The organism is Microbaculum marinisediminis (genome assembly GCF_025397915.1).
Lineage (GTDB): Bacteria > Pseudomonadota > Alphaproteobacteria > Rhizobiales > Tepidamorphaceae > Microbaculum > Microbaculum marinisediminis.
The window spans coordinates 57672-115342 of record NZ_JALIDZ010000006.1 but is presented as its reverse complement, the minus strand read 5'-3'; the positions used below and the strand labels follow the sequence as shown (position 1 = coordinate 115342).

The 57671-nt window shown below is 66.5% G+C and carries 51 protein-coding genes (2 of these 51 cut by a window edge); 20 read left to right on the top strand and 31 right to left on the bottom strand.

The window, feature by feature from the left end; all coding sequences use genetic code 11:
- Positions 1 to 457, top strand: partial view of an FUSC family protein gene (locus tag MUB46_RS14235; RefSeq protein ID WP_261616601.1) — the 3' portion only. It extends 575 nt beyond the left edge of the window; the window shows 457 of its 1032 coding nt (coding positions 576–1032); the start codon falls outside the window, past its left edge; the stop codon is at positions 455 to 457.
- Between the two features lie 5 nt (positions 458 to 462).
- Here MUB46_RS14235 and MUB46_RS14230 read toward each other — a convergent pair whose 3' ends face one another.
- The 11 genes from MUB46_RS14230 to rpoZ all read right to left on the bottom strand — a co-directional run bounded on the left by MUB46_RS14230 (position 463) and on the right by rpoZ (position 10018).
- Positions 463 to 1158, bottom strand: coding sequence for a L,D-transpeptidase (locus MUB46_RS14230; RefSeq protein WP_261616600.1), 696 nt, complete (start codon positions 1156 to 1158; stop codon positions 463 to 465).
- A 365-nt stretch (positions 1159 to 1523) separates the two neighbouring features.
- A complete protein-coding gene (recO, locus tag MUB46_RS14225) occupies positions 1524 to 2240 on the bottom strand; it encodes a DNA repair protein RecO (protein ID WP_261616599.1) in 717 nt (238 codons plus the stop codon).
- 38 nt (positions 2241 to 2278) lie between these two features.
- Entirely contained in the window at positions 2279 to 3220 is a 942-nt protein-coding gene (gene era / locus MUB46_RS14220; RefSeq protein WP_261616598.1) for a GTPase Era, read from the bottom strand.
- Positions 3213 to 3917, bottom strand: a complete 705-nt coding sequence (gene rnc, locus MUB46_RS14215) for a ribonuclease III (protein ID WP_261616597.1) — start codon at positions 3915 to 3917, stop codon at positions 3213 to 3215. Before rnc ends, era begins: the two co-directional genes overlap by 8 nt.
- Complete coding sequence (gene lepB, locus MUB46_RS14210) at positions 3917 to 4675, bottom strand: signal peptidase I (protein WP_261616596.1); 759 nt, start codon at positions 4673 to 4675, stop codon at positions 3917 to 3919. The genes rnc and lepB overlap by 1 nt, the downstream gene beginning before the upstream one ends.
- Positions 4676 to 4794: 119 nt before the next feature.
- The gene (acpS, locus tag MUB46_RS14205) at positions 4795 to 5202 is read right to left on the bottom strand and encodes a holo-ACP synthase (protein WP_261616595.1); all 408 of its coding nucleotides are present in this window, start codon (positions 5200 to 5202) and stop codon (positions 4795 to 4797) included.
- A 27-nt stretch (positions 5203 to 5229) separates the two neighbouring features.
- Complete coding sequence (locus tag MUB46_RS14200) at positions 5230 to 6003, bottom strand: pyridoxine 5'-phosphate synthase (protein WP_261616594.1); 774 nt, start codon at positions 6001 to 6003, stop codon at positions 5230 to 5232.
- The gene (locus MUB46_RS14195; protein ID WP_261616593.1) at positions 6003 to 6587 is read right to left on the bottom strand and encodes a DUF2062 domain-containing protein; all 585 of its coding nucleotides are present in this window, start codon (positions 6585 to 6587) and stop codon (positions 6003 to 6005) included. Before MUB46_RS14195 ends, MUB46_RS14200 begins: the two co-directional genes overlap by 1 nt.
- Positions 6588 to 6658: 71 nt before the next feature.
- Positions 6659 to 7246 carry an orotate phosphoribosyltransferase gene (gene pyrE, locus MUB46_RS14190; protein ID WP_261616592.1) on the bottom strand — a complete coding sequence of 196 codons (588 nt, stop codon included), beginning with the start codon at positions 7244 to 7246 and terminating at the stop codon, positions 6659 to 6661.
- 19 nt (positions 7247 to 7265) lie between these two features.
- Positions 7266 to 9485, bottom strand: coding sequence for a RelA/SpoT family protein (locus MUB46_RS14185; RefSeq protein WP_261616591.1), 2220 nt, complete (start codon positions 9483 to 9485; stop codon positions 7266 to 7268).
- Between the two features lie 158 nt (positions 9486 to 9643).
- The gene (gene rpoZ / locus MUB46_RS14180; protein WP_261616590.1) at positions 9644 to 10018 is read right to left on the bottom strand and encodes a DNA-directed RNA polymerase subunit omega; all 375 of its coding nucleotides are present in this window, start codon (positions 10016 to 10018) and stop codon (positions 9644 to 9646) included.
- Between the two features lie 335 nt (positions 10019 to 10353).
- Here rpoZ and MUB46_RS14175 point away from each other — a divergent pair, with 335 nt between their 5' ends.
- Positions 10354 to 11001: a LabA-like NYN domain-containing protein gene (locus MUB46_RS14175; protein WP_261616589.1), complete on the top strand. Its 648-nt coding sequence runs from the start codon at positions 10354 to 10356 to the stop codon at positions 10999 to 11001.
- Complete coding sequence (locus tag MUB46_RS14170; protein WP_425256274.1) at positions 10985 to 11716, top strand: uracil-DNA glycosylase; 732 nt, start codon at positions 10985 to 10987, stop codon at positions 11714 to 11716. Before MUB46_RS14175 ends, MUB46_RS14170 begins: the two co-directional genes overlap by 17 nt.
- Before the next feature lie 12 nt (positions 11717 to 11728).
- On the opposite strand, the gene smpB is transcribed toward MUB46_RS14170, so the two are convergent.
- Both smpB and dapA read right to left on the bottom strand, forming a co-directional pair.
- Positions 11729 to 12205, bottom strand: a complete 477-nt coding sequence (gene smpB / locus MUB46_RS14165; protein WP_261616587.1) for an SsrA-binding protein SmpB — start codon at positions 12203 to 12205, stop codon at positions 11729 to 11731.
- 20 nt (positions 12206 to 12225) lie between these two features.
- Positions 12226 to 13107, bottom strand: a complete 882-nt coding sequence (gene dapA / locus MUB46_RS14160) for a 4-hydroxy-tetrahydrodipicolinate synthase (RefSeq protein WP_261616586.1) — start codon at positions 13105 to 13107, stop codon at positions 12226 to 12228.
- Positions 13108 to 13295: 188 nt separating this feature from the next.
- On the opposite strand from dapA, the gene MUB46_RS14155 reads away from it, so the two are divergent.
- Together MUB46_RS14155 and MUB46_RS14150 are read left to right on the top strand one after the other, a co-directional pair.
- A complete protein-coding gene (locus tag MUB46_RS14155) occupies positions 13296 to 15698 on the top strand; it encodes a lytic transglycosylase domain-containing protein (RefSeq protein WP_261616585.1) in 2403 nt (800 codons plus the stop codon).
- 2 nt (positions 15699 to 15700) lie between these two features.
- The gene (locus MUB46_RS14150) at positions 15701 to 16627 is read left to right on the top strand and encodes an alpha/beta fold hydrolase (RefSeq protein ID WP_261616584.1); all 927 of its coding nucleotides are present in this window, start codon (positions 15701 to 15703) and stop codon (positions 16625 to 16627) included.
- A gap of 46 nt (positions 16628 to 16673) precedes the next feature.
- On the opposite strand, the gene MUB46_RS14145 is transcribed toward MUB46_RS14150, so the two are convergent.
- The 8 genes from MUB46_RS14145 to MUB46_RS14110 form a co-directional block, all read right to left on the bottom strand.
- Positions 16674 to 17474: an OmpA family protein gene (locus MUB46_RS14145; protein ID WP_261616583.1), complete on the bottom strand. Its 801-nt coding sequence runs from the start codon at positions 17472 to 17474 to the stop codon at positions 16674 to 16676.
- A gap of 243 nt (positions 17475 to 17717) precedes the next feature.
- Positions 17718 to 19148 (bottom strand): porin, encoded by a 1431-nt coding sequence (locus MUB46_RS14140; protein WP_261616582.1) that lies wholly within the window; start codon positions 19146 to 19148, stop codon positions 17718 to 17720.
- A 595-nt stretch (positions 19149 to 19743) separates the two neighbouring features.
- The gene (locus MUB46_RS14135) at positions 19744 to 21132 is read right to left on the bottom strand and encodes a DcaP family trimeric outer membrane transporter (protein WP_261616581.1); all 1389 of its coding nucleotides are present in this window, start codon (positions 21130 to 21132) and stop codon (positions 19744 to 19746) included.
- Positions 21133 to 21462: 330 nt separating this feature from the next.
- Positions 21463 to 22089 (bottom strand): YjbE family putative metal transport protein, encoded by a 627-nt coding sequence (locus MUB46_RS14130; protein WP_261616580.1) that lies wholly within the window; start codon positions 22087 to 22089, stop codon positions 21463 to 21465.
- A gap of 105 nt (positions 22090 to 22194) precedes the next feature.
- Positions 22195 to 22719 carry a homoprotocatechuate degradation operon regulator HpaR gene (gene hpaR / locus MUB46_RS14125; protein ID WP_261616579.1) on the bottom strand — a complete coding sequence of 175 codons (525 nt, stop codon included), beginning with the start codon at positions 22717 to 22719 and terminating at the stop codon, positions 22195 to 22197.
- Between the two features lie 270 nt (positions 22720 to 22989).
- Positions 22990 to 23973, bottom strand: coding sequence for a 3,4-dihydroxyphenylacetate 2,3-dioxygenase (gene hpaD, locus MUB46_RS14120; protein WP_261616578.1), 984 nt, complete (start codon positions 23971 to 23973; stop codon positions 22990 to 22992).
- A gap of 177 nt (positions 23974 to 24150) precedes the next feature.
- Positions 24151 to 25674: a 5-carboxymethyl-2-hydroxymuconate semialdehyde dehydrogenase gene (gene hpaE / locus MUB46_RS14115; RefSeq protein ID WP_425256273.1), complete on the bottom strand. Its 1524-nt coding sequence runs from the start codon at positions 25672 to 25674 to the stop codon at positions 24151 to 24153.
- A gap of 8 nt (positions 25675 to 25682) precedes the next feature.
- A complete protein-coding gene (locus MUB46_RS14110; RefSeq protein ID WP_261616576.1) occupies positions 25683 to 26078 on the bottom strand; it encodes a 5-carboxymethyl-2-hydroxymuconate Delta-isomerase in 396 nt (131 codons plus the stop codon).
- 270 nt (positions 26079 to 26348) lie between these two features.
- Between MUB46_RS14110 and MUB46_RS14105 the strand changes: the two genes are divergently transcribed.
- Both MUB46_RS14105 and MUB46_RS14100 read left to right on the top strand, forming a co-directional pair.
- The gene (locus MUB46_RS14105) at positions 26349 to 28688 is read left to right on the top strand and encodes a xanthine dehydrogenase family protein molybdopterin-binding subunit (RefSeq protein ID WP_261616575.1); all 2340 of its coding nucleotides are present in this window, start codon (positions 26349 to 26351) and stop codon (positions 28686 to 28688) included.
- Positions 28689 to 28984: 296 nt separating this feature from the next.
- On the top strand, positions 28985 to 29938 hold the full coding sequence (locus MUB46_RS14100) for a right-handed parallel beta-helix repeat-containing protein (protein WP_261616574.1): 954 nt from the start codon (positions 28985 to 28987) through the stop codon (positions 29936 to 29938).
- A 151-nt stretch (positions 29939 to 30089) separates the two neighbouring features.
- Here MUB46_RS14100 and MUB46_RS14095 read toward each other — a convergent pair whose 3' ends face one another.
- The 3 genes from MUB46_RS14095 to MUB46_RS14085 all read right to left on the bottom strand — a co-directional run bounded on the left by MUB46_RS14095 (position 30090) and on the right by MUB46_RS14085 (position 32754).
- Complete coding sequence (locus tag MUB46_RS14095; RefSeq protein WP_261616573.1) at positions 30090 to 30770, bottom strand: glutathione S-transferase family protein; 681 nt, start codon at positions 30768 to 30770, stop codon at positions 30090 to 30092.
- A gap of 65 nt (positions 30771 to 30835) precedes the next feature.
- Positions 30836 to 31417 carry a VOC family protein gene (locus MUB46_RS14090; RefSeq protein ID WP_261616833.1) on the bottom strand — a complete coding sequence of 194 codons (582 nt, stop codon included), beginning with the start codon at positions 31415 to 31417 and terminating at the stop codon, positions 30836 to 30838.
- Positions 31418 to 31446: 29 nt separating this feature from the next.
- Positions 31447 to 32754, bottom strand: coding sequence for a phenylacetate--CoA ligase family protein (locus tag MUB46_RS14085; RefSeq protein WP_261616572.1), 1308 nt, complete (start codon positions 32752 to 32754; stop codon positions 31447 to 31449).
- Between the two features lie 131 nt (positions 32755 to 32885).
- Here MUB46_RS14085 and MUB46_RS14080 point away from each other — a divergent pair, with 131 nt between their 5' ends.
- Both MUB46_RS14080 and MUB46_RS14075 read left to right on the top strand, forming a co-directional pair.
- Positions 32886 to 33593 carry a GntR family transcriptional regulator gene (locus MUB46_RS14080; RefSeq protein WP_261616571.1) on the top strand — a complete coding sequence of 236 codons (708 nt, stop codon included), beginning with the start codon at positions 32886 to 32888 and terminating at the stop codon, positions 33591 to 33593.
- 108 nt (positions 33594 to 33701) lie between these two features.
- Positions 33702 to 35015: a type I glutamate--ammonia ligase gene (locus tag MUB46_RS14075; protein ID WP_261616570.1), complete on the top strand. Its 1314-nt coding sequence runs from the start codon at positions 33702 to 33704 to the stop codon at positions 35013 to 35015.
- 28 nt (positions 35016 to 35043) lie between these two features.
- Here the strand turns inward: MUB46_RS14075 and MUB46_RS14070 are convergent, their stop codons facing one another.
- On the bottom strand, positions 35044 to 36294 hold the full coding sequence (locus MUB46_RS14070; protein WP_261616569.1) for a Tm-1-like ATP-binding domain-containing protein: 1251 nt from the start codon (positions 36292 to 36294) through the stop codon (positions 35044 to 35046).
- A 390-nt stretch (positions 36295 to 36684) separates the two neighbouring features.
- On the opposite strand from MUB46_RS14070, the gene MUB46_RS14065 reads away from it, so the two are divergent.
- The 5 genes from MUB46_RS14065 to MUB46_RS14045 all read left to right on the top strand — a co-directional run bounded on the left by MUB46_RS14065 (position 36685) and on the right by MUB46_RS14045 (position 42453).
- Positions 36685 to 37485 carry an IclR family transcriptional regulator gene (locus MUB46_RS14065; protein ID WP_261616568.1) on the top strand — a complete coding sequence of 267 codons (801 nt, stop codon included), beginning with the start codon at positions 36685 to 36687 and terminating at the stop codon, positions 37483 to 37485.
- A 10-nt stretch (positions 37486 to 37495) separates the two neighbouring features.
- Positions 37496 to 38173 carry an HAD-IA family hydrolase gene (locus MUB46_RS14060; protein ID WP_261616567.1) on the top strand — a complete coding sequence of 226 codons (678 nt, stop codon included), beginning with the start codon at positions 37496 to 37498 and terminating at the stop codon, positions 38171 to 38173.
- Positions 38170 to 39531 carry an aspartate aminotransferase family protein gene (locus MUB46_RS14055; protein ID WP_261616566.1) on the top strand — a complete coding sequence of 454 codons (1362 nt, stop codon included), beginning with the start codon at positions 38170 to 38172 and terminating at the stop codon, positions 39529 to 39531. The genes MUB46_RS14060 and MUB46_RS14055 overlap by 4 nt, the downstream gene beginning before the upstream one ends.
- A gap of 154 nt (positions 39532 to 39685) precedes the next feature.
- Positions 39686 to 41044, top strand: coding sequence for a DUF1800 domain-containing protein (locus MUB46_RS14050; RefSeq protein ID WP_261616565.1), 1359 nt, complete (start codon positions 39686 to 39688; stop codon positions 41042 to 41044).
- Between the two features lie 5 nt (positions 41045 to 41049).
- Positions 41050 to 42453, top strand: a complete 1404-nt coding sequence (locus MUB46_RS14045) for a DUF1501 domain-containing protein (protein WP_261616564.1) — start codon at positions 41050 to 41052, stop codon at positions 42451 to 42453.
- A 36-nt stretch (positions 42454 to 42489) separates the two neighbouring features.
- Here MUB46_RS14045 and MUB46_RS14040 read toward each other — a convergent pair whose 3' ends face one another.
- Positions 42490 to 43977 carry a hypothetical protein gene (locus MUB46_RS14040; protein WP_261616563.1) on the bottom strand — a complete coding sequence of 496 codons (1488 nt, stop codon included), beginning with the start codon at positions 43975 to 43977 and terminating at the stop codon, positions 42490 to 42492.
- An 84-nt stretch (positions 43978 to 44061) separates the two neighbouring features.
- Positions 44062 to 45531: a hypothetical protein gene (locus tag MUB46_RS14035; RefSeq protein WP_261616562.1), complete on the bottom strand. Its 1470-nt coding sequence runs from the start codon at positions 45529 to 45531 to the stop codon at positions 44062 to 44064.
- Positions 45532 to 45829: 298 nt separating this feature from the next.
- Between MUB46_RS14035 and MUB46_RS14030 the strand changes: the two genes are divergently transcribed.
- Genes MUB46_RS14030 through MUB46_RS14020 form a run of 3 tightly spaced genes read left to right on the top strand, consistent with a single transcriptional unit; the run spans position 45830 to position 49357 of the window.
- Entirely contained in the window at positions 45830 to 46261 is a 432-nt protein-coding gene (locus tag MUB46_RS14030) for a hypothetical protein (RefSeq protein WP_261616561.1), read from the top strand.
- Positions 46262 to 46271: 10 nt separating this feature from the next.
- Positions 46272 to 47897: a GMC family oxidoreductase gene (locus MUB46_RS14025; protein ID WP_261616560.1), complete on the top strand. Its 1626-nt coding sequence runs from the start codon at positions 46272 to 46274 to the stop codon at positions 47895 to 47897.
- A complete protein-coding gene (locus tag MUB46_RS14020) occupies positions 47894 to 49357 on the top strand; it encodes a hypothetical protein (RefSeq protein ID WP_261616559.1) in 1464 nt (487 codons plus the stop codon). The genes MUB46_RS14025 and MUB46_RS14020 overlap by 4 nt, the downstream gene beginning before the upstream one ends.
- Before the next feature lie 38 nt (positions 49358 to 49395).
- Here the strand turns inward: MUB46_RS14020 and MUB46_RS14015 are convergent, their stop codons facing one another.
- Positions 49396 to 49767: a c-type cytochrome gene (locus MUB46_RS14015; protein ID WP_261616558.1), complete on the bottom strand. Its 372-nt coding sequence runs from the start codon at positions 49765 to 49767 to the stop codon at positions 49396 to 49398.
- A gap of 135 nt (positions 49768 to 49902) precedes the next feature.
- Between MUB46_RS14015 and MUB46_RS14010 the strand changes: the two genes are divergently transcribed.
- Entirely contained in the window at positions 49903 to 50625 is a 723-nt protein-coding gene (locus tag MUB46_RS14010) for a phytochelatin synthase family protein (protein ID WP_261616557.1), read from the top strand.
- Between the two features lie 55 nt (positions 50626 to 50680).
- A complete protein-coding gene (locus tag MUB46_RS14005; RefSeq protein ID WP_261616556.1) occupies positions 50681 to 51784 on the top strand; it encodes a phosphatidylserine decarboxylase in 1104 nt (367 codons plus the stop codon).
- Between the two features lie 10 nt (positions 51785 to 51794).
- Here MUB46_RS14005 and MUB46_RS14000 read toward each other — a convergent pair whose 3' ends face one another.
- Positions 51795 to 53495 carry an RCC1 domain-containing protein gene (locus tag MUB46_RS14000; protein ID WP_261616555.1) on the bottom strand — a complete coding sequence of 567 codons (1701 nt, stop codon included), beginning with the start codon at positions 53493 to 53495 and terminating at the stop codon, positions 51795 to 51797.
- 140 nt (positions 53496 to 53635) lie between these two features.
- Complete coding sequence (locus MUB46_RS13995; RefSeq protein ID WP_261616554.1) at positions 53636 to 55402, bottom strand: RCC1 domain-containing protein; 1767 nt, start codon at positions 55400 to 55402, stop codon at positions 53636 to 53638.
- A 370-nt stretch (positions 55403 to 55772) separates the two neighbouring features.
- Here MUB46_RS13995 and MUB46_RS13990 point away from each other — a divergent pair, with 370 nt between their 5' ends.
- A complete protein-coding gene (locus tag MUB46_RS13990) occupies positions 55773 to 56783 on the top strand; it encodes a helix-turn-helix transcriptional regulator (protein ID WP_261616553.1) in 1011 nt (336 codons plus the stop codon).
- A 57-nt stretch (positions 56784 to 56840) separates the two neighbouring features.
- Here MUB46_RS13990 and MUB46_RS13985 read toward each other — a convergent pair whose 3' ends face one another.
- Positions 56841 to 57671: the 3' portion of a transporter substrate-binding domain-containing protein gene (locus MUB46_RS13985; protein WP_261616552.1), read on the bottom strand. Its footprint extends 315 nt past the window's final position; 831 of the gene's 1146 nt are visible here — the last part of the coding sequence; its start codon lies beyond the right edge, outside the window; it ends in the stop codon at positions 56841 to 56843.

Here is a 57671-nt window from a genome sequence, read left to right as displayed (position 1 = left end):
GCGCGCCGATGCCATTCGCAGCTCGGAGGCCGATCTGCAACGGCTGGCCGAAGCCCTGAGGGCCGAAAGTGCGCTGATCGGCGGAAGCGGCGCGCTCGCCCGCGGCGCCCTTACTGTGCTGCCGGCGCTCCGCGGCCACGTCGATTCACTCGTTCAGGCCTGCGAACCCGCGGCAAGCCGCGGGCCAGGCAACGACCTGGCCGAGCAGCTGACGGACATCGCTCGGCTGATTGCCGAGAACTTCGACCGCGTCGAAAAATCCCTGGTTTCCGGACAAACGGATGCAATTCCGCGCCTGGACGAGCCGACCCGCCGGATCGAGCAATTGCTGGCGCCGAAACTGTCGGGCACGCAGGGCGCACGCGACGACGTGATGGTGATGCTCAACGTCGTCCTCGCCGCCCGGCGCCTGAACCGGGGCCTGAGACACGCGATGGAGGTTATGGATCGGTCCTGAGCCGATCAGGCGATCGGCCCCTGCCCCAGCACCACGACCCGCGTGCCAAGCGGCGTGCGGCTATAAAGGTCGATGACGTCCTGGTTGACCATGCGGATGCAGCCGGACGAAACGCTCTTTCCGATCGTCCACGGTTCGAACGTGCCGTGGATGCGGTAAAGCGTGTCCTTCTTGCCCTGATAGAGATACAGGGCCCGCGCGCCGAGCGGGTTCTTCGGGCCGCCGGCAACGCCCCGGCCGCCCTGCAGGTCGGTCAGCGTCGGCTCCAGCTCCGGCTGGCGCGCGATCATCTCCTTGGGCGGATACCAGTCCGGCCACTCGCGCTTCGCCTCGATGGTCGCGTCACCGGACCATTCGAAGCCGTCGCGGCCGACGCCGACGCCATAGCGCATCGCCATGCCGCCCTCGCGCACGGAATAGAGATAGTGGGCATACGGATCGATGACGATCGTGCCGGGAAGCTCGCTGGTCGGATAGGCCACGAGCTTGCGCATGAAGGCCGGGTCGAGGTGATAGGGATCGACCGCCGGAATGGGGAACCGCTCGTTGGGAACCGGCCCGTACATCATCGCGAAGTCGGAACCGTGCGGATTGGCGGGCGCCAGTTCCGCCGTCGGGGCGGGGGGCGGGTTCGACTGGCAGCCGGCAAGGCCAAGCGCGGCGGCGCCGACAAGGAAACTGCGACGGGTCAGATCAGACATTTGCGGCCTCAACTCCACACCATTTTTTTACCATGATGACCGCGAAAAGTTTCCGGGCCGTTTCGAACGCTGTTCCCCTGAACGGACAACGTTGCCCGCGAGTTCGTATTTTTCACATCAATCATGGCCGCGCGGTGTTCGCGAAATGAAAATTCCGAGAGGGCCCGGAAGTTCCCGGTTCTGGTGCGGAAAAGTCACATGGCCCAATTCGGTCGATCCGGAAGCACGCTGCCTAGCAGATTCCCGGCGTCGTGTAGACGTCGTCAATGCCGGACCTGGCCTTTCTCTTCAGAGTCGCGCTCCGGTCATTGTCAGTCGACACCTGCGACTTACGTGCGAATCGCAATCGACCGGCTTGTGCCTGGTCATGCGCGAAGGCGAGCGATCAGTCGTTCGCGCTCGGGCGGCATGGTGATGCGGCGCGGCTCGAAGACGTGACGCGCCAGGAAATAGCTGGTCAGGGCAAAGCCTTCCAAAACGTCCTCGGCGCTTGCATCGGCTTCGTCGAGGCGCAGAAAGCCCGGCAGCTTCAGCATACGGTCGGCATAGGGCTCGCCGGCCTGCCGGCTGACCGCCCTGCCCGACTTCGGCGAGACATAGACCAGCTCCTGTCGCGCGCCGGTCGCGGCGCATTCGGTCAGATCGAGACCGAATCCCAGATCGGCGAGCAAGGTCAGTTCGAACCGGACGATCTCGCGCGCCGCGGCGCGGGAATCGGACAGCATCGGCAGCGCCTCGAGAAACCGCCTGTAGAGCTCGGGATGGGGGTCGCGTTCGGGCAGGAGCCGGAGATGTGCGGCCAGCGTCGCGAAGCCGAACAGCGCCGCCTGGCTTTCCATCAGCGCGGCGGCGCGGGAGACATCGGGCTCGACGGTATAGGCCCCCAGGTGCTCGTCGAGGCGAGCCCGCCACGTCGCGTGCACCGAATTGCCGGGCTGCAGCACCACCTGGAGACGGCGCGAGCGGCCCCCGCGGACGAGGCCGAGATGACGGCCGTGCGCGACCGTGAACAGCTCGACGATGGCACTCGTCTCGCCGTGCCGCCTCAGACCGAGAATGATACCCTCGTCGCGCCACTCCATGGCGGGATACTACCCGAAGTCGCGCCGGTTTCGCGGGGTCAGTCCCTGGGAAACTCCAATCCGAGCTCGCGATAGCGCTCGGGGTCGTCGGCCCAGGCTTCCCGGACCTTGACGAACAGGAACAGATGCACCGGAACGTCCAGGATCTCGGAGAGGTCCTCGCGCGCCGCTGCGCCGATGTCCTTGATGGTACGCCCGCCCTTGCCGAGCACGATGGCCTTCTGGCTGTCGCGGGAAACGTAGATCACCTGCTCGATGCGCACCGAGCCGTCCTTCCGCTCCTCCCACGCCTCCGTTTCCACGTGCGATTCGTAGGGCAGCTCCTTGTGGAGGCGGAGATAGAGCTTCTCGCGGGTGATCTCGGCGGCGAGCTGGCGCATCGGGAAGTCGGACAGCTGGTCCTCCGGATAGTGCCAGGGGCCCTCCGGCATCCGCTCGGCGATCGCGGCGAACAGGTCGTCGACGCCGTCGCCGGTCAGTGCCGAGATCAGGAAGGTCTCATCGAACTGCAGGGCTTCGTTGAAGCGGGCGACGACCTCGAGCAGCTTGTCGCGGCGCATCGTATCGATCTTGTTCAGCGCCAGGACCTTCGGCTGCTTCACCTCGGCGAGCTTGGCGACGATCGCTTCCGCGCCTTCGTCGAACCCCTTGCGCGCATCGGCGAGCAGAACGACGAGATCGGCGTCCGTGGCGCCCGACCAGGCCGTCTTGACCATTGCCGTGTCGAGGCGGCGGCGGGGCGCGAAAATACCCGGCGTGTCGACGAAGACGATCTGCGTGTTCTCGCGCAAGGCGATGCCGCGCACCAGCGTGCGCGTCGTCTGCACCTTGTGGGTGACGATCGACACCTTGGCGCCCACGAGCCGGTTGAGCAGGGTCGACTTGCCCGCGTTCGGCGCCCCGATCAGCGCAACGAACCCGCACCGCTGCGGACCGGTCCCCGTGTCGTCGCCCTGCATCGAATCCTCATTCTCAGTCATTGCCGGCTCCCGCCTTCCAGGCGCCTTCGCGAACGAGCACGGCCTCCGCGGCGGCCTGCTCGGCGAAGCGTTTGCTGGTGCCGGTCGCCTCGGCCGGGTCCAGTCCCGACAGGCTCACGGAAATCCGGAACACCGGCGCATGATCCGGGCCCGTCCGGTCGAGCAGTCGATAGACCGGCTGACCGTGCCCCTGGGCATGCGCCCATTCCTGCAAAGAGGTCTTGGCGTCCTTCAGGCGCGGCGAGACCTCACGCAACCGGCTGGCCCAATTGCGGGCAATGAACTCGCGCACCGCCTCCATGCCGCCATCGAGATAGATCGCGCCGATCACCGCCTCGCACACGTCGCCGAGGATGGCATCCTTGCGCCGGCCGCCGGTCTGCGCCTCGCCGTCGCCGAGCCAGATATGCCGGCCGAGCCCGATTTCGCGGGCAACATCGGCGCAGGTCTCGCGCCGCACCAGGGCGGCGAGCCGCCGCGACAGCTCGCCCTCGTCGGCATCCGAAAAGATCTCGTACAGAATATCGGCGATCACGAGCCCGAGGACCCGGTCGCCGAGAAACTCGAGGCGCTGATAGGTCGCGCGGCTTCCGTCAGACACCGCGCTGGCGTGGGTCAGCGCCTGCAGCAGGAGGTCGCTGTCCTGGAAGCGGTACTGAAGGATATCCGCGAGCGCCGCCGGCGTCGGAGCGGCCATCAGCGCACGACGTCGAAAAGGCGGTCCCATCTGAGGTCGGTCGGCCATTTCCAGACCTCCCAGATGGACGTGTTTTCGTCGATCGAGAAATAGATGACCTCGGCGCGGCCGACGAAGTTCTCGAAGGGGACGTAGCCGACATGGCTCAGAAAGCGGCTGTCGGTGGAATTGTCGCGATTGTCGCCCATCATGAAGAAATGACCGGCGGGAACCTTGTAGACCGGCGTGTTGTCGCCGAAGCCGTTATCGCCGAGCTCAAGCACCTGGTAGGAGACGCCGTTGGGAAGCGTCTCGACAAAGCGGGCAACCCGAGACTCGCGGCCGTTCGCGTCGGTGGAGACGTAGTCCTCGACCTTCTCGCGCGGCACCGGCTCGCCGTTGATGTGCAGGATACCGTCCTGCACCTGGATCTCGTCGCCCGGCATGCCGATCACGCGCTTGATGTAGTCGGTGCTCGTATCGCGGGGCAGCTTGAACACAACGACGTCGCCGCGGTCCGGCTGGCTTGCCCAGATGCGGCCGGAAAACAGATCGGGCCCGAAGGGAAACGAGTATCGCGAATAGCCGTAGCTGTATTTCGAGACGAACAGATAGTCGCCGATCAGAAGGGTCGGCATCATCGACCCGGACGGGATATTGAACGGCTGGAACAGGAACGTCCGGACGATCAACGCCAGAATCAGGGCATGGATGACAACGCGGATGGTTTCGCCGAACCCGCCCTGGTCCTTGGACTTCTTATCGGTCATGACACTCATCGATGGAATCTCCGGGGAGCCGGCGCCGGAGGCCTGCCCCGTATAACGGGTTCATGTTCGCGCCGCAATCAATGCCCGTGAAATGGCGAAAACGCGGCGGGGACAGCAAGATCGGCGCCCTACTTCGGTCGCGCCGGCACGGCCGTGATGATCACGATCGCCTGGGCCAGAGGGAAGTCGTCGGTGATGGTGAGGTCGATCTGCGCCTCGCATCCGTCCGGCGTGAGTTCCTCCAGGATACGCCGCGCCCCGCCGGTGAGCTGCATGGTGGGGCGTCCGCTCGGCAGGTTCACCACGCCCATGTCGCGCCAGTAGACGCCGCGGCGAAATCCCGTGCCCAGCGCCTTCGAGCAGGCTTCCTTGGCGGCGAACCGCTTGGCGTAGGAGGCAGCCCGCAGCTTGCGGCGGTCGGACTTCTCCTGCTCGATGTCGGTGAAGATGCGCTGCACGAACTTGTCGCCCCACCGATCGATCGATTTCTCGATGCGGCGGATGTCGATCAGATCGTTGCCGAGTCCCAGTATCATCGTATGACCGCGGATATCGCCGAGCCGTCAGCCCTGGCTCGCCTGGCGGACGCGAGAGGCGTCCATCAGCGAGCGCATGCGGCGGACCGCGGAATCAAGGCCGGAAAAGATCGCTTCGCCGATCAGGAAGTGGCCGATATTGAGTTCGACGACCTCGGGGATCACGGCGACGCCGCCGACCGTCTCGTAGGTCAGGCCGTGGCCGGCGTGGACTTCGAGGCCCAGCGAAGCGGCATAGGCGGCCGCGTTGCGGATGCGGTCCAGCTCGCGCTCGCGGCCAGGCCCGTCACCGGCCAGCGCCAGATCGCAGAAGCGGCCGGTATGGATTTCAACCACCTGCGCGCCGAGCGAGGCGGCGGCATCCATCTGCCGTTCCTCCGCCTCGATGAACAGCGACACGCGAATACCGATGCCGGACAGCTCGGAAACGAAACGCTGCAAATGGTTGTGGCCACCGGCTGCGTCGAGCCCGCCTTCGGTGGTACGCTCCTCCCGCTTTTCCGGGACGATGCAGGCGGCATGCGGCTTGTGGCGCAGCGCGATTTCCAGCATTTCGTCGGTCGCCGCCATCTCCAGATTGAGCGGACGGTCGATCTCGACGCTCAGGCGCGCGATGTCTTCGTCGGTGATATGGCGGCGATCCTCGCGCAGATGCGCGGTGATGCCGTCGGCACCGGCCTCGACGGCGATGTGTGCGGCGCGCACCGGATCGGGGTGCCGTCCACCGCGCGCATTGCGGATGGTCGCCACGTGATCGATGTTCACGCCGAGCCGCAGCTGGCCCAATCCAAAACCCGACATCAGCCTTCACTCCCCAGTGACGTAGGCGCCACCGCGTCCTTGCGGGCGGCGTGTTCCTCGAAACGACGTTGTCGCGCGGCCTGGAACGACCGCACGATGGTGCGCACGAGGAAATAAAAGACGATCCAGGCGATAATACCAAGAGGGACGGCACCGATAAGCATCGTCGTCAGCACCGGCATCAAGGTATCCCAGGAATGCGCGAACAGCCCGAGGCTCATGTCGATGGGCGGGTGCGAGGCACCGTTGCCGCCCATGATCAGCAGCCCCATCCGATAAGACGCCGCCCAGATGAACGGAAAGGTCAGCGGATTGCCGAGTGCCGTGCCGAGCGCCGACGCGAGGATGTTTCCGCCGGTGACGAAGGCAAGAATCGCGGCGAGGACGAAATGCAGGCCGACGAAAGGCGTGAACGAGACCATGACGCCGGCAGCAAAACCGGCGGCGATCGCATGCGGCGATGCCGACAGCCGCAGCACGCGCTTTCCGATGTAGCGGAGCGAGCGCCCCCAGGAGCGCCGAGGCCAGAGAGCGACGCGGACACGTTCCTGTAGTGGGGCCTTGTCTCTACGCTTGAAAAGCATGACTCGATCTAAACGCCCTCGACGGGTCGCTCATACAGGGGGCTCGTTATGTCCACATTACAGCCAGGCCGTTACGATTTCAGAAACCGGCTGCCGGGCTTTGTAACCGGTATGGCAGCCAATTCTGGCGGTACTTCGTCCTCCGCATAGGAGGGAACCGCGAGCGCGACCAGCGAGACCAGCGGCACGCCTACGTCCGCCGTCCCGTTGGAGCGGTCGGCCAGGCACGCGGCGGCGACGCAATTTCCGCCCGCAGCCGCGATGGCGGCGATGCATTCGCGCGAGGAAAGGCCGGTCGTAACCACGTCCTCGACCATCAGGACGCGGGCGCCGGGGGCGATATCGAAACCGCGCCGCAGCGTGAAACGTCCGTCGACACGCTCCATGAAGATGGACGGAACGCCGAGCTGGCGGCCCATCTCATAGCCCACCACGACGCCCCCCATGGCGGGAGAGACGACGAGATCGAACGGGTCGTCGATACGGGCGCGGATCTTGTCTGCGAGCGCCTGGCACAGCCGATCGGCGCGCTTCGCCTCCATCAGCACACGGGCGCACTGCAGATAGGCGCCGCTGTGGCGACCGGACGAAAGGACGAAATGCCCTTCCAGAAGGGCGCCCGCGGCGCGAAATTCGTCGAGGACGGCGTCCGTGTTCAAAATCGTCTCCCTGTCCATTCTAGCCATTCACCCGCTGCACCGAATTGACGGACTTGTTGCCCTTGAGCAGCGAGATGATCGTATTGAGGTGCTTCAGGTCCCAGACCTCCAGGTCGATGGTCATCTCGTGGAAGTCCGCGGTGCGGGTCGTCATCTTCACATTGTCGATATTGGCGTCGTTCTCGGCGATCACCTGAGCCACCTGGGCGAGCGTGCCGGGTTCGTTGATCGCGCGCACGACGATCTGGGTGGGAAAGCGTTCCGGGCTTTCCTCGTCGATGTCCCAGCGCACGTCGAGCCATCGCTCGGGATAGTCGTCGAACGTCTTCAGTTCCGGCGACTGGATCGGATAGATCGTGATGCCCTCGCCCGGCGTCATGATGCCCACGATACGATCGCCGGGGACAGCGCCGCCATTGGCGGCGAAGCGCACCGGCAGGTCGCCCTTGATGCCCCGGATCGGAATGGCGCCGGCGCGTTCGCCATTGTCGGCCCCGGGAGACCGGAATTTCAGGCTCATAGCGCGGCGCAGGCCGAACCAGCCCTCCTCCTTGCGGCTATGGGCGGCGCGCTTGGGCCGCTCCTCCTGATAGTCTGGATAGAGCGCCTTGAGCACGTCGCGCGACGACAGCTCGCCACGTCCGACGGCGGCGAGCACGTCCTCGACGTTGTGCTGGGCAAGCCGAGGCAGAACCGCCGCCAGGCGCTCGTCCGAATAGGCCTTGCCGGCGCGATCGACGGCGCGCATCAGGATCTGGCGGCCGAGCGCGGAATACTGCTTGCGCGAGGCGTCCCGCGTTGCCCGCCGGATCGCCGAACGCGCCTTCCCCGTCACCGCGATCGCCTCCCAGGCCGGCGACGGCGACTGCGCATTGGAATTGATAATCTCCACCTCGTCGCCGTTGTGCAGCTCGCTGATCAAGGGCGACATGCGTCCGTTGATCTTGCACCCGATCGCCGTGTTGCCGATGTCGGTATGGACGGCATAGGCGAAGTCGATGGCGTTGGCCCCGCGCGGCAGGGCGATCAGACGGCCTTTCGGCGTGAAGCAGAATACCTGGTCCTGGAACAGCTCGAGCTTGGTGTGCTCTAGGAATTCCTCCGGCGTGTTGCCTTCCGAAACCATCTCGACGAGACGGCGAAGCCAGCGATAGGCGCCGCTTTCGATCGCGCTGCGGCCGTCGCCGTTGCCCGGTTTGGCGGGCACGCCGTCCTTGTAGAGGGCGTGCGCGGCAATGCCGTACTCGGCGATGTCGTTCATCTCGCGGGTGCGGATCTGCAGCTCGACGCGGCGGTGGCGCGGGCCGATCACGGTCGTGTGGATCGACCGGTAGTCGTTCTGCTTCGGCGTCGAGATATAGTCCTTGTACCGCCCGGGCACGGTCGGCCAAGTCGTATGGACGATGCCCAGGGTGCGGTAGCAGTCCTCGATCGAGCCGACGATGACGCGAAAGCCGATGATGTCGGAGAGCTGCTCGAAGGAGACGGACTTGCGCTCCATCTTGCGCCAAATCGAATAAGGCCGCTTCTCGCGGCCGATCACCACGGCGTCGATACCGCGGTCGGCCAGCTTGGTCGTAAGCGCCTGCTCGATTTCGGCGATCGCTTCGCTGTTGGCGTCACGCATCATCGCCAGCCTGGAGGCGATCATCTCGTAGGCCTGCCGGTTCAACTGGCGGAAGGCCAGCTCCTCCAGCTCGTCCCGCATCCACTGGATGCCCATGCGCCCGGCCAGCGGCGCATAGATGTCCATGGTCTCCTCGGCGACGCGGTTGCGCTTGGCTTCCGGAACGTGATCGAGGGTCCGCATGTTGTGCAGGCGGTCGGCGAGCTTGACCAGCAGCACCCGCACGTCGCGGGAGATCGCCAGCATGAACTTGCGCAGGTTTTCCGCCTGCTCTAGCGCCTTGGAGACGAGATCGAGCTTCTTGATCTTGGTGAGCCCGTCGACGAGCTCGCCGATCTCCTCGCCGAACAGCCTGTCAATCTCCGCCCGGGTGGTCTCGGTATCCTCGATGGTGTCGTGCAGAAGCGCGGCGGCGATGGTAGCGTCGTCGAGCTTCAGCTCGGTGAGGATCGCGGCGACTTCGAGAGGGTGGGAGAAATATGGATCGCCGGACGCGCGCTTCTGCGTGCCGTGCGCCTTCATCGCGTAGACATAGGCGCGATTGAGCAGGGCCTCGTCGGCGTCGGGGTCGTAGCTAGTGACGCGCTCGACCAGCTCGTATTGGCGCATCATGGCGGCTTACCATGCCACCTCCCGGGGCAATCCCGGGGTGGCCGTCAAAGCGCAAACGCGCGAAAGCGCCTCGGAAACGGCCTGTCCGCCGGCCATGCCTGAACCGGCGCAAGAGAACGGCGGACTGTGTTCAGCTATCTTCGGAACGGTGACCTGGATCACTCACGGTCTTCCGGCGGCGTCAGGCCCTCGAGGCCCTTCAGCAATTCTTCCTCGGACATCCGGTCGAACTGAATATCGTCGTCCGACTCGCCGCTGGCGGCGACGGCGACGACCGGAACGGTGTCGGGCTCGGGCTCGTCGACCTCGACGAATTTCTGCATGGAGTGGATGAGTTCCTCCGTCAGATCATCCGGCGAGACGGTCTCGTCGGCGATCTCACGCAGGGCCACCACGGGATTCTTGTCGTTGTCTCGATCGACGGTGATCGACGCGCCGTTGGAGATCATACGGGAGCGATGGCTTGCGAGCAGCACCAGCTCGAAACGGTTATCGACCTTATCGATGCAATCTTCGACCGTCACGCGGGCCATGACAGGGGTCTCCGGGTCGTTAAAGGGAGGTTTGATGGCGCATATACGCGTTCCTCACGATATTGACAAGGCTTAAGCACTAGCCGGCTCCGCGAGAATCGGCGCCGTTCGGCGGGATTCGCCATATTGGGGACAACGTCGGACAATCACGCCTCAGTCATTTGGGCTGCTTGCGAATTCCGCAGTGCACATATACAGCTATTCATGCGCTGGGGGCGCCGGCCAACACCTGATCTTACGGCAATTGCTGCCGCAGATGGGTCCAATTTCAGACGACGAAACGACGTCGATTACGGCCGTTATTTAAGGCGCACGCCTAAGTGGAAGGATTAACGATGAAATTCTACGCGCATGAGCGCATCGCGCTCTTCATAGACGGCGCAAATCTGTACGCTACGTCACGCGCGCTCGGGTTCGACATCGATTACAAGCGCTTGCTTGGGATATTCGAATCGAAGGGCACCCTCATCAGAGCGTACTACTACACCGCCCTGGCGGAAGATCAGGAATATTCCTCGATTCGTCCGCTGATCGACTGGCTCGACTACAACGGCTTCACGGTCGTCACCAAGCCGATGAAGGAATTCTACGACGCGACCGGTCGTCGCAAGGTCAAGGGCAACATGGATATCGAGCTCGCCGTCGACGCGATGGAGCTCGCCGACCGGGTCGATCACGTCGTGCTGTTCTCCGGCGACGGCGATTTCCGTTCGCTCGTCGACGCGCTGCAGCGCAAGGGCAAGCGGGTCAGCGTCGTCTCGACCATCTCCTCGCAGCCGCCGATGATCGCCGACGAACTGCGTCGTCAGGCCGACGTTTTCGTCGATCTTGCCAGGCTGCAGGGCGAGATCGGCCGCGATCCGTCCGAGAAGGCCGAGCGCGCCGCGCGCCGCGAGCAGGCGGCCGCCGAGCGGGCGCAACGCGAGGCCGGTGACGATTTCGAAGACGAAGACGACTACGACGAAGATTACGTCGAGTCCTGACCGATTGCCGACGCCGAGTCCCAATTTGCTCTCCGAACCGCCCAGAGACTGCCGCGCGTGTCCGCGGCTCGCGGATTTTCGCGCCCGCAATCGCGCCGACCATCCCGACTTCTTCAACGCGCCGGTTCCCAGTTTCGGCCCAGCGAATGCCTCCGTGCTGGTGGTGGGGCTCGCCCCTGGACTGAAGGGCGCCAACAAGACCGGTCGACCGTTCACCGGGGACTATGCCGGCGACCTTCTATACGAGACGCTGTCCGAGTTCGGATTCGCGCGGGGACACTATCGCGCCGATCCGGATGACGGTTTGACGCTCGTGGACTGCCGGATCACCAACGCGGTGCGGTGCGTGCCGCCGCAAAACAAGCCCGTCGGAGCGGAAATTGGTAATTGCCGGCCGTTTCTCAGCGCAACGATCGCCGAAACCACGGGTCTAAGGGCAATCGTCGCGCTCGGCCGGATCGCGCATGAGTCGATCCTTTCGGCGCTCGGCGCGCGTCGGGCGGCCCATCCGTTCGCCCATGCTGCCCAACACGAACTTGGCCGACACGAACTTGGCCGACACGAACTTGGCGGGCACGATCTGGGCCAGAACGATCCGGGATCGCTGGCGCTTTTCGACAGCTATCACTGCTCCCGCTACAACACGAACACGGGGCGGCTGACACCGGAGATGTTCAAGGCCGTGTTCGCGGCGGTCCGGGACGAAATCGGCTGACCAGCCCCGGCTTCAGCCGCGGTCTCGCATCAGCCGCGCCTTTTCACGCTGCCAGTCGCGCTTCTTCTCGGTCTCGCGCTTGTCGTGGGCCTTCTTGCCGCGCGCGAGCGCGATCAGGAGCTTGGCGATGCCGCGCTCGTTGAAATAGATCTTCAACGGCACGATCGTCATGCCTTCCTTCTGGACGGCACCGATCAGCCGGTTGATCTCGCGGCGATGCAGCAACAGCTTGCGCGGGCGCTTCGGCTCGTGGCCGAAGCGGTTCGCCGGCCCGTACTCGGGAATATGAACGTTGAACAGCCACAGATCGCCACCCATCTCGCCGGCATGGGCCTCCGACAGGCTCGCCCTGCCCTCGCGCAGCGATTTGACCTCGCTGCCGGTCAGGATGATGCCGGCCTCGACCGTATCGAGGATCTCGTAGTCGAATCGCGCCCGGCGGTTTTCGGCAACGAGTTTGCCCGCCGGCGCCTTTCGCGCCGTCGCCATGTTCTAGGACCTTTTTTGCCTCAGGCGTTCAGAATGCCGGCGTGCACCATGGCATCGCGGACCTCGGCCTTGGTCGACTCGCTGACCTCGACGACCGGGAGGCGCACCAGCGGCGTGATCCGGCCGAGCAGCGATATCGCGTACTTCACCGGCGCCGGGCTCGTCTCGATGAACAGGGCCCGGTGCAGCGGCATCAGGCGATCCTGATAGTCGAGCGCGGCGGCGTAGTCGCCCGCCAGACACGCGCGCTGGAACTCGGCGCACAGGCGCGGCGCGACATTCGAGGTCACCGATATGCAACCGACGCCGCCATGGGCGTTGAAGGCGAGCGCCGTCGGATCCTCTCCCGAAAGCTGGATGAAATCCTTGCCGCACGCCATGCGCTGGAGGCTCGGCCGGCTCAGGTTGGCGGTCGCGTCCTTCACACCGACGATATTGTCGCAATCCCTGAAGAGCCGCGCCATGGTCTCGACGCTCATGTCGACGACGCTGCGTCCCGGGATGTTGTAGATGAAGATCGGGATACCGATGGCGTCGTTGATCGCCTTGTAGTGGCGATAAAGGCCTTCCTGGCTCGGCTTGTTGTAATAGGGCGTGACGACGAGGACGGCATCGGCGCCGGCCTGCTCGGCATGCTTGGCCAGATCGATGGCCTCGGCCGTGTTGTTGGACCCGGCACCCGCGATCACCGGCACGCGCTTCTGCGCGGCCTCGATGCACAGTTCCACGACTCGCTTGTGCTCTTCGTGGCTCAACGTCGGCGATTCGCCGGTCGTTCCGACCGGTACCAGGCCGTTGGTGCCTTCCGTGATCTGCCAGTCGACGAAGTCCTGGAACGCTTTCTCGTCCACCGCACCGTTCGAGAACGGCGTGATGAGTGCGGTGATCGATCCGGTAAACATGACTGAGCGTTCCTTCTATCCGGCTGCCTGGCCGGGGATTAGAGCGGCGTGGAGCATAGATTCTGGACCCCGTAGCGGCAAGCAGCAGGCTTGTCCACCACCGCCGGGCCTTTGAGCGATGACACGTTCTCGCCAAAAACGTCCCGCTATCATCATTTTTTCAGACTTTGCAATGAAAGTTTGTGTTTATGTCGATACCACGGCTCGTCGCAATTGGCCTCGCCGCCGGCGCATTCGTTGCGCCCGGCACCGGCATCGCGTTGACGGCGTCTGACGTACCGCTGCCGCGCGAACGCCCCGGATCGGTTGCATCGGAGGCGGACGCCGCCAAGGCCGCACCCGCCGAAACGGATGCCGCCGAGACCGATGCCACCGAACGCGAGGCCGCCGGGACCGAGTCCGGCACGGCGGATACGGATATCGGCGACGCTGACGCGCCCGGCGCGAAATTCTCTTCGAACGGCATTGCCTTGCCGAGACAGCGTCCGCCGGAAGCCGGTCCCAGGTTCGGCCCCGACGGGGCCCTCGGGGCCGTTGCCGACGACGCCACGGCGGCCGCCGTGCGCGAGGCGGTCAACCACATCTCGGCGCGGCGCTTCGACGCCGCCCTGGCCATCCAGAAGAAGATTGCCGACCCCGCGGCGCGCACGCTTATCGAATTCCTCTATGTCCGCGATTATTCGCTTTCGGCCCCCCACGCCCGCATAGCGGATTTCCTCGACAACAATCCCGATTGGCCGAACCGCGAGCTCATCCGCAAGCGCTTCGAGGTCGCCCTGCTCGCGCAGCGGGCGAAACCGGATACAGTGATCGCCGCCTTTGAAGAAGAGGCCCCCCTGAGCAGCGCCGGCACCATCGTGTTCGCCAGCGCGCTGGACAAGGCCGGCAACCTCGACCGGGCGCGCGCGATGATCCGTGCCTTGTGGCGGAGTGCGTCGCTGACCCAGGGCGAGGAAAAGCTTGTCCTCGAGCGGTTCGGCAAGATCCTCACCGGTGAAGACCACAAGGTCCGCATGGACCGGCTGCTTTATAAAGGCGAGACCGCGGCGGCCCTTCGGGTGGCGAAGAAACTCGGCGGCAACAACCTGAAGCTGGCCGAGGCGCGCATCGCCGTTATCCGGCGATCCAAGGCGGCCGGCTCGGCGCTCGACAAGCTGCCGGACACCTCGAAGGCGGATCCGGGATATCTGCTTTCCAAGGTGCAATGGTATCGGCGCACCGGCAAGGAGGCGGAGGCGGCCAAGCTGCTGCTGTCCGCCGCCTTCGACGACGACAAGCTCGTCGACCCCGACGAATGGGCGCTGGAACGGCGCATCATCGCGCGCGAACTGATCGAGGAGGACAACGCCAAGGCGGCCTACGACCTCGTCAGCACGCATGCCGCGGAATCCGCGATCGACCGGCTGGAGAACGAGTGGCATGCCGGCTGGATTGCCCTGCGCTTCCTGAAAGATCCGGAAGCCGCGAAGACGCATTTCGCCGAACTGAAGACGATCGCCACGACGCCGATTAGCCAGGCGCGGGCGGAATACTGGCTCGGCCGCGCGTCCGAAGAGGGTGGCGAGCCGGAACGGGCACTCGAGCACTATCTGGCCGCCGGCGCGTTCCCGACGACCTATTATGGCCAGCTGTCGCTCGACCGTGTGGGCCGCACTTCGGTGCCCGGCCCCGACAAGCCGCTCATCGCCGATACGGCACGGCGGATCGTCAACGAGCGCGACAGCGTTCGTGCCATGCGCCTGCTTGCCCAGATCGGCGAGAAGGATCAGGCGGCTCGCTACATGATCTCGATGGCCAACGAGACCGACGACCCGCTCACCCTCGTCGGCCTTGCCGAAACCGCGCAGCGGATGGGCCTGAAATGGGGCACGGTGTGGATCGGCAAACGCGGCAGCCAGGCCGGGGCGCCGACGGATGCCTACGCGTTCTCGACCGACGGCATGCCTGACTATCCCAAGATGGGCGCGCCGATCGACCCGGCCGTGGTCTATGCGATCGCCCGCCAGGAAAGCGTGTTCAATCCGGAGGCCGTGAGCCCGGCCGGCGCACGCGGCCTGATGCAGATGATGCCGGCGACGGCCAAGGCCACCGCGCGCTCGGTTGGCCAACCGTACGATCTCAAGCGCCTGACAGCGGATCCGCGCTACAACGCGACCCTCGGCGCCGCCCATCTCGGCGAGCTGGCGGATTACTACAACAACGCTTTTGCCCTGGTGTTCGCCGCCTACAATGCCGGCCCCGGCCGCGTCTCCGAGTGGATCGAGCGGTTCGGCGATCCGCGCAAGGGTGAGATCGATCCCGTCGACTGGGTCGAGCTCATTCCCTTCAACGAAACGCGCAACTACGTGCAGCGCGTGATGGAGGGCCTGCAGGTCTATCGCGCCAGCCTCGGCGGCAGCCAGAAACTGCTCATCGCCGACGACCTGAGATTGCCGATCGGATACGGGAACACGATGATCGCCGTCGATACCGGCAGCCGTCCGGGCGTCTACGACAACGGCGTTCCCGGCGTCTTCAGCGGCTTCGGCAGCGGCCCGCTCGATACCGGCGGCGCCCCGGCAACCGCTCTGGGGTTCGGCGAGGGGCACTGAGCATGGCGGATACGGCGGGTGCCGAGACGCTCGCGGAGACCTCCGAAGCGTCGGCGGAATGGCGCGACGTTTCCGTCACCGCGCGGGACGGGCTGCGGCTTCATCTGCGCGAATACGGCGCGCGAACCAGCCCTCACCTGCCCGTCGTCTGCCTGCCCGGCCTGACCCGCAATACCCGCGATTTCCACGAACTCGCCGTCTTCCTTTCGACCCACAAGCACCGGCCCCGCCGCGTCGTCGCCATGGACTTCCGCGGACGCGGCGGCTCCGGCTACGACCGGAACTGGAAGAACTATTCGCCGATGGTCGAAATGGCCGACGTGCTGGACGTCCTCGTCGCCCGCGGCATCGAAGCGGCCGCGTTCGTCGGCACCTCCCGAGGTGGCCTCGTCACCATGCTGTTGGCCGCCGCCCGCCCGACCGTTCTGAAGGCCGTGGTGCTGAACGATATCGGTCCGGCGATCGAAGGGCGCGGCCTGCTCCGCATCAAGAACGTCCTGGCCGGCACAAACGTTCCCGCGACATGGGACCAGGCGGTCGACGGTCTGAAACGGGCGTACGAAGCCCATTTCCCCGCTCTCGACGATGCCGCCTGGGACCTCTTCGCGCGCCGGACCTATGCCGAGAAGGACGGCCGACCTATGCGGGATTTCGATCCCAAGCTCATGAAAACGCTGGCTAATATCGATTTCAACCAGCCCCTGCCGACGATGTGGCCGCAGTTCGACGGCCTGGCACACATCCCCGTCATGGTAGTGCGCGGCGACCATTCGGACATCCTGTCGGCGGAGACGGCCGAGCGAATGCGGGACCGCCATCCCGATCTGGACCTCTTGACCGTCGACGGCGCCGGCCACGCGCCGCTTCTGTTCGAACCGGCGGTTCTCAACCGGATTTCCGCCTTCGTCACGTCCGCCGAAGACCGCTGATCCAAGCCCCCGGCCGAGAGCCACCCGCAACCGCCCGCGCGGGCGGTCAATTGCGTAGCACGAACTCGATGCGGCGGTTGCGCGCCTTCCCGGCCTCAGAGCCGTTCGAGGCCAACGGACGGCTTTCCCCGTAACCAAGCACCGTAATTCGTTCTGTGGCGACGCCTTCCGCGATCAGAAGGTCCGCGACCGCTCGCGCCCTTTCAAGGCTGAGCCGGTGGTTCGCGTCGGCGGCAGCGTCGGAATCGGTGTGTCCGGCGACCGATATCAGCGCGTCCGGACAGCGCGCCGCTTCATAGGCGACATGGTCGAGCGCCGGCCGACTGTCGGCTCGCATCTGCGCCCGGCCCACCTCGAACGCGATCCCGCGGCCGTCGATCGCCGTCTTGATCGCAGCCTCGCAGTCCGGCGCGGCCACGGCCGGTCCGGACGGACCTGCCGTTACGTTAACGTCCCGGGTTTCGTAGCCCTCCGGCCAACCGGTTGCGAGCGCGTTCAACAGCTCGGCCTTCGCGGATCCGTGAAAGGCCGCACCGGAAACGGCGAACCGGCCATCGCCCAGGCTCGCCTCCCCCTCGGCCAATCGCGTCATCAGATCGATTGCCAGTTTGGCCGCGTCGGCGAACCGGGGCGGCGCGTCCGGCCGCGGGACAAGGCCGGTCGTCAGTGGTCTGTCGGGAAACGCCGCCGCGACGGCTGCGACGATCGTCGCCGTTGCCGGCGCATCCGGAACGGAGCCGTGCAATTCGATCGTGTTCCGCGTCAGCCGGATCGTGAGTTCGTAATCGGCGGGGCCGGCGGAATCAGACGTCGTGGCCCGCGAGCGCGACACCAGCCCCCCGGACATGGAGAAGAAAATCAGGCTAGCAGCGACAACAGAAACAAAAGGGCGGAGTCGCCCGAATTGGATCGGCATGAAAAGTGGTCCGGGGCGGTTCGTCAGAGCCACAGGTTAGGCGATTCGAACCAGCCGGATGGCCGAGCTATTCAGATCAAAGGCATTGGGGACAAAAGAAAACCCCGGCAGCTCGCGCCGCCGGGGTATCTGGTCGGGGGACCGGTCCGAAGACCGGCCGTCCCTTAAACCGGATCAGAAGGACCGGGTGACCTGGAAGGCGGCCGAGAAGGCACCATCCGAGTTGTCGACAGCCGGGCCGCAGATGCCCACCGGGCCAATGCAGCCACCGGCCTGCGGCAGGCCGTAGTCGGCGTTGCCGTACACCAGGTCGACGTTGAACGTCGTCCGCGGAACCGGGGTCCACGCGAAGTCGAGGTAGACCTGCCAGAAGTCGTTGGACGAATCCGAGGTCAGCGTGGTCGGCACGAAGAAGTTCGTGATCACGTCGTCAGCAGACACGTTGCCATAACCGCCACCGAGCGTCGAAGCGAAGGTCGGCGTCCAGTTATGCGTGTAGCTGGCGAGCAGCGACCAGGTCGTCACGGTGTCGACGATGCAGCCACCCGTCGCCGGGGTCAGCACGTTGCAGGCACCCCAGACGGCGTTGATGACGCCAGCACCACCCTGGGCACCAGCGAAGCTGTCCTGGAAGTACTGGTGAGCGCCGTCCGTGTAGATGGCCTTGAACGCGAAGTAGTCGCCTTCACCAACGGAAGGAACGTTCAGGACCAAGCCGAACAGAGCGGCCCAACCGATTTCGGAATCGGTCTGCGTGCCCGGATACGGACCCGGAGCAGCACCACCAAGCGAGACCTCACGGAACTCGTTGTTGGTGATGGCACCCGACAGCTGGGCATTACCCCAGTCGCCGTCGACGCGAAGGTTCGCGACGATGTCAGGCATGTCGTTGCGGTCGCTGACCACGTTGGCCGGGAAGAAGAGGCCAACCTGATTCCACGCACCCGGGTTCACACCGCGCGGGAAACCGACAAGGCCGGCTGCACCGTAAGCGGTCGGAGACGTGTAGTCCTGATCTTCCAGTGCGACCGACAGCGAGAAGCCGTTGCCGAAGCTGGCCGTGTAACGGACCTGGTTACGGCGCATGAAGTTGTCGCCGATGATCACGTACGGGTCAGTCGTCGAAGCCGACGAGTCCAGATGCAGGAAGGTCGACCAGGTCTTACCAAACGTCCAGTTACCGAACTGAACGAAGGCGTGACGCAGATCAGCCGAACCACCGGTACGGGCGTCGTTGTCCGTCGCCTGCAGCTCGACGAATGCACGGACGGTGCCGTACTCGGTCGAGGTGCGGGCGTCGAAGTTCACACGGCCCTGACCGTACATCTGGATCCGGTCCTGGATCGTGTGTCCGTCCGGAACGATCGAGTCCGGGCGATAGAACTCGTCACCGAACCACTGGTCTTCAGCGCCGACCACAACGAGTCGAGCAAAACCACCGACCTTGAAGCAGATGTCCGTTCCCGGCAGCTCGATGAAGCCGGTGATGTCACACCGGTACACCGGCTCCCGGGGAGCCTTAACATCCATCATCATGTCGGCGGCCTGGGCCCCAGTCGTAGCTGCGAGGAAAGCCGCAGCCGAGCCGAGGAAGATGTTTCTCATATTGTTCATCCTGACCTCCAATTTCCACCTTAGGGACCAGGTTTCGTTCCTCTGGGCGCGAGCCACTGGACTTCCCCTAATTCCCCGCGAGTTACTTGCGACCCGAGGCGACCCCGAACGCAAGCGTTGCGACTCCCCGGATTTCCGGCGTCGCATCGCCAACTTACCCAACACCGATTGCCGATCAACAAACAAAGCGGCTGTTTCGGCCCGGAACGGCTGCTTTTCCAGGTGGTGTTGCACAAAGTCCACGTTGTTACCGCCAAGCCTCAATTTCCTTGAGGATTCCAGCGTTATAGGGGCGATTAGGGGCCCTTCCCACCATCGTTTTGGGCGCTTTTTGGGTTCTTGGCGATCGTTCGAGCGGAATATCTCGTTAAGAGACGGCGCCCTGGGTTTCGCGATTTCGGCCCCTCGCAGCGCAATACGGCCGGTCCCAGGCCCCGCGATTCTGCGTCGGCCAGCGGCCACCGATTCTCGGGAGACGCGCGGAGAACGAAAATGCCCCGGCGAAGCGGACTTCGCCGGGGCATCGGGGATGGGCCTATCGCCGGTGCCTTGGAGCGCACCGTCGCGGGAATGCATTCGGGCGCGATCAGAACGAGCGCACGATATCCAGCGCCACCGCGAGAGCTCCCTGGTCGTCGGCCGCGGCCGGATTCGCCGTGAAGGGATCGAAGCCGCCGGCCGGCGTCGTGCCCGCGCCGTTGAAATCGACATGGCCGTAGTGGACGCCGAACATGATCGTCAGGTTATTGACGGGCATCCACGAGACGTTTCCGAAGATTTCGTAGGTGTCCATGTCGAAATCCGAGGAAAGGGACGGCACCCCGGCATTGAACACGGTCATCGGCGCGCTGACGTTCTGATAGCCAGCCCCGACGGTCGAGGACCAGGTCGACGACCAGTTGTGGGTGAAGCTCGCCAGTACGGACCACGTCGTCACCGTATCGACGGCACAGTCGCCGTTTGCGGGAACGAGCCAGTTGCAGGCCCCCCAGACCGTGTTCGTCGTCCAGAGGAAGTTGTCCTGATTGTACTGGGTTGCGCCGTCCGTATAGATGGCCTTGAAGGTGAAGTAGTCCCCCTCGCCGGTCGCCGGCGTGTTCACGAGCAGGCCGAACAGGGCCGCCCAACCGATCTCCGAATCCGTCTGACTGCCCGGAACGGTCGCGGGGGCGCTGCCGAGAAACACGTCCCTGAACGCGTTGTTATGCAGGGCGCCGGACAGTTGCGCCGAGCCCCAGTCACCTTCGGCCTTGATATTGGCGACGACGTCCGGCACGTCGTTTCGGTTGCTGACCACCGCGCAACCGCCACCGCAGAATCCCCAGACCGGCGCGAACAAACCGGCCGCCGTGATCGCGCTCGGCGTGGTGTAGTCCTGGTCTTCCACCGCGATCGACACCGAGAACCCCCTGCCGAAGCTCTGGGTATAACGGATCTGATTGCGGCGCATGAAGTTGTCGCCGGTCACCGTCAGCAGGTCGGTATAGACGGGGCTCGATTCGAGATTCAGGAAGGTCGACCAGGTCTTGCCGAAGGTCCAGTTGCCGAACTGCACGAAGGCATGACGCAGATCGAACGAGCCGCCGGTACGGGTGTCATTGTCAACCGCCTGCATCTCCACGTAGGCGCGGACCGTGCCGTACTCCGTCGAAGTGCGCGCGTCAAAGTTGACACGACCGACCGCGTACATGCCGGTGGTATCTTCCAGCGTATGCCCGTCCGGGACGATGCCGTAAGCGGCGCCTGTCCCAAAGGCGTCCCACTGATCCTCGGACGCATAGGCCACGAGCATAGCGTATCCACCCACCTTGAAGCAGATGTCGGTGCCCGGCAGCTCTATGAATCCGGTGACGTCGCACCGGTAGACCGGTTCGCGCGGCGCCTTCACGTCCATCATCATGTCGGCGGCCTGGGCCCCGGTCGTGACGGCGATTGCCGTCACCGATCCAAGCAGAACTGTCTTCAACTTCGTCATTCGTCTCTCCGAGCGGCACCCGTAGTAGACTTTGGCCACGACGTAAAATGCCGAGGGCTGCGCCCAGAACCGCTTCGCGACCTGGTGCCGATTTAGATCGCAGCGTCCGTCCCCACCAGCGGTGGGGAGAACCTGACGAGTGCCGCGAAGACGGGCAATCGGAATCTTCCAAAGACGGCCGGCGCAAAGGCGATTTCGAGCGTACGTAGCGCTGCCGCCACAGTCGCTCGGCCGACCAGGCTCCTGCCGCCCGCATTATGGTCAATCGCCGCCCGGGCATCGCGACACCATCTGCAACACAGGGATACCGGTGCGGACTGTCGACGTTCTCTATCCGGCGATGGCGGCTTCGACCTCGTGGGCGCCATGCCAGATCATCACGAGGGCGACGTAGAGAACGATCAGGAGCCCGCACCACGCCAGCCACCGATAGCGATCCAGGAGGCGGGCGATCAGGGTGGCCGCGGCGCCCATCAGGACGATCGACAGCAACAGGCCCGCCGCAAGAACGTAAGGGTGGTCGCGCGCCGCGCCGGCGACCGCCAGCACATTGTCGAGAGACATCGATATGTCGGCGACGATGATCTGCTTCATCGCCTGACCGGCGCTCTTCACCGGCACGGCCGCGGCTTCTTCGGCGTCCAGATCGTCGGCCAGCAGTTCCGCGCCGGCGTGTGCCGCAGCCCCTTCGGCCAGCTCGCGGTAGAGCTTCCAGCACACCCATAGCAACAAGATGCCGCCCGCAAGCAACAGGCCGACAATCTGCATCAGCTGGGTCGCGGCGAGCGCCAGGGCGATGCGCAGAACGACGGCGCCGGAGATTCCATAGAAGATCACCTTGCGGCGCACATGCGCCGGCGCGCCGACCGCCGCCATCGCGACGACGACCGCGTTGTCGCCTGCCAGAACGAGGTCGATAAAGACGACCTGGAGAATGGCGATGAATTGCTCGGGCAACGTCGAACCTTCAAATCCACCGGCTGACGAGCCTAGCCGGCGCGCAAGCTACCGGCGGCATGGGGCTTTTTTCGAACCGGAACGGCGGGGCGCAGCCGTCGCACCTCAAGACGGCCGCGAGCGATCCGGCCCTGACAGGATTGCAATTATATCGTCGAGCGCACGATTCAATCGCTCCAGGCGTTCCTCTCCGATTTCCGAGATCAGTTCCCCGAAGGCCGCCTCGGTCTCCGCTCCCATTTCCTCGACCAGCGCCCGGCCCTTGTCGGCCAGGGAAACGATGACTCGTCGCTTGTCGGCATCGTTCGTGCGCCGATTGATCAGGCCTGCCGCATCCATCTTGGGGAGGATCCGCGACAGGCTCGCGGGATGAATGAGGCACCACTCGCTCAGCGAGAGAATCTCGGTTTCGCGAAGATCGGCAAGGACGCGCAGGATGCGCCATTGCTGTTCCGTGATCTGATGGGAATGCAGGATCGGGCGGAAGCGCGAAATCACCGCCTCTCTCGCCCGCAGGAACTTCATCGGAATCGCCTGGCTGAACGGCCGCATCACGCCTTGCTCTTCGGCGCCACTGCGTCCGTCGAGCGGCGCGTCGCGTTTGCGATCATGCGGTGCTGAATGCGCCATTGTTCGCCACCAAACTAATTTAGTTACGCATACATTGGCGACATCGGAAAGCGGGATTATTTCTCCGGCAAACCTAACTCGATCTGCCGTTACGGAAGTCTAGTAGCGATAATTTTAGTTAAAACAAATATATAGATGTACGGCGCCGGATTGGCCAAATTCGCAACCAGAGCTTGTTACACCGCGAATTGATCAACGCTTCGCCTGGCCGACGCAGGCAAACCGGTCAAAACGTCACGATTCGTACCTCGCGCAGCCGCGGAGCCGGCCTCATCGCGCGACGATGGGCTGTGCCTCCAGAACGGGCTCGACGACCGCCGTTCCCTCGAAGAACGACCCTTCCTCGAACCAGCTCCTGGGCGCGGGATGGCCCCACAGGGTCTGACGCTGGGGATCGCGCAGCGTCCAGCGGATCGGCTCCATATCCGGATCGGCGGTGAGATAGTCCGACGTAAACAGCTCGACCCGATGCCCGTCCGGATCGCGAACATAGAGGAAGAACGCGTTGGAGATGCCGTGCCGGCCGGGGCCGCGCTCCATGTTCCCTAGGTAGCCGCTCGTCGCCATGACGTCGCAGATATGCAGGATATCGAGCGGCGTCGCGGTCCACATGCCGATGTGATGCAGGCGCGGCCCCCTGCCGTTGGTGAAGGCGAGATCATGGACGTTGCCCTTGCGGTGCATCCAGATCGCCCACAGCTTCGGATCGGGATCCTCGGTCTCGGTGTACTCGGTCACGCGGAAGCCGACGGCGGTATAGAAGTCATGGCTCACCTGCACGTCGGGCGTGAAGCAATTGACGTGGTCGATGCGCTGGATGCGGGCGCCACGATGATGCGTGTACTTCTGCAGCATCGAAGACGTCTGCTCCATCTCGAAATAGAACTCGATCGGCATGCCGAGCGGGTCCACGGCATTCAGTGTGCGGCCCTGATGCGGACGCTCGACGAACTCGGCCCGCAGGCCCTGCTCGTCGAACCAGAAGGCGGCCCGGTCGAGATCCTCTTCGCTGGCGACCTTGAAGCCCATCGTCCGAACGACCGGCTTTTCGGCGCGCACCAGAACGATCGAGTGATGGTTCCGCTCCTCGATTCCGCGCAGATAGATGCGATCGGCGGATTCGGCCGTCACGTGGAGGCCCAGGCAGTCGACATAGAACGCCCGCGACGCTTCGAGATCCGTCACGGCGAATTCCACATGGCTGACGCGGACGATGTTGAACGGCGGGTTCATCACGGGCTTCGCAACGGGCATGGTCCTGATCTTTCCTGTCGGCGCGGAACTAAGGCTGCGGTCTGTCCGGGGCCTACCCGGTCACGGCGAACGCGACATTCGCCCGGCCGGCACATGGCCGGAGCCGAATCCCAGAGGTCTCATTCCTGTTCCTCCCTCTCGATGCCCCGCGCCCCGCCCGACGGTCCCGGCGTCGCGTCAAACACCGATGCGCGGCACCGTGTGGCCGCCGAGGCCGATCGCGATGTTCTTGGTTTCCATGTAGAAATCGAAGCTGTAGTCGCCGCCGTCGCGGCCGATACCGGATGACTTCGTGCCGCCGAACGGGGTCGGCAGATGGCGTACGTTCTCCGAATTGACCCAGACCATGCCGGCTTCCACCTCCTGGGCGATCCGGTGCGCGCGGCCGACATCGTTGGTCCAGAGATAGGCGGCCAGGCCGTAGCGGACATCGTTGGCGATCGCCAACGCTTCCTCCTCGTCCTCGAACGGGATCATCGTCAGCACGGGTCCGAAGATCTCCTCCTGGGCGATCCGCATGTCATTGCGGGCATTGGTATAGAGCGTCGGTTCGACGAAGTTGCCTTCCTCGCCGACCCGGCCGCCACCGGCCGCTATCGTCGCACCGTCCTCCTTGGCGGCATTGACATAACTCATGACCTTTTCGAGGTGGCGCGGATGGATCAGCGGCCCGATCTCGGTCTTCGGATCGAGCGGATGGCCGACCCGCATTTTCTTTATGCGTTCTGAAGCCTTGGCGGCGAATTCCTCATAAATCGATTCATGAACCAGAGCGCGGCTGGACGAGGTGCAGCGCTCGCCGTTCAGCGAATAGATCATGAACAGGACGGCATCGAGCGCCTTGTCGAGGTCGGCATCGTCGAACACGATCACCGGGTTCTTGCCGCCGAGCTCGAAGTGGACGCGCTTCAGGGTCGGCGCGCCCTGCGCCATGATGTGGCTGCCGGTCGCCGATTCCCCGACGAAGCCGATCGCCTTGATGTCGGGATGCTCGGTCAGGGCCTTGCCGGCCTCCTCGCCGATGCCGTGCACCGTGTTCAGGACACCGGCCGGCAGCCCCGCCTCCGCGCATATCTCGGCCAGCAGCGTCGCCGTCAGCGGGCTCCATTCTGCTGGCTTGTGAACGACCGTGCAGCCCGCGGCCAGCGCCGGCGCGATCTTCCAGGTCGACAGCATGAACGGCGTGTTCCACGGCGTGATGACGCCGACGGGGCCGATGGGAACGCGCATGGTGTAGTTGAGATGCGTCGCCGTCGGCAGCGATACCCCGTCGGCGGCCGAAGGGGCCCGGTCGGCGAAGAAGCGGAAGTTCTCGGCCCCGCGCAGCGCCGCCTTCGCCATGTAGCGGATCGGCTGGCCGGTATCGAGGCACTCGATGAAGGCGATCTCTTCCGCCCGCGCCTCGATCGCATCGGCAATCCGGTGCAGAACGGCGCGGCGCTCCGCCCCCTTGGTCTTGCGCCAGGTCCGGAACGCGGCCATCGCAGAGCGGGCGGCGAGATCGATGTCCCGCACCCCGCCCCTGGCAACCGAAGCCAGCACCGCTCCGTCGACGGGAGAGGCCGTCTCGAAGGTCGCGCCGTCGCCTGGATACCGCTTTCCGTCGATGAAATGAGTGACCGGACCGTCGGCGAACTGCCGCAGATAACCCTCGGCACGGTCCAGCACCGCGCGATCGACGACGTTCACCGGGTCGTTCATCGGGGCGTTCATGAGGCAGTCTCCCTGTTGCGGCGCTCGCGGATCGTATTCCGGCGAAACGTCATCGCGCGGTCGATCTCGTGGACCTCCACGGCGAGCGAAACCGGCGTTGTCGCCAGCAGGTCGGCGAGCGCCCGCTCGGCCGTGGCCAGAAGCGCCTTGCCGAGGCCCTGCCTGGCGTCGGCCGGACGCCCCTGACCGACGCGCGCGGTGATATGGACGAAGCCGTTCTCGGGATTGCCGTCACCGACCTTGAAGACGTCGCGACACACCGCGCGGCTGCGGATTCCGTCGATATCGAACAGGCCGGTCGCCAGCGCGGTCTCGTGCAGGCCATCGATCAGGCCGGCCAGGTTCATTTCCGGCTCGAGATTGGCACTGTACTCGACGATCACGTGCGGCATCGCGCGTTGTCTCCCTGGTGCAGGCCGTGGTTTGGCCGATGGTTCCGGCCGATCCTAGCGTGCGCCCTATATCGTTGGCACATCAAACCATATATTCGGCGCAGGAAACCATATATTCGGCCCCGGCCGCACCGTTTATCGCGCCGAATGGCCGGCCTGCCGACGGCACTGCATTTCTCGCATAGGCCTATCTCCGTCCCGCCCGGTTCCCCGCGGCGCCGATCGCGTTACTCTCTGTCCCTTAGCAGTCCGAATCCAGAGCCTTTCGACATGAGCCATTCTCCAGATTTCGCCATCGGCAAGCCGGTCCGCCGCAGCGAGGACCCCAAGCTGGTCAGCGGCCACGGCCGCTACACCGACGACATCTCGCTGCCCGGCCAGGCCTACGGCGTGGTGGTGCGCAGCCCGTTCGCGCACGGCACGATCCGCGGGATCGACATCTCGGCCGCGCTGGACCTGCCGGGCGTACTGGCGGTCTACACGGGCGCGGACCTCGCCGAAGCCGGCTACGCGGGCCTGCCCTCGGTACTGCAGATGACCAATCGGGACGGCACGCCGATGGTGAAACCGGTCCGTCCGGTGCTGGCGACCAACAAGGTGACGTTCGTCGGCGATCCCGTCGCCTTCGTCGTCGCGGAGTCGGCAACCGTCGCCCGCGACGCCGCCGAGGCGGTCGAGATCGATATCGACCCGCTTCCCGCCGTCACCGACGCGGAGCAAGCCCTCAAACCGGGCGCGCCGCAGATCCTCGACGACGCCCCCGGCAACCTTGGCATCGACTACCACTCCGGCGACACCGACGCCGTCGACGCGGCGATCGCGGCGGCCGATCACGTCACGACGCTGGCGCTGACCAGCGACCGGCTGGTGGTCGCGGCGATGGAGCCGCGCGCGGCGCTCGCGGCCTACGACGCACAAACCGGCCGCTACGAGGTGCACGTGCCGAGCCAGGGCGTGTTCGCCATGCGCAACATGCTGGCCGGCGTGCTCGGCGTCGACCAGAGCCGGGTGCGGCTGCTGACCGCCAACGTCGGCGGCTCCTTCGGGATGAAATCGATGCTCTATCCCGAGACGGTCTGCGTGTGCCACGCCGCCAAGGCCCTGGGCCGGCCGGTGAAGTGGACGTCCGACCGTTCCGGCGCGTTCCTCTCCGACAGCCACGGCCGCGACATCCAGGTCACCGGCACGCTGGCGCTGGACAAGCGCGGCACCATCAAGGCGCTGCGGATCACCGGCTTCGGCAATCTCGGCGCCCATCTCGGCCACGTCGCGCCGCTCTATTTCACCATCAACATCGCCAAGAACGTGGTCAGCGTGTACCGCACGCCGCTGGTCGAGGTCTCGATCAAGTGCGCCTTCACCAACACCACCTTCACCGGCCCCTATCGCGGCGCCGGGCGGCCCGACGCCAACTACCTGATGGAGCGGCTGATCGAGACCGCCGCCAGCGAAATGGGCCTCGATCCCGTCAAGATACGCAAGCGCAACCAGATCCGGCCGGGCCAGATCCCCTATGACGCCCCGTCCGAGCTCACCTATGACAGCGGCGACTTCCCCGGCGTGTTCGACGAGGCGCTGGCGCTTGCCGACTGGACGGGATTCAAGGCACGCCAGCGCGAGGCGAAGAAGCGCGGTCGGCTGCTCGGTCGCGGCATCGGCAGCTATCTCGAGGTGACCGCCCCGCCGAACAAGGAGATGGGCGGCATCCGCTTCGAGCCGGACGGCGACGTCACCATCATCACCGGCACCCTCGACTACGGCCAGGGCCATGCCTCGGCCTTCGCGCAGGTGCTGTCGGAAAAGCTCGGCGTCCCGTTCGACCGCATCCGCCTCCTGCAGGGCGATTCCGACGAGCTGATCCACGGCGGCGGCACCGGCGGCTCGCGCTCGGCGATGATGAGCGGGGCGGCGATCGTGGAGGCGGCGCAGAAGGTCGTCGAGAAGGGCAAGCAGCTCGCCGGCCTGGCGCTGGAAGCCGCGGTCGACGACATCACGTTCTCCGACGGCACCTTCACCGTGGCCGGCACCGACATCGCCATCGACATCATGGACCTCGCCGACAGGGTCCGTCACGGGCTCTCCCTGCCCGACGGCATGGAGGACGGCCTCGACGTCACCCATCTGACCGAGGCCCTGCCCTCCTCCTTTCCCAACGGCACGCATGTCGCCGAGGTCGAAATCGATCCGGAAACCGGCGTCGTCGACGTCGTGCGCTACGCGATGGTCAACGACTTCGGCACCGTCATCAATCCGATGCTGGTCGAAGGCCAGCTGCACGGCGGCGTCGTGCAGGGCATCGGCCAGGCGCTGATGGAGATGACGCGGTACGACGAGGACGGCCAGCTCTTGACCGGCTCGTTCACAGACTACGCCCTGCCGCGCGCCGACACCATTCCCGCGTTCGCGTTCGCCAGCCATCCCGTGCCGGCGACGACCAACCCGCTCGGCGCCAAGGGCTGCGGCGAAGCCGGCTGCGCCGGCTCGCTGTCGGCGGTCATGAACGCGGTCATCGACGCGCTGCGGCCGTATGGGGTCACCCACATGGACATGCCGGTGACGCCGGAAAAGGTGTGGCGGGCGGTGAACGTGGCGAGCGACGGCCCGCGATAGAGCCGTTCCCGATTTCACGGTCTACACCGCGCCGAGGGGCGGCATGGGTCCCGGATCTCGTCCGGGACACGCGTTTGTTCGAGTGGCATGGCCGAGCCGAAAGCCATGGCCGCGAGGCCTGCCCACCGGCAAATGCCGCCTGCTTCGGTTTCGCCATGGCGTCTCCCTACTTTCGGCACAGTTCGCCGCGATAGGAGGGCGCAGGGGGCGTAAGCTGTCCATTTCGCCCATTCCGCGCCGGGCCCGCCGCTCCGGTCTGGCGGGCGTGCCGACAGCTCTCGCAGAGGACGTCTGCCATGAACCTGCCGACCATGTGCGCTCGCGCCGTGCCCATTGTCGCCGTCATCGCCGGGATCGCCGCGGTGCCGCAACCGGCCGCCGCCGGCAAGTGCACCACCGGAGTCTGGAAGAACCTGGAAGCGTGCGGCTGGCCGGGAGCCCGCAATACCGGCAAGCGCAGGGGCCTCAAACTCAAGCGCACGCGGAGCCGGACCATCACCAAGGACAATACGGTGATCAAGGGCCAGAAGATCGGCCCAGACGGCCTGGTCATCGCCGCCAAGAACGTCAGGATCCGCCACAGCACCATCGTCAAGAATAGCGGCGGCAACGGCAGCGGCGTGATCAAGATCCTGCCGGGGGCAAGCGCGAAGATCATCCGCACCCGCCTCAACGGCAAGGGGGCGACCCATGCCGGCATCTGGTACGAAGGCACCAGGCTGGTCGCCCGCGGCAACAACATCCACGGGGTCAACGACGGGGTTTTCGTCTGGGACACGGACAACTTCGTCATCAAGGGCAACTACCTGCACAGTTTCACCGAGAACGCGGGCAACGGGCACGTCGACGGCTTCCAGACCGAAGGAGCCTCGAACGGCGTCATCCGCCACAACACGTTCAACGTGACGCAGGACCAGACCTCCGCCATCGCGATCTGGAACGGCCGCCGCGACAGCGCCGACATCCTGGTCGAGGACAACCTGCTGGCCGGCGGCGGCTTCACCGTCTACGCCCAGGACTACAGCCCGTCCGAGGACAATCCGCGCGGTGGCTATTCGGTGACCAACATCCAGTTCCTGAACAACAAGTTCTCCACCGTGAACTATCCGTGCGTGGGCTATTGGGGCGTCTGGTTCTCGCGCGGCGAACCGACCGACGGCTGGAATCGGAGCGGCAACATCGTCCTGGAGACGGGCCGGAACATCGACAACCAGAACCCGCCGAAGCCAGGCGGCGGCAGCTGCGACTGACGCTGGCGGCGGCTGCACCCGGTTTCCGCGAACGACAGCGCGGCGGATCACAAGGAGCCGCCGCGTTCGGACACGCCGGCGATCACGCGGGGGGATCACGCGGAAGGCGATCGCGGATTGGGCGTCACCGGCCCCCCCGGAAGGCGCCCCCTTAGCGGATCGCCTCGAGCGGCTGGTCCCGGGTCGATTCCACCAGGCCGTAGAAGACCTCGTTGACCTCGCCCCACTTGCCGATCGCGGCCTTCACGTTGTCCATCCAGCGCTTCACGTTCGGATATTTAGAGAAGTCCGAATGGACGACCTCGCCGAGGGTGATCAGGCCGATGCCGAAATAGTCGGCGATGGTGATCTCGTCGCCGGTCAGGAACTTGCGGTCCGGACCGATCCAGTAGTCGTTGAGGATCCCGAGCCAGTTCTCGGCGTTGGCCTTGCCCCACTTGATGGTCTCCGCGTGCGCCTCCTCGGTCGGGCGCTTGTGGTGCGGGAACACCTGCGGATAGATGAAGCCGTAGGCGTAGTCGCGATAGAAGTTCGAGTTGAACCAGTCCATGATCTCGTTGACCCTGGCGCGGCGCTTCAGGTCCTTCGGGTATTCGGGCAGGTCGTTCTTTTCGGCGAGATATTTCAGGATCGCCGAGGATTCGGTCAGGCGGAAATCACCGTCCTCGAGCACCGGCACCAGCTTGTTCGGGTTGATCGAGGCGAACGGCTCCTGGTGATGGGCGCCGGTGAACAGGTCGACGACCTCCTCGTCGACGGGAATGCCCTTCTCGTGGATGAACAGACGAACCGGCCGGCTCGTCATCGACACCGGATGCATGTAGAGCTTCATGGCAGTCCTCCCTGTCTTGTCGCTGTGTGATCGGTACGGATTTCGGGATCAGTACGGATACTTGATCAGTACGGATTCCGGGGCGCGCGGTCGCTCGACAGGCTTTCGCGCGAGCGTTCCGTCAGGCTCTCGATGGCGTCGGCCAGGTGGATCTGGGCGATGTTGTAGTCGCCGCGGCCGACACGCAGCTTGTGGGCCTCCAGCAGCACGTCGGCATGGGTGAAGCCGGCCGGCGGCTCGAAGCGGTAGGCGGCCAGCTCGATGGTCAGGCCCAGCGGATCGTTGAAGTAGATCGAATCCATGAAGCCGCGGTCCTTGACGCCGGAATGGCGAATGCCGCGCTGGTCGAGCCGGTCAACCGCCTGGTCGAAGGTCGCCTTGGAGACGGCGAAGGCGATGTGATGGACGCAGCCGGGCTCGGTCGGGGTGCGGCGCGGGTCGGGCTTGCGCTCCTCCTTGGTGAAGATGGTGATCAGGCGGCCGTCGCCGGGATCGAAGTAGAGGTGGCTCTCGTCGCCGGCATCCAGGTTCGGCTGCTCGAAGACGAATGGCATGCCGAGCACCCCTTCCCAGAAGTCGATCGAGGTCTGGCGGTCGGCGCCGACCAGCGTGATGTGATGGACGCCCTGCGACTGCAGCTTGCGGATCTCTGTGTTGTCCATGGCGTGGCTCCGTTTCAGGGTCTGTCGACGAGTTTCGACTTGTACTCGCTTCGCGGCAGCGAGCCCCAGTCGACCAGGTCGATCCGTGTGGTGACGACCAGCGTCTCGCGGATGCGCCGCATGATGCGCTCGGCGAGTTCGGGCGATTTCTCCGCACCTTCCGCCAGTTCGACGGCGACCGGCAGCGGCGGTTCCTGCTTGACGCCGGGCGCCGTCGGGCGGATCGCGATGAGCCCGCTGACATGCGGGGCGAAGCCGTTGACGACCTCGCGGACGGCGGAGGGAAAGACGTTGACGCCGCGCACGATCAGCATGTCGTCGGTGCGGCCGATGCAGCGCACGCGCGGCGCCGTGCGTCCGCAGGCGCACGTTCCCGTGCGGACCTGCACATGGTCGCGCGAGCGAAACCGCAAAAGCGGCGCGGCGCGGTGCCTGAGATGGCTGTAGACGAGCTCGCCCTGTGCCCCGTCCTCGATTGCAACCGGGGTGCCGGTATCGGGATCGATCAGCTCGACATGGACCAGGCCGCGCCCGGAGAAGTGCATGCCGGACTGCGCCTCGCACTCGCCCCACAGCGAGACCGAGATGTCGCCGATGCCCATCGCCTCGCAGACGGTGGCGCCCCAGGCGTCCTGCAGCCGCGCGCGCATCGCCGCCTCGCCGCCGCCGGGCTCGCCGGCGACCATGATGCGTTCGACGCTCGACCCGGCGATGTCGATGCCGCGGTCGCCGGCCCATTCGGCCAGGTGCAGCGCGTAGGACGGCGTGCAGGCGAGGACGTGCGGGTGCAACAGCCGGACGGCCGTCATCAGCCGCTCGGTGTTGCCGGTGCCGACGGGGATGTGACAAGCGCCGAGCCGGTTGAACGCATCGAGCGCGGCGCCGGCGACGAAGGGACCGGCGTTATAGGTCGACACCACCCGCCTGCCCTGGGACAGGCCGGTGGCGGCATAGCTGCGCGCGGAGATCGTCACCCAGTCGTCGAGGTCGCGCGCGGTCAACGGGATGTAGCTCGGCGTGCCGGTGGTGCCGCTGGTGGAGAAGACGCGGACGACGTCCTCCATCGGCGCGGCGAGGTGAGTGCCGATCGGATCGGCGTCGGAGCGCGTGGCGCGCAACTCGTCCTTCTCGGTGAACGGCAGGGCGGCAATGTCGTCCAGGCCACCCACCGCATCCGGCGTGGCGAAACCCGCCTCCATCAGCTTGTGACGGTAGAAGCGCGAGCGCTCGAACAGGTAGGACAGTTGCGCGCGATACGGCGCCTCGTCCCTGCCCTTCTGCCTCTCCCAGGCAAGCGTTTCTATGTCCGGGTCTTGGATCATCCTGGCGCTCCGGCGCCGGTTCGAAGAGCGCTGCCCTTGCCGCGGCCGGTTATTGCTTGCTAAGTTTGTAGGACAATATTGACTTCATATCCCTTGTCAACCGGTCCGAACGCGGGTAACCGACCACGGTCATGTCCGATACCGACATCGCCCCCGAAATCCGCCAGACAAGCCGTGGAACCACGGTCGAGCGCGTGGTGCGCCATCTGCGCGAGGGCATCCTCAACAGCCGCTATTCGCCCGGCCAGCGCCTGATCGAGGCCGATCTGACGCGCGATCTCGGCGTCAGCCGCGGCCCCCTGCGCGAGGCGTTCCGGCGGCTGTCGGCGGAAGGGCTCCTGGAAACGGTGCCGAACCGCGGCGCGCTGGTGCGGCGGCTGTCGCTGCAGGAGACGGTCGAGCTGTTCCAGATCCGCACCGAGCTGGAGGCGCTGGCGGCGCGGCTGGCGGCGGGGAACATGGCCGAACCCGAGATCCGGGCCGCGTTCGAGGCGGCGATCGACCCGATCTGGGCGGAGGCGCCGCGCCTGTCGCCGATGGCCTATCTGGAGGAGAACAAGCGGTTCCACGACGCGATCGTGGGGGCGAGCGGCAATTGCCAGCTCGCCACCCTGCACCGCCAGCTGCAACTGCCGCTGATTATGTTCCAGGTCAGTGGCGGGCTGACGGCCGACATGCTGTGCCGCTCGGTCAGCGAGCACCGCGACATCGCCCGCGCCATCCTGAACGGCGATTCCGGCGAGGCGGAAACCGCGCTGCGCGGCCACCTCGACCGCGCCACCGCCCTCACTCGTCACATGCCGGCCTCGACCTTCCGCCCCGCCGCGACCGGCGACTAGCCACGCCGGCTGCCGGCCAACTCCGTTTCTGATAAAACTCCAGCCAAATCGCGACAGGCGGCTTCGCGGCGCGCCGGCGGACACACGCGTTGGGGAAGGAAACGGCGCATGCCCGAGGAACCGCTGATCATGGTCTGCGTCGGAGACATCTCCGGCAATGTGCGCGGCAAAGCGATCCCGCTCGCCGACTACCGGGCCGACAGGCCGGCGGGCATCGGCTGGACGCCGACCAACGTGCAGCTCACCTGCTTCGGCACGAACGCCGAGACGCCCTACGGGCCGTTCGGCGACCTGGTGATGACGCCCATCCCGACGACCGAGGCGCGCGTCGCGTTCGGCGGCGCGGAGGCGCCGGCCGAGCACCTGGTGATCGCCGAGCTGACCTGGCCCGACGGGACGCCTTGGGAATGCTGCACCCGGACGATCCTGCGCCGCGCGCTCGAGGCGCTGCACGCGGAGACCGGCCTCACCGTGCGGGCGGCCTTCGAGCACGAGTTCATGTTCGTGACCGACCAGCCGACCGGCGGCGCCTACACGATCGGCGGCGTCCGGCGGCGCAAGGCGTTCGGCGAAACGGTCCTCGGCGCGTTGCGCGAGGCGGGCATGACACCGCAATCCTTCCTGCGCGAATTCGGCCCGAACCAGTACGAGGTCAGCGTCGCGCCGGCCCGGGGCGTGACCGCCGCCGACGACGCCCTGGTGCTGCGCGAGCTCGCCCGGGCCGCCGCGCTCAGTCTAGGCGAGGAGATCACGTTCACGCCGCTGATCGGGCCGCACGACGTGGGCAACGGCGTCCACGTCCATTTCGACTTCCTCGACGACGCCGGCACGCCCGTGACCGCGGATCCCGACGCGCCCGAAGGGATTTCCGCCACGGCGGCCGCCTTCGTCGCCGGTGTCCTGAGGCATCTGCCGTCCACCGTGGCGCTGACGGCGCCGAGCGTGCCCTCCTACACCCGGCTGACGCCGCACCGCTGGAGCGCGGCCTTCAACAATCTCGGCTACCGCGACCGCGAGGCGGCGGTGCGCATCTGCCCGCGGCCGGACGGTGCCGACGTCGCGCCGGGCGAACGGCTGCATTTCGAGTACCGGGCCGCCGACGCGGCGGCGAACCCGCACCTGGTTCTGGCGGCGCTGGTCCTCGCGGGCCTGCAGGGCGTCCGCGACGGCCTGCCACTGCCCTCCGTCACGCGCGAGGACCTGACGCGCGTCGCGGCCGCCGACCTGAAGGCGCGCGGCATCGACAGGCTGCCGGCCTCACTGGACGACGCCATCGCGCGGCTCGACGCCGACACGACCGTGCGGTCGTGGTTTCCGGAAAAACTCGTCGACGTCTATGTCGCCCACAAGCGCGGCGAGATGGCGTTCCTGAAGGGCAAGACCGAGGACGAGATCTGCGCGGCCTATTCCGGCGCCTATTGAGGCCTGGGCGCAAGGCTCATTCCGGCGTTCAGACGGGCTTTCGGTCCGGCGCCCGCACCGTCCCGTCGGCGACCCAGGCATCGAAGATCGCCAGCGCCGTGTCGGCGAAGGCGCGATCGTTGATGTGGGCGTCGATCTCGCTCATCGCCACGGGCGGCGCGATCACCGTGCGCATCTCGTCGAGAAACGCGTCCAGCCCCTCGGGATCGTGCGCGGGCTCGCCGGGCTTGTCCCATTCCTCGATGCCGCCGCTGGGCAGGATGACGTGCACCGGCCCGCTCGCCCGCGCCAGCCGCGCGCCGATCTCGCGCGCGGTGCGCCTGCGTTCCTCCGGCGTGATCGCCACCGAGGCGATCAGCCGGTTGTGGGCGTGATAGGGCCGCTCGCGCCATTTCGCGGGGATCTCCGTCCAGGTCGGCATGTCGACGAGGTCGGAGGCGCCCGGCGCGACGATCTGCGGGATGCCGGCGCGGCCGGCGCTCGACAGGCGGTCGGCGCCGCTGTTGACGACCGAGCCGTGCACACCGTTGGTGAACTCCTGCATGCAGAAATCCATGACGCAGGCGAACGCACCCTGCGCGGCGAGGCCCTCGAAGGCGCGCCCGCCCATGCCGATGGAGTGGAAGACAGCGACCTCGAAGCCGCGCCGCTCCAGCGCCGGCTTGAGCGCCACCATGTAGCTCAGGCACGACTTGCCGAGGCTGGTCATGCCCACGAGCGGCCGGTCGCGGCGGGGCGGCTCAACGGCCCGCGCCGCGCCCAGGACGGCGCCGGCGGCCTGGCTGAGCGCGGACCTGCAGACCGAGTTGAGGCCGTAGAGCCCGCCGGCCCACAGGATCATCTGAATATCGGGCGGCAACCGTTCCGGCGGGATCAGCGGCGAGAACGCGACGGTCGAGACGATGTATTTCGGCACGCCCATCGGCAATACCAGCGCGCAGTCGAGCGCGAGATCGGTGCCCATGGTGCCGCCGATGGCGATCATGGCGTCGATCCTGCCCGCCACGTGGAGATCGGCGGCGAGCGTCGCGGCGCCGGCGGCCATGATCTGCATCGCCGTGTTCTCGTCGCCGGAGCGGATCGCCGCCTGTATGGACGAACCGGCGGCCTCGGCCACGCGATGCTTGGAGATGTCGGTTGCCGCGGGCGGGTCGCCGAGGACGCTGACATCCATCGTCATCGCCGTGCCGCCCTGGCCTTCGATGCAGCCGATCAGGTAGCGCAGCTCGTCGGACTTCGTATCGAACGTGCCGATGACGAGGATGGTCTTGTCGGTCATGGCGCCCGGTTCCCTGAAGGGTTTGTTTTTTGATTTAAGCAGACTTGCTTTTCTCCCGCACACTCCCGCGAAAGCGGGAGTCCGGGGCAACGCGGCGCGGCCGTGCCAAACGCGCGGGATTCCCGCTTTCGCGGGAATGAGCGGAGGGGTGGACGCGGGAATGAGCGGAGTGGGTGGAACGGTCGGTGTTCAAACGCACCACACTCTATCCGCCGAGCGGCACGGTGATATCGGCCCTCCCCTCCTTGCCCTGTCGGTTCATTATTGTCACCGGCAGGTCAAATATATGTTGCGTTCGCAACCCTGCCCTGTCAACGAATACATAGACGCCGCGCCGCGACGGGCATCGCGCCCGGCGGATAAAGGCCGACCGGAGGACAGACGGACACCGTGCAGACCGTCGACAAGGCGATGAAACTGCTGGGCGCCTTCACGCCCGCCGAGCCGGAAATCGGCCTGAGCGATCTCGCCCGGCGCGCCGGCTACGACAAGGCGGCGACCCGGCGTTTCCTGGTCGCGCTGCAGAAGCACGGCTTCATCGAGCAGAACCCGGCCAACCGGAAATACCGCCTCGGCGCCGCGTTCCTGCATTTCGCGCAGCTGCGCGAGGCGACGCAGCCGCTGGCCTCCGTAATCGCCCCGCTTCTGGAGACACTCACCGAGAAGACCGGGGAGACGGCGCATGCCTCGCACTATTCTGCGACGGGATCCGGCGGCGCGCTGATCACCATCGGCATGCGCGAGTCGAACAAGGCGACCCGGGTCCACATGGACCCCTCCGAGATACTGCCGCTGCACGCGACCGCCTCGGGCCTCGTCTACCTGGCCTTTGCGCCGGGCGCCCGTATCGACGAGGCGATCGCCGGCGGCCTCAAGGCCTATACGGCGCACACGATCACCAGCGCGAACCGCCTGCGCGCCGCCGTGGCGCAGGCCCGCACCGCCGGCCATGCCGTCGCCGGCCAGAGCTTCGAGGACGAGGTGACCGGCATCGCCATGCCGTTCTTCGATGCTTCGGGCGCCGCCGTCGGCGCGCTGGCGGTGGCGACGCCCTCCTCGCGGATGACCGACACGCTGAAGGCGTCGATCCTGTCCGAGCTCCAGCGTACGGTGGCGACGGCGACGCGCGGCATCGGCGGCGTCATGAACCCCGACTACCTTTCGGCGCTCGGCGACAGGCGGGCGGCATGAGCGGCCCGATATGAGTGAACCGGCAAAGGCACTGGTCCTCGATTTCGGCGGGGTCATCACCAAGACCCTGTTTGAGACCCATGCCGAGACCGAGACGGCGCTCGGCCTCAAGCCCGGCACGCTGACCTGGCGGGGACCGTTCGATCCCGACACCGACCCGCTGTGGCGGCGGATGCAGGCCGGCGAAATCAGCGAGCGCGACTACTGGCTTGCCCGCGCACGCGAGACCGGCGCGCTGCTCGGCGAGACCTGGGACCGCATGGACCAGTTACTGCGACGCGCGCGCGGCGCCGACCTGATGCGCTCGGTCCGGCCGGAGGCCCTCGCCGCGATCCGTACGGCCAAGGCGGCGGGCAAGCGGCTGGCGATCCTGTCGAACGAGCTCGACCTGTTCTACGGCGCCGACTTCCGCAAGACGCTGCCTTTCCTCGCCGACTTCGCGCTGATCGTCGATGCGACCTACACGAAGATCCTGAAGCCCGATCCGCGCGCCTATCGTCTCGTCACGGACGGGCTCGGGCTGGCGGCCCACGACTGCGTCTTCGTCGACGACCAGGTGAAGAACGTCCGGGGCGCCGAGGCCGTCGGCATGCGCGCCGTCCACTTCGACGTGCGCGACCCGGCGGATGGCTTCGCCCGGGCGCTCGCCCGTCTCGGCATAACTACCCGCTCGGAGGCTTCGGCATGATCGCGCACGACTCGAACTTCCTGAAGGAGAACAACGCCCGCCACATGTGGCATCCGATGGCGCATCCCGCCGAGATGATCGCCCATCCGCCGAAGGTGGTGATGGCGGCCGAGGGAGTGACGCTGACGGATGTCGACGGACACCGGACGATCGACGCCGTCGGCGGGCTGTGGAACGTCAACCTGGGCTATTCGTGCGATCCGGTGAAGGCGGCGATCACGGCGCAGCTCGACGCCCTGCCCTATTATTCCGCCTTCCGCGGCACCTCGACGGGGCCGGCGATCGAATTGTCCTACAGGCTGGCCGACTGGTTCGCGCCTGACGGCATGGTGCGGTCGTTCTTCACCTCGGGCGGATCGGACAGCGTCGAGACGGCGCTCCGGCTCGCGCGCCAGTACCACAAGATCCGCGGCGACCGGGACCGCACCAAGTTCCTGAGCCTCAAGAAGGGCTATCACGGCACCCACATGGGCGGGGCGTCGGTCAACGGCAACGCCAATTTCCGCCGCAACTACGAGCCGCTGCTGCCGGGCTGCTTCCACATCCCCGCGCCCTACACCTATCGCAATCCGTTCAACGAGACCGACCCGGAAAGGCTCGCCGGCCTGTGCGCGCGGGCGCTGGAGGACGAGATCGCGTTTCAGGGGGCGGACACGGTCGCCGCCTTCATCATGGAGCCGGTGCTGGGCGCCGGCGGCGTCATCCCGCCGCACGCGAGCTTCATGCCGAAGGTGCGGGAGATATGCGACCGGTACGGCATCCTGCTGATCGCCGACGAGGTGATCACCGCCTTCGGCCGCACCGGCGGCTGGACCGGCTCGCGGCTGTGGGGCGTGACGCCCGACCTGATGTGCATCGCCAAGGCGATCACCAACGGCTACTTCCCCTTCGGCGCGGTGATGATCTCGGAGACAGTCGCCGATGCGTTCGAGAGCAACCACGACGCCTTCGGCTCGATCGGCCACGGCTACACCTATTCGGCCCACCCGGTCGGCTGCGCGGCGGCGCTCGCCTGCCTGCCGGAGATGGACAAGGCCGACCTGGCCGGCAACGCCGCCCGGCGCGGCACGGAGCTTCTGGCCGCGGCGCAGGCGCTGAAGGACAGGCACGCCCTCGTCGGCGACGTGCGCGGCAAGGGCCTGATGGTGGCGCTCGAGCTCGTTTCCGACCGGGAGACGAAGACGCCCGTCGACAAGGCGACCATCGGCACGGTGTTCGAGACCGCCTATGGCGCCGGCGTGATGATCCGCGTCTCCGGCCCCAACATCATCCTGTCGCCGCCGCTGGTGATCACGGCCGAGGACGTGGGCACGATCGCGGCGGGCCTCGACGCCGGCCTGACGGCGGCGGGCGGCTGACGCGGCGCGCGGACAAGGCCGCCTTTTTCTAAAATTCCGCCGAATTCCTTAGGCCGGCATTCGCCGTTTCCGGGCCAAAGTCCGTCGCGACCATGATCAACAGGCGCGACCGGTTCGGCGCTCGCGTCCGCTCGAAAGAGACGTGGGGCGACCGATGGCATTACCTTCGGAGGACGCGCACAGGGCGCGGGTAGCGTTTCAGCGGTTTGGCCTCGGCGCCAAGCCGCGCTCGTTCGCCAGGGTCGCGGCCGATCCGCTCGCCGCCCTGATCCGCGAGGTCAACACCCCGCGCATCGCGGAGGTGCGCAGCCGGACACTGCCCTCCTACCGGAAGGCGGCGAGGCAGTCGGAAAAGGATTTCCAGACGGCCGAAACGATACGCCAACGGGAGTTGGCCGCGCGCGTCTCCAAGCATATGCAGCCGGACGTCGGCTTCGTCGAACGGTTGGTCCTGTTCTGGAGCAACCATTTCTCGATGTCGGTCAACAAGTCCGGCGCGGTGCGCGGCACGATCGGCCAGCTCGAGCGCGATGTCATCCGAAAGCACGTCCTCGGCAATTTCTCCGACATGCTGCTCGGGGTGATGCGGCATCCGGCCATGATCTCGTTCCTCGACAACGCCGACTCCATCGGCCCGCAGTCGAAGATCGGCCGGCAGTGGGGCACCGGTTTCAACGAGAACCTGGCGCGCGAGGCGATGGAGCTGCACACGCTCGGCAGCGGCGGCGGCTATACGGAGGAGGACGTCACCAACCTGGCGCTGATCCTCACCGGCTGGTCCTATGTGCGCGGCTGGGAGGCCGACCACGGCCACAACGGCGGCAACAAGCGCAATCGCGGCCGCTTCATCTTCCGCAAGAGCTGGCACGAACCGGGGCCGATCACGCTGATGGGCAAGTCCTACCCCGGGACCGGCATCAATCAGGGCCGGATGGCGCTCCGGGCCCTGGCGCGGCATCCCGCGACCGCCGAGCACATCGCCTTCAAGCTCGTCCGCCACTTCATCACCGACGAGCCGACGCCGGCGATGGTGGACCCGATCAGGCAGACGTTCCTGGACACCCGCGGTGACCTGAAGCAGGTTGCGCTCGCGCTCGTCCGGTTGCCGGAGGCGTTCGACGCGCCGCTCGCGAAGATCCGGACGCCCTACGAGCTCGCCATCGCGCAATTCCGCGCCCTGAACCGGCGTTACTCCAAGAAGTACTACTGGTGGGCGTTCGCCGGGCCGCTCTACGCGCTCAACAACATGGCCTGGGAATGCCCCTCTCCGGAGGGGTTTCCAGACGACACGCTGTACTGGCTCGATCCGGACGGCATGACGCTGCGGCTGGATACCGCCCAGGTCAGCGGCTGGGTTTATCATGAGCGCCACCGCGGCAGCGCCACGGCCCTGGCCAACAGCCTCTACGACAGCGCCCTGAGCACGGAGACGCGGCAGCGGATCGGCCAGGCGGGCAGCAAGGCTGCGGCCCTGACGATGCTGTTCTGCAGCCCCGAATTCCAGCGGAGATAACGGATATGGAAGACCAGACCCCGCCCGGCTCCGTCCGAGGCTCCGCAGACGAAAGTGTCGTCCGTGCCGCCGCGGGGGGCTGCGAGGAGTCGCGGCTGCTGCTGTCACGGCGCGCGGTACTCGGCGTCTCCGCCGGCCTGTTCTCCTGGGCCTACGCGCCACGCTGGGCGGGCGTGGAAGCGGCCACCGGCGATCCCCGCCTCCTCGTCGTCGTGTTGCGCGGCGGCATGGACGGATTGTCGACGGTCGTGCCGCATGGCGACCGGCACTACACTTCGTTGCGCGGCGACATCGCCATCGCGCGGAGCAAGACGCTCCGCCTCGACGGCTTCTTCGGCCTGCATCCGGCCATGAAGCAGTTCGGCAGACTGTACCGGAGGGGACAGGCGGCGGTGGTGCACGCCGCCTGCGTACCGCTGCACAACCGGTCCCACTTCGATGCCCAGGACAACCTGGAGAACGGCCTGCCGGGCGTGGTCTCGTCCAATTCGACGGGGTGGCTGAACCGGCTTCTGTCGGCGCTCCCGGCCGGGGATCCGATCCGGTCGCACGGGGCCATCCAGATCGGCGCGGCGCCGCTGATCCTGCGCGGGCCGGCACGGGTGCTGGGATGGTCACCGGCCTATTACGACCACATGGAAGATCCCATGCTCTCCATGGTTCGCACGCTGTACGAGGCGAAAGACCCCGAAATGCACGCCTATCTGGAGGCGGGGTTGGAGGCGGACCGGCTGGCGGAGGGCATGAACAGGAAACGGGACCGCAACGTCAGCGACCTGCGCAAGGGATTCCGCGGCGCCGCGCGCCTGCTCAAGTCGCCGCGCGGGCCGCGTATCGCCGTGCTGTCCGTCGACGGCTGGGATACCCACAGCGACCAGGGCAGCACCACAGGACAGCTTGCCAACCTGTTGTCCGAGCTCGACCACGCCATTGACGATTTCCGCAGGGCTTCGGGGGGGGCCTGGAGCAGGACGGTCGTGGTGATGGCCACCGAATTCGGCCGCACCGCGCGTGCGAACGGAGACCACGGCACGGATCACGGGGTCGGAACGGTCGCGCTGCTGGCCGGCGGCGCGGTGCGCGGCGGCAGGGTCCTGGCGGATTGGCCCGGCCTCGCCCCCTCGCGCCTCTTCGAAGGCAGCGACCTGCGTCCGACGACCGACCTGCGGTCGGTCTTCAAGGGCATCCTGTCCGACCACCTGGGCGTCCCGACCTCGATCCTCGACACCTCGGTGTTTCCGGAGAGCGACCGGGTCTCGCCGATGAGCGGGCTCATCAGGGCGAGCAGCGCCGACGTGGCCGAGATAAGCGGCACCCCGCGCGCGCCCGTGCCGGTAGCCTCCGAATCCGCCATCGCACGCTATCGCCGCGGCGAAACCGTCTCTTCGGCAGGCGCGCGCACGATGTAGTCGGCGCCGCGGCGTGGCGTCGTCCTACCGGGTCTGTCAGCTCGCGCCCTGCTTCGGCGCGGCCGGTTCGGCGGTCGGGCCTGCCGATGGCGGAGATGCGTCACGCATGTCGAGGCGGCCGGTTGTCACCAGTGCCAGGGCGATCAGCGCGGTAACGATGCAGACGGCCAACTGGAGGATCTCCACCGTCAGGTAGGCGATCAGGTCCGAACCGGTGACGTTCGTCGAGATCTCCAGGACGGCGTCGAACAGCGCGAGGCCCAGTTCGACGCCGCCGATATTGGCGAGCACAAGCCAGGTCCCGGCCGCCAGCTGCAGCGGGACGGGCATGCGGTTCAGCGCGAGGACGAACAGCACTGGGGTCAGCAGGCCACCGCCTAGGCCGGTGACGGTGCGGGTCGCGGCGATATAGGCGAAGCCGTCGATCCAGGGATAGGCGACGTAGCCGGCGAGGCCGACGATCGAGAGCCCGAAGCCCGCGACCAGCGCGAGCCGGACGCGCCGCTGGAACAGCAGGCCCGCGGCCAGGATCGTGCCGACGACCTGGCCGGCGTTGCCGATCGCCGTCCGGTTGCCGATGACCTCGGCCGGCACGTGCCTGAGCTCGGTGAGCAGCAGCACTTCGAACTCCGCCGTCGTCGGCAGCTGGTACAGCAGCAGGATCAGCGTCGCGGCGGCAAAGCCGCCGACCGAATACGGCGCGAGCGAGATCGCCGGGTTCTCAGAATGTCGGAGGCGCCCGAGCGCCAGCGCACCCATGGCCACCGTCGCCAGGAGGGCGAGAAGCACGCCCGGCTCGAGCCAGGAGGCAAGGCTGCCCCATGTCGACCAGATCTCGAAGGCGACGAGCGCGAGGACGAGGATCGCGACCTCCCCCGCCGACGACTGCGCCGCCTCGGCCTCGCTGGCGTCGGGATGGGCGAGCCCCCTGTCGAGGAGTGCAAGCGCGGCGACGATCGCCAGCGCCAGCGGCACGGCGAGGGCCGTCCACCAGCCGGTCCATTCGACCAGGACGCCGCCGACGACGGAGGCGGCGATGAACCCCGCCGGCAGCCCGGCCGACCAGACCGATTGCAGCGAATGGCGCGCATCCGGATCGGCGGCCGTGGCCTTGTTTAGCATGGCCTGCGTGATCGGCGACAGCAGCGCGACGAAGAACCCGAGCAGCAGCGCGGCGGCGAACAGGACGATCGTCGCGCCGCCGCCGCCGGAGGCGCGCGGCGCCAGGGCCATGCCGGCGGCCAGGAACAGGATCGTCGCCCACGCCGCGCCGATGGCAAGCGCCCGGGCGCCCAGCACCTTCGTCAGGGTCGGCAGCAACACGACGGCCAGGAGGCCGCCGAATATGCTGCACTCGACGAGGATGGCGAGCTCGCCGCCGTTGAGCGCGAACGCCGAACCGATCGCCGCCTCGCTGACCAGCAGCCCGCCGAGAAGGGCCGTGCGCAGGGCCGGGCCGGTGAAGACCGCGACCCACAGGGCGGCGCGCGGACGCCCCCGCGCTGCGGAGGGGCGCCCGCTCATGGCTCTGCGCGCAGTCCCGCGGCCGCCGTCGCCATGGCAGCCGCGGGGTCATGACCGAGACCAATCATCCCGGCACCGCTTTCCTTACCGCGTCGTGAGATAGATCTTGAAGATCAGGTTGGACGCGACCGTGTTGCCGCCATTGGGCGCGTCCGAGGCGATGCCGCCGTACAGGTGGCCGACCAGCACCCGCTTGCCGACGCCGAACGTAGTCTTCAGCGCCTTCAGGTCGACCATGCCGTTGCCGGTGACCGGAATGCTCGGATGGATGAAGACCTTGGCCTCGGCCCCGAACCGCAGCCGCTTTCCGTCGGCGTCCCTGACCTTCGGGAACCGGCCGATCAGCACCTGCTCGTAGCCGCCCTTGCGGTTGCGCACCAGCGCGGTGATGTCGTTGATGAACGGGAACTGCGCATCCTCGACGAACGTCTTGGATCGCCGGTTGTAGTAGACGTAGCTGATGCCGGCGAAGAGGACCGAATGGCTCTTCTTGCGCGCCGAGTCCCAGATCGGCAGGAACGCCGTGTCGTAGCCGCTCATCGCCTGCTTGAAGGTCGACGGCGCGCTCGGGTCGGCCATCGAGGGGGTGCCGCGCCTGTTGATCTCGACCGGCACGGTGAAGATGCCGGTGGTCTCGGTGAACACCCCGGCCAGCGCCGCCGACTTGGCGACCGTGCGCTTACCCTTCATCTCGAGGAACGGCACCAGCGTGTAGTCGCGCCGGCGATAGTCGGTCGGGTTGGGCGCGGTGGGATCCCGGCGGATCTGGCTGATCGAGACCGTCTTGCCGGTGTCGCGCAGCCGGAAGCTGCGGACCTGGGTCGTATAGACCTGGTTGAAGTCCGGATCACCGTAGCCGCCGTCGAAGAGCTGGCCGAAGGCCAGGATCATCCGGTTGCCGAGCTTGGTGGCCTGCCCGCCCGTCACCTTGAGCACGCTGTGCGAGGTCTGCCGGATCAGGTTCGCCAGATCCCGCTTGGCTGCCGGCAGCTTGCCCGGCGAGCGCACCCACAAGACGATGTCGCGCAGATCGAATGCGGTCAGGCTGTCATAGGTAACGAAGTCCGAGACCGAACGCTTGTAGCCGTAGCCGCCGATCACATAGAGCCTGTTGCCGACCTGGACGCTCTCCATCGCCGTGCTCGACAGGGCATCGATCTGATCCTCGTTCAACGAGGACTCCGACAGGCTGCGCGACCAGCGGTTCCCGGTCGTCGGATCGATGACCCAGATGCGGTCGTTCTGCTTGCGCGGCGGGAAGTTCTTCAAGCCGCTGTCGGTGAAATTGTGCAGGCCGTTGCTGCGCCCGCCGATGATCACCCACAGGCCGTCGACGTGCCCGTCGGCGAAGCCCTGAAGGTTGGGCAGCGTCTTCGCCGTGTTCTTCAGCCTGACGAGCTTGATCTTGTAGGGAAGCGCGCTCTTGTCCGTCGAGACCGGCGTCACCGTGGGGGTCTGGTTGTCGGCGACCGCCGCGGTCCCCAGCACGCCCAGACCAAGAGCAAAGAGCAAACCGACCAGCGCGGTCGATCCGGTTCGCATTCCGAATCGCATCACAGCCTCCTCCCAGATAGGCAGTTGAATCCGCGGACGGCATGCACCCATGCTCCGCAACGTCAGGAATAGAGCACATATCGAAGTGAATCGTTAACCGGCGTATCCGCCTCTTGCCCCATTTCGCGATCCGCGTGTTATGCTTCCCTTGCGGTGCCGGCTACTGCGGGACCGTACACGACAGATGCGGCAGGCGGCAGTGACGACTCGACTTCCAGGCGATCCAGGCTCCCCGACATCAGGCGACCCGCTATCAGGCGACCCGGCATCGGGCACGTGGAGCCCGGACCGGCGCAGCGTGACGCTGGGCCTCGCCGCCCTGCTCGCCCTTCCCGGCTCGATGGTGCCCTCCGCCGCCTCGGCGGCGAGCGGGCAGACCTGGACGATGGCGACCCAGATCGTGGCCGGAACCAGGCTCGCCGACCCGAACGTGCTGGAACTGGCCGTCGCGGCTCTTGAACGGGAGGTCGGCGCCGACGTGGTCGCCCGCCTCCATGCCGCGATCATCGCACGCGACGCCGCGAGCATCGTCGAGCCCTTCGACGACGCGGCCGTCGAGGCCGCCGCCCGGCGCTTCGTCGAGATGATCTATACCGGAGAGATCACGCCGGGCACGACCGTCGGCTACCACCAGGCGCTGGCCTGGCAGGTGCTCCCGTTCGCCAAACCGCCAAGCGTCTGCGGCCCGGACATGGGCTGGTGGACCTACCCCCCGGATCAGGCCGGATGAGGGCCGTACGATGAGCACAGCCCCGACCCTGTCTGCCGACGTGGTGATCGTCGGTTCGGGTATCGCCGGCGGACACACCGCGTTCAAGCTCGCCGGCGCCGGCGTGAAGACGATCGTGCTCGAGGCCGGACCGCACCTCAGCCGCAACGACGCGGTGGCGAATTTCGTCGCCAACCCGGAAAAGGGGCCGAACGCGCCCTACCCGTCCGTCCCCTATGCGCCCCATCCCGTCGACGGCAAGGCGAACGACTTCTACGTCCAGGCGGGGCCCGACCAGTTCGTCGGCTCCTACACGCGCATTCTCGGCGGCACCACCTGGCACTGGACCGGCTTCGCCGACCGGCTGCGGCCGGCCGACTTCCAGATGCGCACGCGATACGGCGTGTCCGACGACTGGCCGATAACCTACGAGGACCTCGTCCCGCACTACGAGGAAGCCGAGAAGATGTGGGGCGTGGCCGGCGATCCGGACTACGACTGGGGCTCGCCGCGCAAAGTGCCCTATCCGCAGCCGCCGATTCCATCGAGCTACATGGACCAGCAGATAGAGACCGGCCTGCGTCAGGTCGGGCTGCACATGGCGCAGTTTTCGCACGCCCGCAATTCCGTGCCCTTCGACGGGCGGCCGGCGTGCTGCGGCAACAATACCTGCGTGCCGATCTGCCCGATCCACGCCAAGTTCGACGGCACCGTCCATACCCTGAAGGCACAGGCGCTCGGCGCGCAGATCGTCACCGAGGCGCTGGCGACGACGATAGAGGTCGGCGCGGACAACAGGATCACCGGCATCCGCTACCGCCGGCCGGACGGTAGCGAAGGCGTGGCGACGGCCAGGATCTACGTCGTCGCCTGTCACGCCATCGAAACGCCGCGGCTGCTTCTGAACTCGAAAAGCGAGACCGCGCCGGACGGCGTCGCGAATTCGAGCGGCAATGTCGGGCGCTATCTCCTGAGCCAGCTCAACCAGGACGTCTGGGGGCTGACCAAGGATCCTGTCTATCCCTATCGCGGCCCGCAGCAGACATCCGGCATCATCGAATTCCGCGACGGGGACTTCCGTTCCAAGCGCGCCGCCGTCGGCACCTCGTTCATGAACGACGGCTGGTCGGGCAACGAGGACGCGGTGAAGCTCGCCGGCGAGCTCGCCAAGCAGGGCTATCGCGGCCACAGGATGATCTCGGCGATGCGCGATCAGATGGCGCGCCACCTGCGGCTCAATTCCTCCGCCGAAACACTCGGCGACCGGGACAACCGCATCGAACTCGACGACACGCAGGTCGACAGTGCCGGGATCCCGCGCCCGCGCGTGCACTTCAAGGTGGACGACTACACCCGGGAAGGCCTCGCCTACGCGGTCGATGCGTCGAAGAAGGTCTTCGCGGCCCTCGGCGTCGCCGACGTGAAGACCGACACGCCCTATTTGTCGAGCGCCATCATCTGCGGCACGACGCGCATGGGCACCGATCCGAAGACGTCCGTGGTCGACATCCACCTGCGCTCGCACGACCACCAGAACCTGTTCATCCTGGGCACGGGCGCGCACCTCACCGCCCCGGTCAACGCACCGACGCTGACGGTTGCCGCCAACGCGCTGAGGGCATCGGAACAAATCATCGAGGACCTGTCCAAGCCATGAGGATCCGATCCGAGAGGCACGGGCTGTTGGTCGGTGCAGCGCTCGTCGTTGCCGCGGTCTCGGGTATAGGCGCGGCTTTCGCAGCGGGACCGGACTTCGACCCGGTCGCGCCGGTGCCCCTGTCCGCGACCATTCCCGCCGACGTCGATCCGACGCTGCGCGACGCTCTGCTGGAGAAAGGCGACCTGCTGCTCGCCCATCGCCTGTTCGAGCGCCAGCAATGGGCGGCCTTCGTCGCGCTGAACTGGCCGACGGATGACAGCGGCGCGCCGCTTGCCGCGGTCGGCGACGACGGCGATCCGGCCTGGTCGAACTGGATCGAAACCTATCAGGTGTTCAAGCCGAAGGGTGCGGAGCCCGATCCCTGGGACGGCCGGCACCGGTCCGTTCCGCTCGCCGACGCCGTGCAGAAGCCGCTTCCAGACGACACCGGCCCGGTCGGCTATCCCGAGCTCGGCCACCGCGATGCGCGGCTTCTCCACAACCTGAGCTCCACCCAGAAGCTCAACGTGGCGACGGAGACCGACCAGGCGTTCTCCTTTTCCGTCTTCGACCAGTATGGCCGGCCCGCCTACTACGAGAGCCTGATCAACAAGGTCGAGTACGACCTGATCGTCGACAACAAGCTCTACGAGGCCGGCGGGCTTGCGAACTACATCGCGAAGAACGGCAAGCTGACCTTTCCCGCCGGTTCGTTCGAGGGCAACACGCCGGGGGCGATCGAGGTGAAGGTCGCCTGGCGCGTTCTCGATCCGGCCATGGACGATTTCTCGCGCTACCTGACGCAGCCCGCCTACGTGGTGAGCGGCTCCGACGATCCGACCTGGAAGGCGGTCACCGTCGGCCTCGTCGGTTTCCATATCGCCCAGAAGACGGAGACCTCGCCGCAGTGGATCTGGTCGACCTTCGAGCATGTCGACAATGTCACCGTGAACCGGCTCCACGAGATCACGACGGCCGACGGCACCAAGCGGCGCCTGCAGGCGAGCTTCAACGACGCCGAATGCGAATGGTGCCCGGTCAACGTTCCGGTGCCCCCCGACGAGAACGGCGTGCGCCGCACTCAGGTGACGCGGCTGGTGCCGATACCCGGAGAGACCGCGGCGCTCAACGCCCGGATGCGCGCCGTGCTGGCGGAGGCCGGCTCCAAGCTGCAGTATTACGAGATGATCGGCGTGCAGTGGCCGACCTATCCGGACATGCAGCCGCAGCGCGGCGCCGCCTTCCCGGGATCGGTGGTCAACGTGTCCGGCGGCGAGCCCTTGATGCAATACCTGGCGAACTCGGTGATGGAGACGTTCTCGCAGGTCGGCAACAGGCCCGCCGACAAGCTGCCGCGCTCCGTCACCACGAGCGACCGGATGACCTTTGGCACCGGGAGCTGCGTGGCGTGCCACTCGGCCTCGCCCTACGATTTCTCTTGGATCATGACGAAGGCGCAGCCCAGGCCCGCCGAATGAGGCGCAGGCTGAACGCGCCCCAGGCCAAGCCCTGCGCCCTACCGGGTTTCCGCCGCCATACTGGTGCCGTAGGAGCGGCCGGGCGTCAGGCTGCCGTAATAGGCGGCAAGGTCGCGGATATCGGTGTCGCTCAGCGCCTGCGTGACCGTGTACATCATGCCGGCCTGCTCGCCGCCGCGTTCGCCTGAGCGATACTGGCGCAGCGCGTATTCCAGGTAGAGCGGGTTCTGCCCGGCGATATTCGGATAGGTCGGCACCGGGGAGACGCCGACGGGACCGTGGCAGGAGGCGCAGATCGCCGATTTCTCCAGACCGGTCTTTTCGTCGGCGGACGCGGCTTGCGCGAAGGCTGCCAGCGAGGAGACCACGACGGCGGCGATACTGAAACGGGATACGGAAAAGGCTGTCATGACGGTTCACGATCCTTAAAGGCCGGTCCCGCACTATGGCGGCAAACTATTAACAGACGAGTCTAGAGGTCGCGGACTTCTCCGGCAACCGGACGAGGCCCGGCATCTCCCGACCCATCGATGCAGGAGGATGAAATGCGCGCAACACGCCTGATCCCGATCCTTGCGGTTTTCCTGGCGGTTTCGGGGCCTGTCGCCGCGGACGACGCCGTCAAGCCGGAGGCCCCGATATACTTCCTGACGCCGGACAGCGACGACTGGCTCCAATCCGCCGAGAAGGGCGACTTCCTCCCGCTCATGTCCCGCTTCGTCTCCGAGTATCAGGCGACCTTCTGCGGCATCGCCTCGTCGGTGATGGCGCTCAACACCCTCGGCATCACGCCGCCGACCGCGCCGCGCTGGTACCCGTACGACTACTGGGACCAGGACAACATCTTCTCCACCCAGGTGCTCAAGGACGTGGCGCCGGTCTCCGCCGTCGAAGGGGGCGGCCTCACCCTCGCCCAGCTCGAGACGCTGCTCGACCTGTCCGGCGCGAAGGCGGAAAAGACCTTCGCCTCCGACTCCGACGTCGCCGCGTTCCGCAAGGCCGCACGCGAGGCGCTCGCCGATCCCGACGCGATCCTGATCGTCAATTTCGGCCGCGCCGAGTTCGGCCAGGCGGGCCTCGATGGCGGTGGCCACATTTCGCCGGTCGCCGCCTACAATGCGGAGGCCGACCGGTTCCTTATCCTCGATGTCGCCCGGTACAAGTACCTGCCGAGCTGGGCGACGGCCGAGCGGCTCTACGCGGCCATGAACACGCCTGACTCCTCCTCCGGCAAGACGCGCGGCTTCGTCGTCGTGCGCAAGCCCTGAGCCGCCCGCCGATCAGCGCCCCTACATACGCAGCGCCGACATACGAGGTCCCGCCATGCCGTTTCTCAGAATAGCCGTCGCCCTCCTCTTCCTGGCCGTTCCCGTGTCGCTGTCGCACGCGGCGACCTACGGCGACAGCAAATCGGTCAAGTCGCTGCGCTCCCTGCTGGCGGCGCGCCCCGACCTGAAGGCGGCGCTGGACCAGGCGATCGGGGCGGCGAAGATGGACGGCATCGCCTCCATTCCGGCGTTCGAGACCTACGTCAACGGGATCGTGCGCCTCGTGCCCACGAACCGGAACATCGAGGACAAGCTGGGGCCCCTCTACATCATCACCGACATCAACGACACGCTGCGCAAGAGCCCGGAGTTCGAGGACTGGTCGAAGGAGGTCATCTCGGAATGGGGCCATTTCCTCGACTCGCCGGCCTCCGTCGGCGGGCTGCAGACCTTCCTCGACGACCCGTCGATGAAGATCGACGACTATTTCGTCGGCCCGAGCGGCTGGCTCACCTTCAACCAGTTCTTCGCGCGCGAGATCAAGCCCGGCAAGCGGCCGATCGCGGGCCTGGGCGACCGACGGACGATCGTCTCGCCCGGCGACTCCGTCTACAAGGGCGCGACGCCGATCACCGACGACGCGACGATCGTCGTCAAGGGCATCGAGCACCGGATCTCGGACCTGCTGAAGGATACCGAGTACGGCGAAAAATTCGCCGGCGGCACCTTCACCCACTTCTTCCTGTCGATCACCGACTATCACCGCTTCCACGTGCCGTTCGCCGGCACCGTGTTGGAGAAGAAGATCCTGCCGGGCTTCGCCTATATCGGCGTGTTCGAGCGGCCGGACGGCTCCACCTATCTCACCGACGGGACGACCTATCAGTTCCGGCAGGAGCGCGGGCTGGTCGTGATGCAGTCCGAGGAGCTCGGCTACGTGGCGCTGCTGCCGATCGGCATGGGGCCGGTGAGCAGCGTCGAGCTGACGCCGGACGTGGGCGCTAAACTGCATAAAGGCGAGGAATTCGGCTTCTTCCAGTTCGGCGGCTCCGACGTGATCGTCCTGTTCCAGAAGGACGCGGTGGAGCTTACGGCCGAGCCCGGCACGCACTACCTGCAGGGGGCGGCGATCGGGACGGTCAGGGCGAAAGCCGAATAGCCGTCTGCCGCTATCGGACGGTCAGTTTTTTCCTTCCGGCGGACTTCTTCCAGTTCCGGTTGCCCTGGTAGACGACCTTGATCTTGTGCCTGCCGGCGCTGAGGCCGCGCAGCCTGACGCTGGCCTTGCCTTTCCGGACCTTGAACTTTCCGAGTTTCTTGCGGCCGTCCTTGACGACGACCTTGCCGACCGGCTTGCCGGCCGCGGGGGCTCGGGCCTTCACCCGGACCGTCATGCGCGCGGTCGTCCCGACCCTCGGCCTCTTCGGCTTGATCCTGAGTTTCGTCCGGGTCCTGCCCTTGTCGACGACCTGCGTCAGCGCCGAGGAAACGCTGGCGTCGTTGCCGGCGTCGCCCGCATAGCGGGCGGTAATCGCATATGTCCCCGCGGCCAGCGCGGATGTCGAGAACGACGCTCCCGCGCTGACAAGGAGGCCGGCGGCGGCGTAACCGTCGACAGCGACAGGCGTTTCGCGGTCGGTGATCGTGCCGTCGCCGATCTGGCCGGCATTGTTGTATCCCCAGCACCGGGCGGCCCCCGTCTTCGTCAGGGCGCAGGTATGATTGCTCCCCGCGACGATATCCACGGCACCGCTGGCGCCCGGGCTGACCGCAACGGGCGTCTCACGGTTGACTATCGTCCCGTCGCCGAGGTTCCCGACGCCGTTGTAGCCCCAGCAACGCGCGTCCCCGTTTCCGATCACGGCGCAGGAATGATAGTCGCCGCCCGTAACGGCCGTAACGCCGCTCGTCAGGCCGCTGACGAGGACCGGCGCATGGCGCTCGGTGGTCGTACCGTCTCCGATCTGGCCCATGTTGTTGTACCCCCAGCACCGCGCTGCGCCGGTGCCGGTGACCGCACAGGTATGACCGCGGCCCGCGACGATGTCCGCGACACCCGACGACAGGCCGCTGACCGGCACGGGCCGATACCGGTCCGTCGTCGTTCCGTCCCCGATCTGGCCGCGCGAATTGCTGCCCCAGCAACTCGCCGCGCCGGTATCGGTCATGGCGCAGCTATGAAACAGGCCGGTGGTGACCGCCTGTATGTCGGCAAGTCCAGCGACAGCCACCGGACCATGGCGATCCGTGGTGGTGCCGTCACCGATCGCGCCATAGACGTTTCGCCCCCAGCACCGGACGGCGCCCGTCGTCAGCACGGCGCAGGAGTGATACCCGCCCGCGGCGATCGCCTTGACGCCGCCCGAAAGCCCGCGGACGGCAACCGGAACGTTCCGGTCGATCGTGGTCCCGTCGCCCAGTTCCCCGAAGCCGTTGGCGCCCCAGCACAGGACGGCTCCGCCCTCGGTGAGCGCGCATGTGTGATTTGTGCCTGCGGCAATGGCGGCGACACCGGAGGAGAGCCCGCTGACGGGCACCGGCGTCGTCTGATCGCCCGCTGGCCCCACGCCCAACTTTCCAAAGCTGTTGCTGCCCCAGCACCTGGCGCCGCCGCTGGCCGTGACGGCGCACGTATGCGTGCCTCCTGTCGAGATCGACGAGGCGGTGCTCAGAAATTCGAGGATTCCGCTGCCCAGCGTCCGGCCGTCCTTCCTGATCGTCACGGTCCCGGTGGGACCGCCACCCGTGACGACGGCGCTAAACGTCAGGGGCTGCCCGAACGCGCTTCTGGCCGAAGACGCGGACAGGCTCGTGGAGGTCGCGCCGGCGTACGCTGTACCGAACGGCAGCACGGCCGTCGCGGCCAGCATTAGAACGGCCGACAGCCACCTTTGAATGGAGGGGCACGATATGTCGAGACGCATGGGTGACGCGCATCCTTCCCGGACCTGGTGTGAGGGTGTCGAGGCCGGCGACCCGGTGGGTCTCCCGGGCGCCGGCCGACCGACTGTCAGCGAAACCTGACCTTCTTGGTCGCCTTGCTGCTTTTCCAGTTCTTGCCGCCCCGGTAGACCGCCCGCAGCTTGTGAGGCCCCTGGGAAAGGCCGCGCAGCCTGACGCCGGCCTTGCCTTTCCGGACCTTGGCCAGCCCAAGCTTGTTCTTGCCATCCTTGATCACAACCTTGCCGGCCGGCTTGCCGACCGCCGGCTTCTTCGCCTTCACGGATATTCTCAGGCGGAAGGCCGCGTCCTGGCTCGGCGCCCTGGGCTTCACCCTGAACTTGGTCCTCGTCTTGCCTTTCCTGACGAGGTGGGTCAGTTCCTGCGACATACTCGCCGCGTTGTTGGCATCACCGTTGTAGCGCGCGGTGATTTTTCGTTTTCCCGCCGAGATCTTGCCGGTCCGGATGGTGGCCTGACCGGGAAGCCGTGTGGCGCCCGGGCCGAAACCGGTGACGACGACGGGCGCATTCCGGGTTGTCGTCGTTCCGTCTCCGATCTGGGATTCCCCGTTGTATCCCCAACACTTGAGACTTCCGTCGCGCGTGATGCCGCAGTTGCTGTACCAGCCAGCCGAGACGGCCGCCGGACCGGCGCCGAAACCGGCAACCGTGACGGGCGTCGTGCTGTTTACACCGGTGCCGTCGCCAAGCGAGCCGTCTTCGTTGTAGCCCCAGCACTTGGCCACGCCGGATTCGGTCAGGACGCAGGTGTGCACGCCACCGGCGAAGATGTCCGTCACGGGGTCCGAGAGCACCGACGCCACCACGGGGCTGATCCGGTTCGTGTTCGTGCCGTCGCCGAGTTGCTCGCTGCCGTTGGTTCCCCAGCACTTGACGACACCCGCCTCGGTCAGCGCGCATCCGTGCAGGTATCCCGAAGAGATGCGGGCGACGCCGCTGGACAGTCCGTCGACCGTGGTCGGGACGTGGCGGTCGGTGGTGGTCCCGTCGCCGAGCTGGGCGAAGAAATTGTAGCCCCAGCACTTGGCCGCGCCGGACACGATCGCGCAGGTATGGTTGTAGTTGCCGGTTATCGCGGTGACGCCGCTGGCAAGCCCGGGCACCTGGACCGGCGAGAGGCGGTTGGTGGTCGATCCGTCGCCGATCTGGCCCGCGGAATTGTAACCCCAGCATTTCATCGCGCCGGCCTCGGTCAGGGCGCAGGTATGGTCCGATCCACTGGCGATGGCAGTGACGCCGCTCGTAAGGCCGTCGACCGCGACAGGAATCAGACTGTCGGACGTCACCCCGGTGCCGAGCCTGCCGAGCCCACCCGCGCCCCAGCACTTGACCCCGCCGGCGGCCGTGAGCGCACAGGAATGCAGGCGCGCCGCCACGACGGCGACAACCCCGCTGGACAGCCCGCTGACCGCCACCGGCGCCGCGCGGTCGATCTTCGTACCATCGCCGAGCTGACCGTAGGTGTTCTGGCCCCAGCACTTGACGCCGCCGGCCGCCGTCACCGCGCAGGAGTGGTAGAAACCGGCGCTCACGGCGGCGGCGTCCGGCAGCAGCGTGACGGCCGCAGAGCCGACGGACCTGGAGCCGTCCTTCAGGGTCACGGTTCCACCCGGTCCGCCACCCTGGACCGTCGCGGTGAACTCCGCCTTCTGGCCGTAGGTCGTGGCAATGCCTGGGCCGGTCAGGCTCGTGGACGTCGCGCCGGCAAGCGCACCGCCTACCGGAAAAGCCAGGACGAGCATGGCGACCGCCACACCCGGCGCCACCTTGGCCACAGTCGCTTCAATGTCGTTGAACCAATGCGAAATACGCACCGCCATCCTCCAATATCGAGCCCAAAGGCATGCACGATGCCGAAAACACGGCAACGGATTCGCGCGACCGTATCAGGAGGGCGGGCGGCCAGGCTTGGACAGGCCGCGCCGTCGCGGTTGGACAATTCACGACTAAGCGGAACGGTCATCCGCCCCCTCCCCGCCCGAAACGGCACGCGAGCCGGCCCGTCGGGGGCTGTCACACAGCGGGTAATTGGTTAGTCTGGACTCTTGAGAAGCCGGCTGTGGACCGATCGGCGCGGTCGGCCGTGTCACAATTTGAAGACACGATTGCCGGGATTCGGGCACTGGTCAGGTCCGGCTCCGGGATATTTCGTTTCCTGGCCCGACGAATTGCGCGAGGTCCGATTTGAACGAACAGGGCAACGAGGGGCCACCTTTACGCGGATCCGTATCGTCGGCGGTCTTTCCGAAGCACAACCGCCTCAACAGCTGGCGCGAGATATTCGGCCGGCAGTTCCTCAGGCTCGATATCGATCCGCTCGACGACGGTCCGTTTCATTACCACGCCCGCTACACGGCACTTCCCGGCCTCACCATCTCGGCGGGCAACGTCAGCGCGATCGAATGCAAGCGGACGCCCGAACTGATCCAGGACAACAACGACGACCTCGTCCTGCTGACCCCCAGGCGCGGATCGATGCTGATCCGCGAGCGCGGCATGGAGGCGGTGATCGGGCCAGGCGACGCGATCGTGCGGCGCTCGTCCGAGGTCGGGCATACCCGCTCGACGAGCGGCGAGTTTCTCACGGTGGCCATTCCGTATACCGCCATGGCGTCGCGAGTTCTCGACATCGATCGTCTCGGCTTCGCCGTCATCCCCAGGGAAAACGCGACGTTGCGGCTGCTTCGAGGCCACCTGGACATGCTTCTGGACGGTACGCTCGGGCCGGCATCGACCGAGGGCGACGAGTCCGTTCTGGCGATGGCCGCCCGGCACGTTCACGAGGTCGCCGGCCTCCTTCTGGATACGTCCCGGGACAACTGGGCGCGCATGTCCGGACGGGATGGCGGGCTGCACGCGGCGCGGCTCGCCGCGATCAGGGCCGATGTTGCCCGGCACGCGACCGACCCGGAGTATTCCATCGCCGATGTGGCGCGGCAGCACGGCATATCGCCGGGCTACATCCGCAAATTGCTCGCCTCACAAGGCGAACGCTTCTCCGACCTTCTTCGGACCGAGCGGCTCGAGCGCGCCTACCGGCTGCTCGCCGATCCAGGCAACGATCGCGTCACCATCACCGACATCGCCTATCACTGCGGCTTCAGCGACGTGTCCTATTTCAATCGCTGCTTCCGTCAGCGCTACGCGGCAACGCCCGGCGAAGTGCGAAGTGCGCGCGGCCTCCTTCGCGATTGATCGGGCCCAACCAACACGCGCTTCGGGCCAGATTGGGTTCGCCGCGGCCTGGCGAGTTCAGGAACGCTCGCCGAAATATTTCTCGCGCAGTTCTTCGACATAGTCCTCTTCTGCGGCGTCGAGGATTTCGAGCGTCACCGGTCTGGCGAGGTTCGTGTTGTGCGATATGCCAAATCCGTACTTGTCCGGCTCGAAGATCGGGCCCACGACCTCGACCGGGTCTTCCGGATTGGTGAAGGCGTAGTATTCCAGCACCGGACCATCGGCAACGATGGCGTCGATACGGTCGGCCAGCAGCGCGGCCACGGCCTCGTCAATATCGGAATAGGGTTGGACCGCCACGCCATGCTCATCGGCGAGATCCTGCGCCGTGGTTCCGTGCAGGACTCCGACCCTCTTGCCCGGGAGGTCTCCGACGCTGTTGATCTGGTTCGTCAGGGCGATCGTCGTCATCACGCTCGTGACCGTCGAGGTGATGTAGGCGAGTATCGCCACGCCGATGACGAGCCACACGCCCGACCAGATCCGGCCGATCCAGCCGAACAGGTTCTTGCGGTTCATGCGCCCTGACATCGCAACCTGCATCACCGTGTAGAAGCTCTCAGCGATGCCGTCGCGCCAGCGTTTCGGAAAGTTCTTGTCGAATCGCCGGTCGAAGATCGTCAACAGGACCGTGGCCACCAGGATCACGAAACCGATCCAGGCGTACGACCTGAGGTAACCGGCGTCCCTGAGCCCGCGGACCATCGCCCGGAAGCCGGCGCCTTGTTGCCCGTCGACCATGATCCGCAGGCCACCGTCGTACCATGGCTGCGTGAAATCAATTATCTCCGCGCGCTTCCTCGTGATCGACAGGTTGGTTACCGCGGCATCCACCTCACCCTTGGC

Coding starts and splice junctions, on each gene's coding strand:
- MUB46_RS14195 (WP_261616593.1), bottom strand. CDS start 6,587: ATGCTTTTCAAGCGTAGAGACAAGGCCCCACTACAGGAACGTGTCCGC.
- MUB46_RS14070 (WP_261616569.1), bottom strand. CDS start 36,294: ATGACCGACAAGACCATCCTCGTCATCGGCACGTTCGATACGAAGTCC.
- hpaE (WP_425256273.1), bottom strand. CDS start 25,674: ATGAACGACCCGGTGAACGTCGTCGATCGCGCGGTGCTGGACCGTGCC.
- lepB (WP_261616596.1), bottom strand. CDS start 4,675: ATGAGTGTCATGACCGATAAGAAGTCCAAGGACCAGGGCGGGTTCGGC.
- MUB46_RS14045 (WP_261616564.1), top strand. CDS start 41,050: ATGGAAGACCAGACCCCGCCCGGCTCCGTCCGAGGCTCCGCAGACGAA.
- MUB46_RS14035 (WP_261616562.1), bottom strand. CDS start 45,531: ATGCGATTCGGAATGCGAACCGGATCGACCGCGCTGGTCGGTTTGCTC.
- rpoZ (WP_261616590.1), bottom strand. CDS start 10,018: ATGGCCCGCGTGACGGTCGAAGATTGCATCGATAAGGTCGATAACCGT.
- MUB46_RS14010 (WP_261616557.1), top strand. CDS start 49,903: ATGCGCGCAACACGCCTGATCCCGATCCTTGCGGTTTTCCTGGCGGTT.
- MUB46_RS14055 (WP_261616566.1), top strand. CDS start 38,170: ATGATCGCGCACGACTCGAACTTCCTGAAGGAGAACAACGCCCGCCAC.
- MUB46_RS14175 (WP_261616589.1), top strand. CDS start 10,354: ATGAAATTCTACGCGCATGAGCGCATCGCGCTCTTCATAGACGGCGCA.
- MUB46_RS14005 (WP_261616556.1), top strand. CDS start 50,681: ATGCCGTTTCTCAGAATAGCCGTCGCCCTCCTCTTCCTGGCCGTTCCC.
- MUB46_RS14230 (WP_261616600.1), bottom strand. CDS start 1,158: ATGTCTGATCTGACCCGTCGCAGTTTCCTTGTCGGCGCCGCCGCGCTT.
- MUB46_RS14105 (WP_261616575.1), top strand. CDS start 26,349: ATGAGCCATTCTCCAGATTTCGCCATCGGCAAGCCGGTCCGCCGCAGC.
- MUB46_RS14140 (WP_261616582.1), bottom strand. CDS start 19,148: ATGAGAAACATCTTCCTCGGCTCGGCTGCGGCTTTCCTCGCAGCTACG.
- MUB46_RS14080 (WP_261616571.1), top strand. CDS start 32,886: ATGTCCGATACCGACATCGCCCCCGAAATCCGCCAGACAAGCCGTGGA.
- MUB46_RS14095 (WP_261616573.1), bottom strand. CDS start 30,770: ATGAAGCTCTACATGCATCCGGTGTCGATGACGAGCCGGCCGGTTCGT.
- hpaR (WP_261616579.1), bottom strand. CDS start 22,719: ATGGCGCATTCAGCACCGCATGATCGCAAACGCGACGCGCCGCTCGAC.
- era (WP_261616598.1), bottom strand. CDS start 3,220: ATGACTGAGAATGAGGATTCGATGCAGGGCGACGACACGGGGACCGGT.
- MUB46_RS14185 (WP_261616591.1), bottom strand. CDS start 9,485: ATGATGCGCCAATACGAGCTGGTCGAGCGCGTCACTAGCTACGACCCC.
- MUB46_RS14150 (WP_261616584.1), top strand. CDS start 15,701: ATGGCGGATACGGCGGGTGCCGAGACGCTCGCGGAGACCTCCGAAGCG.
- MUB46_RS14100 (WP_261616574.1), top strand. CDS start 28,985: ATGAACCTGCCGACCATGTGCGCTCGCGCCGTGCCCATTGTCGCCGTC.
- MUB46_RS14060 (WP_261616567.1), top strand. CDS start 37,496: ATGAGTGAACCGGCAAAGGCACTGGTCCTCGATTTCGGCGGGGTCATC.
- MUB46_RS14110 (WP_261616576.1), bottom strand. CDS start 26,078: ATGCCGCACGTGATCGTCGAGTACAGTGCCAATCTCGAGCCGGAAATG.
- MUB46_RS14020 (WP_261616559.1), top strand. CDS start 47,894: ATGAGGATCCGATCCGAGAGGCACGGGCTGTTGGTCGGTGCAGCGCTC.
- MUB46_RS14025 (WP_261616560.1), top strand. CDS start 46,272: ATGAGCACAGCCCCGACCCTGTCTGCCGACGTGGTGATCGTCGGTTCG.
- MUB46_RS14015 (WP_261616558.1), bottom strand. CDS start 49,767: ATGACAGCCTTTTCCGTATCCCGTTTCAGTATCGCCGCCGTCGTGGTC.
- acpS (WP_261616595.1), bottom strand. CDS start 5,202: ATGATACTGGGACTCGGCAACGATCTGATCGACATCCGCCGCATCGAG.
- MUB46_RS14085 (WP_261616572.1), bottom strand. CDS start 32,754: ATGATCCAAGACCCGGACATAGAAACGCTTGCCTGGGAGAGGCAGAAG.
- MUB46_RS14145 (WP_261616583.1), bottom strand. CDS start 17,474: ATGTCCGGGGGGCTGGTGTCGCGCTCGCGGGCCACGACGTCTGATTCC.
- MUB46_RS14040 (WP_261616563.1), bottom strand. CDS start 43,977: ATGAGCGGGCGCCCCTCCGCAGCGCGGGGGCGTCCGCGCGCCGCCCTG.
- MUB46_RS14155 (WP_261616585.1), top strand. CDS start 13,296: ATGTCGATACCACGGCTCGTCGCAATTGGCCTCGCCGCCGGCGCATTC.
- MUB46_RS14200 (WP_261616594.1), bottom strand. CDS start 6,003: ATGTCGGGTTTTGGATTGGGCCAGCTGCGGCTCGGCGTGAACATCGAT.
- MUB46_RS14050 (WP_261616565.1), top strand. CDS start 39,686: ATGGCATTACCTTCGGAGGACGCGCACAGGGCGCGGGTAGCGTTTCAG.
- MUB46_RS14000 (WP_261616555.1), bottom strand. CDS start 53,495: ATGCTGGCCGCGACGGCCGTGCTGCCGTTCGGTACAGCGTACGCCGGC.
- smpB (WP_261616587.1), bottom strand. CDS start 12,205: ATGGCGACGGCGCGAAAGGCGCCGGCGGGCAAACTCGTTGCCGAAAAC.
- dapA (WP_261616586.1), bottom strand. CDS start 13,107: ATGTTTACCGGATCGATCACCGCACTCATCACGCCGTTCTCGAACGGT.
- rnc (WP_261616597.1), bottom strand. CDS start 3,917: ATGGCCGCTCCGACGCCGGCGGCGCTCGCGGATATCCTTCAGTACCGC.
- MUB46_RS14135 (WP_261616581.1), bottom strand. CDS start 21,132: ATGACGAAGTTGAAGACAGTTCTGCTTGGATCGGTGACGGCAATCGCC.
- recO (WP_261616599.1), bottom strand. CDS start 2,240: ATGGAGTGGCGCGACGAGGGTATCATTCTCGGTCTGAGGCGGCACGGC.
- MUB46_RS14075 (WP_261616570.1), top strand. CDS start 33,702: ATGCCCGAGGAACCGCTGATCATGGTCTGCGTCGGAGACATCTCCGGC.
- hpaD (WP_261616578.1), bottom strand. CDS start 23,973: ATGCCCGTTGCGAAGCCCGTGATGAACCCGCCGTTCAACATCGTCCGC.